Genomic DNA, 54819 nt, shown 5'->3' on the forward strand with positions numbered 1-54819 from the left:
GACGTCGGCGAAGAGTTTCTCCAGCAGGGCGAGGCTCTCGCCCTCGTCGGCCCGGTCCAGGCCGAGGCCGGTGAAGGTCTCCGGGGCGCACTCGACGACGCAGGTGCTGTGGTCGCCGCTGTAGCCGTAGCCGTAGGCCCAGATCCAGCCGTGCGCGGTCTCGGTGAAGGCGAAGGTGAAGGCGTCGAAGACCTTGGTGGTGCCGAGCCAGATGTAGTGGTTGCGGCCGGTGGTGATCCGGGTGCCGAAGTGGCCGGACCGGCCGGTGCGCAGGGCGCTGTGCACGCCGTCGGCGGCGACGACGAGGTCCGCTCCCAAGGGCGGTTCCGTGAGTTCGCTGCGGAACTCCACCCGGACGCCGAGGGCGCGGGCGCGGGCGCCGAGCAGGTCGAGCAGCCGGTGCCGGCCGATCCCGAAGCCCTCGTCGCTGTGATGCCGGGTGGACAGCTCCCGCACGTGGGCGACGCCTTCGTTCCAGCGGACGGAGTGCGCCTCGATCTCGTGGGCCGAGGCGGGGTCGTGGGCCCGGAGCCGGTCGAGGAGGTGACGCCAGTACGTCACACCCCAGCCGTAGGTGGAGCCCTCGGGGTCGCGTTCGTGCACGGTGATCTCGTGGGAGGGGTCCTGCCGCTTGAGCAGGATGGCGAGGTAGAGCCCGGCGGGCCCGCCTCCGACACAGACGACCTTCACGCGCACACCCCTGACAGTCACCGGACGTGGTCGTTCGGCACCGGAGAGTAGCAGGGCGGCGAGCCCGCCCGATCACGTCAGTCTGCCGTGGTGAGCCGCGCCACTCGGACGGGCGGCCGCCGGAAAGGATCGGCGGAGACCGGGGCGACCCGGCAAGGAATTCCCCGTTCCGGGTCAGGTCGGGCCACCTTCACAGCAAGATCATCTTGGTTCAACCCTGTACGACATGTGGTTAATTGTCCGGATCATAGCCAACCGGTTCCAGGCGATTTCTTCCACTCCACGACCTCCCGATAGGCATGCGTCGTCACCACCGCACCACTCTTCAGGAGGACCCGCATGCCCGACATCACCCGGCGCCGCGCGCTCACCGCGGCGGCCGCCGTGGCCGCGACGGCCTCGGCCGTCGCCCTCACCGCCCCCACCGCGTCGGCAGCCGGACACCACGACCACACCCCCACCGCGCCGGGATCGTTCGACGAGGTCTACAAGGGCCGCCGAATACAGGGCGGGCCGGGCAGCGGCGGCGGTCACCACCACGAACACGGCGGCGGATACGAGGTGTTCGTCGACGGCGTGCAGCTGCACGTGATGCGCAACGCCGACGGCACCTGGATCAGCGTCGTCAGCCACTACGACCCCGTGGCCACCCCGCGCGCCGCCGCCCGCGCCGCGGTGGACGAGCTGCAGGGCGCGCCGCTGCTGCCGTTCCCCGCCAACTGACCGCCCCCGCAAGACTCCCGGAGCACCCCGCACCATGACCGTACGCAAGAACCAGGCCGCCCTGACCGCCGACGAGAAGCGCCGGTTCGTCGCCGCCCTCCTCGAACTCAAGCGCAACGGGCGCTACGACGAGTTCGTCCGCACGCACAACGAGTTCATCATGGCGGACACCGACAGCGGCGAGCGGACCGGCCACCGCTCCCCCTCCTTCCTGCCCTGGCACCGCAGATTCCTGCTCGACTTCGAGCAGGCGCTGCAGTCCGTGGACTCCTCGGTCACCCTGCCCTACTGGGACTGGAGCACCGACCGCACGGTGCGTGCCTCGCTGTGGGCGCCGGACTTCCTCGGCGGCACCGGGCGCAGCAGCGACGGCCGGGTGATGGACGGCCCGTTCGCCGCGTCCGCCGGCGCCTGGCCGGTCAACGTGCGCGTCGACGGCCGCACGTTCCTGCGCCGCTCCCTCGGCACGAGCGTGCGCGAGCTGCCGACACGCGCCGAGGTGGACTCGGTGCTGGCGATGACGACGTACGACATGCCGCCCTACAACAGCGCCTCGGACGGCTTCCGCAACCACCTCGAGGGCTGGCGCGGGGTCAACCTGCACAACCGGGTGCACGTCTGGGTCGGCGGGCAGATGGCCACCGGCGTGTCCCCCAACGACCCGGTGTTCTGGCTGCACCACGCATACGTGGACAAGCTGTGGGCGGAGTGGCAGCGCCGGCACCCGGGCAGCGCCTATGCGCCGGCGGGCGGCACGCCGGACGTGGTGGACCTGAACGACACGATGAAGCCGTGGAACGACGTGCGCCCGGCGGACCTGCTGGACCACACCAAGCACTACACCTTCGACGTCTGATCAGACCTCGGCGGTACGGCACTCCGGGTGGCCCCAGCCCTGCGCGTTCTTGGCGATCTTCTCGCCGGCCGCGTAGGACCGGCCGCACGGGCAGCGGCCGGGGAACTTCGCCTTGATGGTGCGGGAGGACGCCCCGCCGCCCGTGCGGCGGGGTGCCTTTCCGCGCGGCGCCCCCGCCGCCTTCGGCGTGTCGGGGGACGGCGGGGGTTCCGGCGAGCCGAGCGCGCTGCCGGACGGCTCCTGGACGGTGGCCGCCTGGCTGGCCGCGCGGTCGGCGAAGTCGTTCAGCGGGTCGCCGTCGACCTGGTGGGCGGGAACGTACCGGAACTCGACCGACCGGCCGTCGAGCAGCTCGTCGATGCGGACCACCAGGTCCTGGTTGGCGACGGGCTTGCCGGCGGACGTCTTCCAGCCGTTGCGCTTCCAGCCGGGCAGCCAGGTGGTGACGGCCTTCATCGCGTACTGGGAGTCCATCCGGATCTCCAGCGGCACCTCCGGGTCCACGGCCGCAAGGAGCCGCTCCAGAGCCGTCAGTTCGGCGACGTTGTTCGTGGCCCGGCCGAGCGGGCCGGCCGCCCAGCGGGCGGCGGTCCGCTCGTCGTCGTCCGAGACCACCCACGCCCATCCGGCCGGTCCGGGGTTCCCCTTCGAAGCCCCGTCGCACGCGGCCACCACACGTTCACGCATGCGCTCGATCATGCCATGGCCGCGGGGAGCCCCGTCCCGGGGCGGGTCACACGTCCTTGATCTTCGGCATCTCCCCCTCGGTGGTCGTGATGTCGATCACCGAGAAGTTCGCGCCCTGCGGATCGCTGAGCGCCGCGAACCGGCCGAAGGGACTGCTCATCGGGCCGAAGCGGAGGATCCCGCCGAGCTTGGTGGCCCGCTCCACGGCCGCGTCGCAGTCGTCCACGGTGAAGTAGACGTTGATGTACGACGGCACCTCGGGCGGGAAGTCGTCGGTCATGCGCATGCGGCCGAGGACCGTGTCCTCGCCGATGTCGAACATCCGGAAGTCCACCGCGTCGTCCTCGATCTCCTTCATCCGGTACGGGAAGACAGAGGAGAGGAAGGTGTCCGTCTGCCCGGGCTCACGGGTGAACACCTCGGCCCAGCAGTAGGCGCCGGGCGTCGCCGTCGCCTCGAAGCCCTCGTGGGTGCCCGCCTGCCACACGCCGAACACGGCTCCGCTGGGCTCCCGGGCCAGGCACATCGTGCCGAACTCGCCGACCTGCATCGGCTCCATCAGCACCTCGCCGCCGTTCTCCCGGATCCTGTCCGCCGCGGCCGAGGCGTCCGGCGAGGCGAGGTACAGGCACCACTGCGACTGGCCCTCCTGGCCGGGCATGGGCGGGACGACGGCCGCCACGGCCCTGCCGTCCGCGTAGGCCTGCGTGTAGTTGCCGTACTCCGACGACGACTCGCCGAAGGTCCAGCCGAGGACGTCGCCGTAGAACCTCTTGGCTCCCTCGACGTCGCTGAACATCGCGTCGGCCCAGCAGGGCGTTCCCTCGGGTTGCACAGCCATGGTCGAAAGCCCTCTCGGTCGGCCGGATTGTCCCGCTACCTCACGCTAGCCACCCTGTGGTCGCGCCGCCCGTCGAACGCCGGGACGCCGGAAACCCCGGCGCCCCCAGGGCACGGAGGCGCGACACCGGCGCGCGATCACCCCCGCTCCCACGGAACGCGCTCAACGGCTCGTTTACGCGACGCAGTGATCGAAACCGCCCCTTTCACGCTGTACCGGAAGATCACGTGCCCTGTTTGGCTGGTCCGAGCGCACCGGCACCGCGCGCACCGCCGACCGATCCGCACCACCCCTGTCCGCCTCTTTCGCAGGAGGGAACGTGTCCACTCCGGACATCGCCACCGGCTCCGCAGTCGACGAACCCGACCCCGGCCCCCCGGCAGACGCTCCGCTCACCAGCCTGAGCACCCGGGCGGCCCGTCAGCTCACCACCACCACCAAGTCCGAACCGCAGATGCAGGCCATCACCTCCCGGTGGCTGCTGAAGACCCTGCCGTGGGTGGACGTCAAGGGCGGCGCCTACCGGGTCAACCGGCGTCTGCAACTGCGCACCGGTCGCGGACGCGTGCACTTCGAGCAGAACGGCGCCGACGACATCCGCGTCGTCCCGGAGACACTGACCGAGCTGCCGATCCTGCGCGGCTATGCCGACCTCGACGTACTGCGGGAGATCGCCTCCCGGTTCCAGCCGCGGGAGGTGCGCCCGGGCCAGGTGCTGTTCGAGGCGGGACAGCCGGTCACCGAGGCCTACCTCGTGGCGCACGGTCGCTTCACCCGCTACGCGCGCGGCAAGTACGGCGACGAGGAGATCGTCGGCGTCGTCACGGGCGGCGACCAGATGGGCGACGAGGCGGTCGGCCAGTCCGATCCGCTGTGGCTGACCTCCGTGCGGGCGGAGACCGCCGGTGTGGTGCTGGCGCTGCCCTGGGCGGTCGTGCAGGAGTTCACCGGGCGGGTGCCGTCCCTCGCGGCCCACCTGGCGGCGTATGTCGAGCGGCAGCACCGTCCGATGAACCGCAAGGGCGAGGCGGAGGTGCCCGTACAGGCCGGGCATGTGGGCGAGCCGACCCTCCAGGGCGGCTTCGTCGACTACGAACTGGCCCCACGCGAGTACGAGTTGTCGCTCACCCAGACCGTGCTGCGGGTGCACTCCCGGGTGGCCGACCTCTACAACGACCCGATGGACCAGACCGCCCAGCAGCTGCGGCTGACCGTGGAGGAGATCCGCGAGCGACAGGAGTGGGAGCTGGTCAACAACCGCGAGTTCGGGCTCCTGCACAACGTCGACTACGGCCAGCGGATCAGCACCTACACCGGTCCGCCGACACCGGACGACATGGACGAACTGCTGGCGATGCGGCGCAAGACGAAGGTCTTCCTCGCCCACCCGAAGGCGATCGCGGCCTTCTTCCGGCAGTGCAACAAGCGCGGCCTGGTGCCCGGCACGGCGAGCGTGGACGGTCACGAGGTGCCCGCCTGGCGGGGGGTGCCGATCTTCCCGTGCAGCAAGATCCCGGTCAGCGGGAACCACACCAGCAGCATCATCGCGCTGCGCACCGGCGAGGCCGACCAGGGGGTGATCGGTCTCTACCAGACCGGCATCCCCGAGGAGTACCAGCCGGGGCTGAACGTCCGTTTCATGGGCATCGACACCGCCGCCATCATCAAGTACCTGGTCACGGCCTACTACTCGCTCGCCATCCTGGTTCCCGACGCGGCCGGCATCCTGGAGAACGTCCAGCTCGGCCGGACCGCCGAGTGACGGCCCGGAGCACGTCATGAGCACCTCGACCCCCGGCTACCGGCTGCCCGGACCACCGAATATCGCCCAGAGCATGCGCAGGGACCGGCGCACCGGCACGATCCCCGGACTGCGCCACCGGCCGGCTGCTCCCGCCGACCCGCAGAAGGCCGCCGAGGTCGACCGCCGGCTGGAGACCTGGGCCCGCGGACTGGACCTGTTCCCCGAGGCGTGGAAGGGGGACTTCTCCGGCTTCCAGTTCGGCCGGGCCGTCGTCCTGCAGCACCCGGGCGCACTCGACCTGGATCGCCTCACGGTCGCGGGCCAGCTGCTGCTCGCCGAGAACGTCGTCGACTCCTGCTACTGCGAGGAGGACGAGGGCCGGGGCGGAGCGCGCCGCGGACTGGGCGGACGGCTGATCATGGCCCAGTCGGCGATCGACCCGTACCACGGGGTCCCGGAGCTGGAGGAGGAGTGGCGCGAGGGCGTACGGACCGACGGTCCGCTGCGCTCGTACCACTTCGCCCTCGCCGACTACGCCGCCTTCGCCACCCCCAGCCAGACCGGCCGGTTCGTGCACGACATCGCCCGGCTGCACCTGGGCTACCTGGCCGAGGCCGCCTGGGCCGAGACCCGGTACGTGCCCCGGGTGTGGGAGTACCTGGTGATGCGGCAGTTCAACAACTTCCGGCCCTGTCTGTCGATCGTCGACGCGGTGGACGGCTACGAGCTTCCCGAACAGGTCTACGCCCGGCCCGAGATCCAGCGGATCACGGCCCTCGCCTGCAACGCCACCACCATCGTCAACGACCTGTACTCCTTCACCAAGGAGCTGGCCAGCGACCCGACCCACCTCAACCTGCCGCAGGTGGTCGCCGCCAACGACCGCCGCGGGCTGAAGGCCGCCTATCTGAAGGCCGTCGAGATCCACAACCGGATCATGGAGGCCTTCGAGGAGGAGTCCGCCCTGCTGTCCGCCACCTCGCCCCTCGTGGAGCGCTACGCCGAGGGGCTCGCCGCCTGGGTGTCCGGCAACCACGAGTGGCACGCCACCAACTCCCACCGCTACCACCTGCCCGACTACTGGTAATCGCACCGCTCACCGGATCGAAACACCGTCATACGCGCAACAAGGAGTCACCGTTGACGACCGTGCCCGTCGCCCGGACCGCAACCCTTCCCGTGCCGGCCCAGTCCACGTACCAGAGCCGCGTGGCCGACTACTGGAACGCCGAGGAGAACCCGGTCAACCTCGAACTCGGCAAGATCGACGACCTGTACCACCACCACTACGGCATCGGGGCGGCCGACCGCTCGGTGCTCGACGAGCCGGACGCCGCCCTGCGCCGGGAGCGCGTGACCACCGAACTGCACCGGCTGGAGCACGCCCAGGCCGAGCTGCTCGCCTCCCATCTCGGGCCGCTCTCCCCCGCCGACCGGGTCTTCGACGCCGGCTGCGGGCGCGGCGGCGGCAGCGTGGTGGCACACCTGCGGTACGGCTGCCACGCCGACGGGGTCACCCTCTCGACGAAGCAGGCGGAGTTCGCCAACGAGCAGGCCCGCGCGCGGGGCATCGACGACAAGGTGCGCTACCACCACCGCAACATGCTCGACACCGGGTTCGAGACCGGCGCGTACGCGGCGTCCTGGAACAACGAGTCCACCATGTACGTCGAGCTGGACCTGCTGTTCGCCGAGCACGCCCGGCTGCTGCGCCGCGGCGGCCGCTACGTGGTGATCACCGGCTGCTACAACGACACCTACGGGCAGGCCTCCCGCGAGGTGTCGCTGATCAACGCGCACTACATCTGCGACATCCATCCGCGGTCGGAGTACTTCCGCGCGATGGCCCGAAACCGGCTGGTGCCGGTCCACGTCGAGGACCTGACGGAGGCCACCATCCCGTACTGGGACCTGCGCAAGGAGGCGGACCACCTGGTCACGGGCATCGAGGACACCTTCCTGTCCGCGTACCGCAACGGCAGCTTCCAGTACCTGCTCATCGTGGCCGACCGGGTCTGAGCCCGGCGTAATTCCGTCGACAGCGCGGGCGTCGAGACGCTGGGATGGGCTCCGATGAGTGCCTTCGACAGCAAACCGCAGCGGATGCACGCGGACGAGCTCGACCTCGACGCCCCGCTGGTCCAGCGCCTGGTCGCCCGCCGGTTCCCGCGGTGGGCCGCGCTGCCCGTACGGCGGCTCGCGTCCTCCGGGACCGAGAACGCCATGTTCCGTCTGGGTGCCGACCTGGTGGTCCGGCTGCCCCGGCGCCCCGCCGCCGTACCGGACGTGACGCGCGAGCGGCACGTGCTGGCCCGGCTCGCTCCGCTGCTGCCGGTGGCGGTGCCCGAACCGCTGGGGGTGGGCGGACCGGACGAGGACTTCCCGTGGCCCTGGGCCGTCTACCGCTGGCTGGAGGGCCGCAACCCGGTGGCGGGGGCCGTGGCGGATCCGGAACGGCTCGCCGGAGATCTCGGGGCGTTCGTGCGCGCCCTGCGCCGGATCCCCCGCCAGGACGGGCCGCCCGGTCACCGGGCCGGTCCGCTGCGCGACCGTGACGCACCCACCCGCGCGGCCATCGCCGAGCTGGCCGGGCAGGTCGACACCGACGCGGTCACGGCCTGCTGGGAACAGGCCCTGCGAGCACCGGAGCACTCCGGTCCGGTGTGGGCCCACGGCGATCTGTCCCCCGGGAACGTGCTGGTCGAAGACGGCCGGCTGAGTGCCGTGATCGATTTCGGCACCGCCGGGGTCGGCGACCGGGCCGTGGACCTGATCGTGGCCTGGAACCTGCTGCCCGCGACCGCCCGGGACACCTTCCGCGCGGCCGTCGGCGCCGACGACGCGGAGTGGGCGCGGGGGCGCGGCTGGGCGCTGTCGATCTCGCTGATCCAGCTGCCGTACTACCGGCACACCAACCCGGCCCTGGCCGAGAACTCCCGGCACGTGATCGCCGAGATCCTCGCCGAGGCCGGGTGAAGGCGGCCGGCCGGGCATCCCGCTACGCGCCGGCGTACGCCTGTTCCAGCGCGGCGGCGTCCAGCTTGCCCATGGCCATCATGGCCCGGGTGGCCCGCGCGGCCTTCGCCGGGTCGGGGTCGGCGATCATGCCCAGGAGCGGGGCGTAGACGACCTGCCAGGAGACGCCGTACCGGTCCTTGAGCCAGCCGCAGGGTCCGGGCTCGCCGCCGTTCTCGGTGAGCTTGGCCCAGTACTGGTCGATCTCCTGCTGGTCCGAGCAGAGGATCTGGAAGGAGACCGCCTCGTTGAACGTGAACTCGGGGCCGCCGTTCAGCGCCACGAACCTCTGGCCGTTGGCCGTGAAGTCCACGGTCAGCACGGAGCCGGCCGGGCCGGGACCGGACTCGGTCCACCGGACGACGCGTCCGATGCTGGAGTCCTTGAAGACCGACACGTAGAAGTGCGCGGCCTCCTCCGCCTGGCCGTCGAACCAGAGACACGTGATGAATCCGTCGGTGGTCATGAGCGCCTCCCGGGGCGTGGAACGGTGCGTGGAACACGGTCATGTGTGTCGACCCCTCCCGCGCGCGGAACTCATCGGTCCCGTCCCCGGACCACCCGGACGGGTGAGGCGTGTGCCCTAGCATCTGGATCATGACCTCCGCACCCGACGCGAGCATCCGGCCCTTCCGCCTCTCGGTCCCGCAGAGCGACCTCGACGACCTCCACGACCGCCTCGACCGCACCCGCTGGCCCGCCGAGCTGCCCGGCGCCGGCTGGGAGTACGGCGTCCCGGCCGGCTATCTGCGGGAGCTGGTCTCCTATTGGCGGCACGCGTACGACTGGCGCGCCGCGGAGGCCCGGCTGAACGCGTGGCCGCAGTTCACGACGACGATCGACGGCGCACACATCCATTTCGCGCATCTGCGCTCCCCCGAGCCGGACGCCGTCCCGCTGCTGCTGACCCACGGCTGGCCGGGATCGTTCGTGGAGTTCCTGGACGTGGCCGGACCGCTCGCCGACCCGGCGGCGCACGGCGGGGACCCGGCCGACGCCTTCCACGTCGTCATGCCGGCCATCCCCGGCTTCGGGTTGTCCGGTCCGACCACGGAGCCCGGCTGGGAGGCGGGCCGCGTCGCCGACGCCTGGGCGGAGCTGATGCGCCGGCTCGGCTACGAGCGGTTCGGCGCCCAGGGCGGCGACTGGGGCGCGGCGATCTCCCGGGAGCTGGGCCGCGCCCATCCCGACCGGGTCATCGGCGTCCACCTCAACCTGCTGCCGGGCGCGCAGGCGGCCACCGAGCCGACCGAGGAGGAACTGGCCGGGCTCGGGCCGGAGGAACGGGAGCGGACGCTGCGGTCGTGGCGCCGCTGGGCCGACTGGTCGCGGGAGGGCACGGGGTACGCCGTCCTGCAGTCCACCCGGCCGCACACCCTCGGCTACGCCCTGACGGACTCGCCCGTGGGCCAGCTCGCCTGGATCGTGGAGAAGTTCCGCGAGTGGAGCGACTGCGCCGAGCTGCCGGAGGAGGCCGTCGACCGGGACCGGCTGCTGACCAATGTGATGCTGTACTGGCTGACCGGCACGGCCGCCTCGTCCGCCCGGATCTACTACGAGCGGGCGCACGCCTCCGGCCGGACCGCCCGCCCCGCCGAGCCGTCGGCCGCCCCGACCGCGCTCGCCCTGTTCCCGGCCGAACCCCAGATCGCGCTGCGGCACAAGGCGGAGCGCACGGAGAACCTGGTGCGCTGGACGGAGTACGACCGCGGCGGGCACTTCGCGGCCATGGAGGAGCCGGACCTGCTGGTCGACGACGTCCGGGCGTTCTTCCGGCAGCTGCGGACGGGTGACCGGACGCCGGGGTGACCGGGCGGCCGACGGCTGGATGACCAGGCGGACGGGCGGCCGGACGGGCGGCCGGGCGGGCGGGCGGACGGGCGGACGGGCGGACGGGCGGACGGCGGGATCAGGCCGCCAGGCAGAGCCCCTGGTACGGCCGGTGCGGCACGGCGGCGGGCCGACGCCGCTCGGCCGTGCGCCGGGTCAGCTCGCCGTGCGCCAGCGACAGCAGATCCCCGAGGCCCAGGCCGAGCGCGTGCGCGGCGGCGGCGAGGACCTCGGAGGACGCCTCCTTGCGGCCCCGCTCGATCTCGGACAGGTAGGGCAGCGAGATCCGGGCCTCGTCGGCCACGTCCTTGAGGGTGCGCTCCTGCTCCTGCCGCTCACGGCGCAGCACCTCGCCGACCAGATCCCGCCACAGGGGTTCCTTGGGGGCGGGCTCGGGCTCCGGCGCCGCCGGACGGGCCGGCGCGGGTCGCAGAGGGATCACTCGGGCTTGGTCGCTCAGCGGGACGGTCATCCCATCAGCCTAGGAGTGCGGCGATCGGGGACAAGGTCCCGGTGTTCCGCCCTGAGGGAAATCCCGGGCCGGGACCCGCCTTCGAACAGCCGTTTTACGCCAGTGCGGCCGACCGGGTGCATGCGCGGCGTCACTGTGGGTACCCGCCCGGTGAGCGGCTTCACGGGGGCATGACCCATCGGAAAGCGGGTACCCGGAGAGACGCGAGTCGCACAAAAAGAGATGGGACACGCAGGCCCTTAGAGGCACACGTCGAACCGTGACTTTCGTGGGAGAGGCAATGAACACCGCCGCCGGGATCCGGTCGGAAGCAGAGGTCGTCGAGCAGACCGAGCAGGACAGGACGGTCGGAAGGTCACTGCCTGGCATCGAGGACCCTGCGTCCGTCGCCCCGCGGGACGCACGGGAGCTGTCCCGCCAGTTCTTCCGCAGGCTGGCCGAGCTCGAAGAGGGCACGCACGAGCACCAATACGCGCGCAACACCCTCATCGAGATGAACATGTCGCTGGTGCGCTTCGCGGCCGGACGGTTCCGGGGTCGTGGCGACGACATGGAGGACATCGTCCAGACCGGCATGATCGGCCTGATCAAGGCCATCGACCGGTTCGAACTGTCGCGCGAGGTCGAGTTCACCTCCTTCGCCCTGCCGTACATCGTCGGCGAGATCAAGCGGTTCTTCCGGGACACCACCTGGGCCGTCCATGTGCCGCGCAGGCTCCAGGAGCTGCGGGTCGAGCTGGCCAAGGCGCGCGAGGAGCTCTCCAGCCGGCTGGACCGGGACCCGACGGTCGCCGAGCTGGCCACGCTGATGAACATCTCCGAGACCGAGGTGGTCGAGGGCCAGCTGGCCTCCAACGGCTACAACTCGGCCTCGCTGGACGCCGCCCTCACCGGAGACGGACCCGAGGACGGCGAGGCGGTGCTCGCCGACTTCATCGGTGTGGAGGAGGAGGGGCTGCGGCTCGTCGAGGACTTCCACGCGCTCGCCCCGCTGATGGCGGAGCTGAGCGACCGTGACCGTCAGATCATCCACCTGCGGTTCGTGGAGGAGGCCACCCAGGCTGAGATCGGGGAGCGGCTCGGGTGCTCCCAGATGCACGTCTCCCGGCTGATCAAGCGCATCATCACCCGGCTGCGCCAGGGAATGCTCGGCGAACTCGGCTGCGCCTGACACGGCACCGTCGGGGCGCTCCCGGCCGGGCCGGAGTGCCCCGACGGTCCGGTACGGAACCGGCCTTCCTCAACGGTTGGGCTCAGCGGTTCAGCGCAAAGACCGCCCGCACCCGTTTGCCCACGGGGACGCGCTCCACGGTGATCTCCGAGGCCAGGGCGTGCACGATCTCCAGCCCATGCCGTCCGACGCGCTCGGGGTCCCGCGGGAAGCGGCGCGGAAGGGCGCTGCTGCTGTCGTACACGGACACCGCCACGGCGCTGCCCGTGCCCTCCAGCTCCAGGATGTAGGGGCCGTCGCTGTGCTGGTCGGCGTTGGTGACGAGTTCGCTCACCATCAGCAGCAGCTCGCCGTCGGCCCGGCCGTCGACGGTGGCGCACCATTCGGTCCGCAGTTGCTGGAGGAACCGGGCCGCGAAGGCGCGTGCCTCGGCGATGCATCCGGGTTCGCCGGTGTAGTGCGCCGCTCGTCGCAGCGGCTCCACGGGTACGTCGAAACCAGTCGGTATCACTGCCCCGCCCAGGTGCTCGGTCATGCTGTCTCTCTCGGAAAGCCCGGTACGGCCGGTCGCTGTTGCACCAGTCCTCGTACCCCGAGCCCGGCCGCGCAGTCCACCGGATGCGTTCGCCTACCGCGCACAGTGGCGAGGGTCACGGTACGGGGCGCGCGGGTACCGGCGCCCGCTCACGACTCGGTACCGCCCTGCTGGTCCTGCCGCTGATCGTCCTGCTGATTGTCCCGCTGCTGATCGGACGTCTCCTCCGGCTGCGGCTGGGAGGTCGGCTGCGGCTGCTGCGACGTCTGCCGGGGGCGCTCCGGGGTCTGCTGGGGCGGCTGCGGTGTCCGACGGGACCGCTCCGAGGTCGGCTGCGGCTGCTGGGAGGCCTGCCCCGGCTGCCCGCCGGTCGCGGAAGTGGGGGCGACGGGCGTGGACTGCAGCTGCGAACCCGACGCCGGCGGCTTCGGCGACTCCGAGGGCGGGTTCGGCGACTCCGACGGCGGCTTGGACGATGGTTTCGACGACTCGGGCTGCGGCGACTCCGACGGCTTCGGCTCCGTTGACTCCGGCTTAGGCTTGGACGACTCCGGTTTCGGCGACTCCCGCTTCGGCTTCGACGACTCCGGCTTGGGCTTGGACGGCTCGGGCTTCGGCTCCGATGACTCGGGCTCGGGCTTGGACGACTCCGGTTTCGGCGACTCCCGCTTCGGCTCCGATGACTCCGGCTTCGGCTCCGTTGACTTCGGCTTCGGCTTGGATGACTCGGGCTTCGGCTTGGACGACTCTGACGGCGTTTTCGAGGGCGGCCTGGACGACCCCGGCTTCTGTGACGCCGACGGTGACCTCGACGGTTGCGTGCCGGTCGGCCTCGGGGACGCGGACGGGGGCCCGGAGGACGGCGAGGGCGACACGGACGGCGTCGGCCGGTTCCACGGTTCCGGATGCTCGGGCGGCTTGGTGTCGTGATCACGGCGGCCCTGCTCGTCGCCGCGGTGCCGCCCCACCCACTCGTCGCGGTGCGGGTCGTAGAGCACGAAGACGGGCACCGGCGCGGGTGCCGGCCGCACCACGACGACGTTCCCCGGCCGGTAGGCCGGCCAGCTCTTCCCCACGATCCTGGGGGTGGTGCGCTGCGCGACCGGCGAGCCCAGCGGGTTGCCGCAGGCACAGCGCACCCGGGGCACGCCGTGCCCGTCGACCAGCACGGCCGTACCGGCCTGCAGGACGGACTGATAACCGGTGGCCGTACCGTTGCGGAACCCGTGGTTGGTCACCCAGGTGTCCGTACGCAGCTGTACGGGGGTGAGCGAGCGCAGGAAGGAGGGCACACCGGCGGGCCTCACACCGACCGTCCTGGCGAATGCCCGGTTCTTGGCCGGATCGGCCCGCAGGTACTTGACCTGCTTCTCGACATCGCAGCTGGCCGTCTGCCGGGTGCCGCCGTACAGGCCGGGTGCCCCGCCCTGCACACCGCGGACCTGCTCGGCCCGGCCCGTCGCCCCGCCGGAGGCGGAGGCGGAGGGCGTCTGCGGGGCGGAGACCTTCTGCGCGGTCGACTCCGTGAACGGGTCCGGCCCCACACTGTTGGCGGACTGCAGGAATACTTCGCCGCCGGAGGAGGACCCACCGCCCAGGTGGGTGAAGACCAGTCCGAGCGTCACCGCGGCGGCCACGGCGGCGGTGAGCGCCGCCATGCGGGGCACCGATGTCCACCACGGCCGGTCCGGCTCCCCGGGCCCCCGGCCGCCGCGCGGCGGCCCCGTGGGCGGCGGCCCGGACGGCGGCCGGGCGGAGCCCGACAGGGGGCCGGAGGGAGGGCCCGCGGCAGGGCCGGTGGGCGGACCGGAGGGCCGGCCGCTCGGAGGGCCGGAGGGTCGGCCGGAAGACGGTGGATCGACGCTCACGAGGCCTTCTTCCCGTCGCGGTGCGCGGCATCTCGGAGACGAACCCGCCAAACCCTCCTTGATACGTATGCCAGCACTTTGACCCCATTGTGTGTCGCAGCACCGTACGGCCCGCAAGCGGACGCGGAGGCCGTCGGCGGGCGGAGCGCCCGGCCGCTGCTTAGCGTGGCGAGCGTGAGCCACCCCACCGTCCCCGCGCGGCCCGCCGCCCGCCACGGCTGGGCGCCGGCCCTGGCCGCGGTGCTGACCGGCCTGGCCGTCATGGTCCTGGTGGCGACGCTGGGACTGCTGGCGGCCGGCGCCGCCGCGCTGCCGGACGGCGCGTTCCCCCGGGTGGTGGCCGCGACCGTGGTCACCGCCGTCGGCGGCAGCGTGGACATCACGGGCGACGCCGGTGTGTTCGCCGAGACGCGAGCCGACCTCACCGCGCTCCCGCTGTCGGTGACGCTGGTCGGGGCCCTGGTGCTGGGTGCGGGCTTTCTGCGCCCGCTGCGGTACCGGGCGGTGGCCTCGGCCCGGGAGCTGGCCGGCTGGGCGGCCCGGATCGCGGTGCTGTGGCTGGCGGCGCTGACCGGTCTGGCGTTCGCCGCCCGGCAGACCTTCGCGCTGGACGTGGGCAGCGGGACCCTCGGCGATCTGACCGGTCTGCTGGACGCGACGCCGCGGGTCGGGTTCACCGCCGATGTGCCGCTGACCGTGCTGTTCGGGCTGCTGTGGCTGGCCGGCACGCTGCTGGTGGCGCTGCTGGTGGCGCGCGGCGCTCCCCTGCCGGGACGGCTGCTGCGCCGGCAGGAGGCGGTGCGCCCGGCGGCGCACGCGATGCTGGAGCTGATCCTCGCCTACGTCCTCATCGGCGTCGTCGCCACGCTGATCGCGGCGGCGGCCCACGGGCACGTCGCCGCGATGTTCGCGCTGCTCCTGCTCGGGCTGCCCAACCTGGTCTGGCTGGCCGTGACCGTCGGCCTGGGGGCGACCTGGCACGGCCGGGTGGAGGGGCCGTTCGGCCTGCCCGTGCCGCATGTGCTGGACGCCGTCCTGCGCACTCCCGACGTGTCCGCGCTCAACCTCCGTTCGCTCACCGCCTACGACGGCCGGATGTGGTGGCTGGTGGTCGTGGACGCCGTCCTGCTGCTCGTCGTGGCCTTCCGGATGGCCGTCCGCTCACCGGCCCGGGTCCGGCTCTGGCAGCATGCCCTGCACCTGGCCGTGGCGCTGGCGCTGAACGTGCTGATGATGTGCCTGACGGGCCGCGTGTCGGTGCACTTCGGAATGTCCCTGCTCGGCATCGGGGACCTGGGCGGGGGTCTGTCCGGGGAGCTGTTCCTCGATCCGCGGTTGTGGCAGGCGGTGGGCCTGGGCGCGCTGTGGGGACTGGCGACCGGCTTCCTGGGCGGCTTGCCGGCCCGGTGGGTACGGCGCCGCCGGGCCGTGCACGCCCGTTAGGCCCGCACGGCCTCAGTCCCCCGGGAACACCGGCGCGGCCCACCGCGGGGGACGGTGGACCTCGGTGGGTGCCGTGGGACCGGGCTCCGGGTCCGTGCCGCCGGCCGCCGGCGCCGCCAGTGCCGTGCGCAGGGCGGCGACGAAGGCGAGGCAGGTGTCGTGACGGGCGTCCGGGGCCTTGGCCAGGGCGGTGGCGAAGACGGGGTCGACGGCCGCGGCGAGTTCGGGCCGGGCCGCGCTCGGCGGTGGCGGATCGTCGTACTGGTGGGCCCACAGCAGGGCCATGTCGTCGTCGCGCTGGAACGGGGGCCGGCCGGTGAGGGTCTCGTAGACGACGCAGGCCAGGCCGTAGACGTCGCAGCGGCCGTCGACCGGGCGGCCGGAGATCTGCTCCGGGGAGACGTAGTCGAGGGTGCCGACGAACTGGCCGACGCTGGTGAACCCGGTCAGGGACAGCGACTTCTTGGTGAGCCCGAAGTCGGTGAGGTACACGTGCTCGGGATGGTCGCTGTCGGTGCCCTCGGCGACCAGGATGTTGCCGGGCTTGACGTCCCGGTGGACCAGACCGTGCTCGTGCGCGGCGTCCAGGGCCGAGGCCACCTGGGCGGCGATCCGCACCGCGTCGGCGGGCGGCAGCGGGCCGCGCTCGTCGAGGAGGTGGCGCAGGTCGCTGCCGGAGACGTACCGCATGGCGATGTAGAGCACTCCGTCGGTCTCGCCGGCCTCGAAGACGGGCACGATGTGCGGGTGGTCGAGCGAGGCGGCCACCTGGGACTCATGGATGAAACGGCCGCGGAAGGTGTCGTTGCGGGCCAGTTCCGGGGCGAGCAGTTTGAGGGCGACCGTGCGGTCCAGGCGCAGGTCGTGGGCGCGGTACACGACGGCCATGCCGCCGCGCCCGACCTCGCTCTCGATACGGTAGCCCGCCACCTGCCGGCCGACCAGTTCCGAGGGCCGGCCGGAGAACAGGCCGGTCCCGCTCGTCATCAGCGCTCACCCTCGGGCGCGGCCGGCCGGGTGGGGGCGTGCCCGGTCTCCCGCACGCCGGTGACCGTCCGGTCGGTGGCGTAGGTGCTCAGCCGCCGTCCGTCGCCGTACATCCACCGTTCCTCCCGCGGGTCGTACAGCCACATGGACTCGCCGTCGATCACCAGCCCGATCCGCAGGCCTTGGGTGCGGGTCTCGAACTCCTGCCCGTCCAGGGCGCCGGACGCCAGCGCCTCCACGGCGGCCCGGTAGTCGGCGAGCGCCTGTTCGGCGCGGGCCAGCAGGGGCCGCGGGTCGGCGGTGGTCTCGGGGCCGCCGGCGGCGGGCGGGTCACCGGGTACGGCGACGAGGACGCGGCCGTCGACCCAGGCGGCCCAGCCGTTGGCGCAGCGGATGTACCCCCAGTCGCCGCGCCGCTCCATGAGTTCCACGGGCAGCAGCGGGTCCAGGGGCGCCGTGGGCCGCGCCGGGTCCGGGCCCTCCCAGGCGGGCATGCCGTGCGGCGGTACGACATGTGTGGGGCGGAATCCGCGAGAGGTCATCGCCTGCCTACTTCCGCATCACGGCCGGCTCCTGCCGGCGCAGCAGCCGGGCGACCACCAGGCCGTAGAGCGCGGACAGCACCAGCAGCATGGTGATGTCGAGCAGCCAGACGTCCGTCGCGTGCCGGAACAGGGGGTCGGCGGAGAGGTTCCCGGGGACGATCCGGGACAGGCCGACGGTGCCGGCCATGGCGCCGAGCGCCCAGCGGGAGGGCACGAGCCAGGACAGCTGTTCCAGGCCGGGCACCCCGTCGAGGGTGAGCAGGGCCCCGCAGAAGACGACCTGGACGATGGCGAGCAGCACCAGCAGCGGCATCGTCAGCTCCTCCTTGCGGACCAGCGCGGAAACCAGCAGGCCGAGCATCATCGCCGTGAACGCCAGCAGGGCCACGGCCAGGGTGATCTCGGCGAGCGGCGGCAGCAGGACGCCCCGGCCGTCCGGGGCGTTCAGATCGACGCCGAGCAGGGCGACCAGGGTGAGCACGACGGCCTGGGCGACGGTGACCGTGCCGAGCACCACGACCTTGGACACCAGGTATCCGGATCTGGGCAGGCCGACGGCGCGTTCCCGCCGGTATACGGCGCGTTCCTTGACCAGTTCGCGCACCGCGTTGGCGGCGCCGGTGAGCACCGCGCCGACGCAGAGGATGAGCAGCGCGTTCATCGCGGTGTCCCGGGTGAGCCGGCCGCCTGCCAGGGCCCGGGCCATGGCGCCCATCACGAACGGCAGGGCGATCATGACGATCAGGAAGGTGCGGTCGGCGCTCAGGACGGCCGTGTAGCGGCGGACCAGGGTGGCGACCTGGGCGCCCCAGCGGCGCGGGCGGGGCGGCGGCACCGGGGGGACGGGAGCGGGGCCGGGGTGGTGCGGCTGGGTGGTGGCGTCGGTGACGTAGCGCCGGTGGAACGGCGAGGCGCGGTACTCCTTGCCCCAGTCCCGGTCCCGGTCCCGGTCGAACGCCTCGAAGGCCTCCGGCCAGTGCGCGAAGCCGAAGAAGGCGAGGGTGCCGCCGGGCGGCCCGTAGTAGGCGATCTTGCCGCCGGGGGCCAGGACGAGGAGCCGGTCGCAGACGTCCAGGCTGAGCACGCTGTGCGTGACCACGACGACCGTGTGGCCGTCGTCGGCGAGGCCGCGCAGCATGTGCATCACGGAGCGGTCCATGCCGGGGTCGAGGCCGGAGGTGGGCTCGTCCAGGAAGAGCAGTGAGGGCTTGGTGAGCAGTTCCAGGGCGACGCTGACCCGCTTGCGCTGCCCGCCGGAGAGGGTGTGCACGGGCCGCTCGGCGCACTGCTCCAGGCCGAGTTCGCGCAGGACCTCGGCGGTGCGGGCGCGCCGCTCGGCCGGGGCGGTGTCCTCGGGGAAGCGCAGTTCGGCGGCGTAGCCGAGGGCGGCGCGGACGGCGAGCTGGGGGTGCAGGATGTCGTCCTGCGGGACCAGGCCGATGCGCTGGCGCAGTTCGGCGTAGTCCCGGTAGAGGTCGCGGCCGTCGTACAGGACGGTGCCGCGGTCGGCGGGCCGCTGGCCGGTGAGGGCGTTGAGCAGCGTGGACTTTCCGGATCCGCTCGGTCCGACCACCGCGAGCAGGCACTTCTCCCGCACCGGGAACGACACGTTGTCCAGCAGGACCGTCCGGCCGCCGTCGGCGGTGACGGTGAGTTCCTGGACGTCGAGGCAGATCTCGCCGGTGTCGACATACTCCTGGAGTTCGTCGCCGACCAGGCAGAACGCGGAGTGCCCGATGCCGATGATGTCTCCGGGGCCGACCGCGGACAGGGTGACGGGCCGGCCGTTGAGGTAGGTGCCGTTGTGGCTGCCGAGGTCGGCTATCTCGAAGCTTCCGTCCGCGTGGGCGCGCAGTTCGGCGTGGCTGCGGGAGACGACCAGGTCGTCCACGACGAGGTCGTTGTCGGGGGCGCGGCCGATCCGTATGGTCCGGGCGGGCAGCGGGCGCACGCTGGTGGGTCTGCGGAAGGTGCCGGTCAGCTCGGGCTGGGAGACGGCGGCGGGACGGTCCGGGGCGGGTTCGGGGGCGTCGGACAGGACGGCGCGGGGGCCGTCGGCGGGGTTGCCGAAGCGGATCACGCTGCCGGGCCGGACCTGGCGCTGCCGGATCTTGTGGCCGTCGGCGTAGGTGCCGTTGGTGCTGTCCCGGTCCACGACGGTCCAGTGGCCGTCGTCGCAGCGCAGCACGGCGTGGTGCCACGAGACCCGGACGTCGTCGAAGACGATGTCGCTCAACGGGTCGCGTCCGATGAGGTAGTCGTGGCTCGGGAACATCACGGTGGAGCCCGTCTCCGTCTCCAGGACGAGGTCGGGCGCAGTCGGCAGGACCGGCCGGTCAGCCATGCCCGAAATTCTACCGATTCGTAGGGTTCTGTGCCCCGCGCGGCGGCCGGGGCCGGCGGTCAGGCGACGGGTACGACGAGCACCGGAGCGGTCCGCTGCATGCGCAGCGCGTCGACGGACTCGGCGAGCAGCTCGTACTCGGTGGTGTCGTCGCCGGTGGCGATCCGCACCAGTCGTCCCGCGGCCAACTCGTCGGCGACCAGTTCCTGTCGGGCCGGGTCACCGCACCAGGCGCGCAGTACGGCCGGCACGTCGGGCACGGTGTTCCCGACCGGGACGAGCGAGCTCGGCGGGAAGTGTCCGGCCTCGGGCTGCGGGTCGAGACGGTCGGCGATCCAGCTCGCGCGGTCGCGCAGCCACCACAGGGCAAGGGCCAGGGTGGGCGCGCGGTAGGTGCCGAGGGGCACTCCGATGCGCCGGCCGCCGCAGGTGCCGTACGCGGTGACATGGCACAGGAATTCGTCGTGCATGCACACTCCCCGTCGCGCCGTTCGCCTGTCGGCCGGCCTCGCTTTCGGTGTGGCTCATGTGCGGTGCGTGATCGGGTCTTCGCTGGAAGTGAAGCCCTCCCTGTCGAGTATGTTCACTACTGAATCACTGTCACCATGTCTTTCCAGCCAGTCTCTTGGCATATTCAGGGCAGCCAGTGGCCGAAACACGGCGGCCGAGACCGTGCCCGGGGGCGATCCAGTGGCCGCAGGGCGCCGGGCACGGCGGTCGCACGCACGCGACGGGACCGCGGGAGCCGGCGCGGACGGTTTCCACGACCGGGTGCCCGCGGGTGCGTGACGGCCGGGAGGCGCGGGGGGTGCCGCGGCTCCCGGCGAACGTCCTACCGCTTGACGATCTCGTCGATCCGGGCCAGTTCGCCGGCGTCGAAGTCCAGGTTGCGGATGGCCGCGACGCTGTCCTCGATCTGCCGCGTGCTGCTCGCGCCGACCAGGGCGGACGTCACCCGGCCGCCGCGCAGCACCCAGGCCAGGGCCAGCTGGGCCAGGGTCTGGCCGCGGGACTTCGCGATCTCGTCCAGCGCGCGCAGCCGGGCGACCAGCTCCTCGGTGACCGCGTCCGAGTTCAGGAACGGGCTGTCGCTCGCGGCGCGGGAGCCTTCGGGGATGCCGTTCAGGTAGCGGCCGGTGAGCAGGCCCTGCTCCAGCGGGGAGTAGACGATGGAGCCGACCTGGAGTTCGTCCAGGGCGTCGAGCAGGCCCTCGTCCTCGGGGCGGCGGTCGAGCATGGAGTAGCGAGGCTGGTGGATGAGGAGCGGGGTGCCGAGGCCGGCGAGGATGCGGGCGGCCTCCCGGGTCTGCTCGGCGGAGTAGTTGGAGACGCCGACGTAGAGGGCCTTGCCCTGCTGCACCGCCGTGTGCAGGGCGCCCATCGTCTCCTCCAGCGGAGTGTCCGGGTCGGGGCGGTGCGAGTAGAAGATGTCGACGTGGTCCAGGCCCATCCGCGCGAGGCTCTGGTCGAGCGAGGACAGCAGGTACTTGCGCGAGCCCCACTCGCCGTACGGACCGGGCCACATCAGATAGCCGGCCTTGGTGGAGATCACCAGCTCGTCGCGGTAGCGGGCGAGGTCCGCCCGCAGCGCCTCGCCGAAGGCGGACTCGGCGGCACCGGGCGGCGGGCCGTAGTTGTTGGCGAGGTCGAAGTGGGTCACGCCGAGGTCGAAGGCGCGGCGGAGGATGGCCCGCTGGCTGTCCACGGGCCGGTCGGGCCCGAAGTTGTGCCACAGGCCGAGCGACAGGGCGGGAAGCTTCAGGCCGCTGCGGCCGGTGCGCCGGTAGGGCATGTCGGCGTAGCGGTCGGGGTGTGCGGTGTACAACGCGACTCCAGAGGGGTGGGCACACGATCTACCGCTGTCCACTCTTCCTCCGGGGGCGGGCAGTGGTCCAACAGGAGAATCCGATGAAATTCAGCGACTAGGCTTCTCAATCATGGAACTGCGCCATCTCCAGCACTTCGTCGCGGTCGCCGAGGACCAGCATTTCACCCGGGCTGCCGAACGCCTGATGGTGTCCCAGTCGGGCCTGTCGGCGTCCATCCGGGCGCTGGAGCGGGAACTGCGGGCGCCGTTGTTCGTACGGACGACCCGCCGGGTGACGCTCACCGAGGCGGGGCGGGCGCTGCTGGCGGAGGCCGAGCGGATCCTCGCCCAGGTACGGAGCGCCCACGAGGCCGTGGCGGCGGTGCAGGGCGTGCTGCGCGGCACCCTCTCCCTCGGCACCGAGCAGTGCATCGCCGGGGTGCACGTGGCCCGGCTGCTGGCCGCGTTCCGGGGCCGGCACCCGGACGTGGAGATCCGGCTGCGGCAGGCCGGCTCGGGCGCGCTGGCGGAGGAGGTCGCCGCCGGACGCCTGGACCTGGCCTTCGCCTACCGCACCCAGGCCGACACCGACCAGTTGCGGTCGGTGGCGCTGACCAGCGAGCCGATGACCGTGCTGTGTCACCCGAGCCACCGCCTCGCCCCGGCCCCGGCCGTGCTCGGCCCGGACGACCTGGCCGGTGAGGTGTTCGTCGACTTCCACCCCGACTGGGGTCCGCGCCGCGCGACCGACGCCGCGTTCGCCGCGGCCGGTGTCCGGCGCACGGTGGCGCTTGAGGTCAACGACGTGCACAGTCTGCTGGACCTGGTGGACGAGAACCTGGGGATCGCCGTCGTACCCCGGCACTTCCGGCACAAGCGGCCGTCGCTCACGGCGCTCCCGCTGAAGGGCGTGGGTGAGACGGAGTACGAGACCGTGGCGCTGCTGCCACCGGACCGCGCCACCAGTCCCGCCGCCCGGGCGCTCGTCACACTCCTGGAGACCGGGGGCGGGACGGGGGATCTCCCGGCGCCACCCCGGGGCGAACCCTCGGTGGCCTCCTGAGCCCGGCCGCGGCCCGCCCGCAGCGTCGTCCTGCGGCGCCGCGTCACCGTCCCGCTGCCGAAGAGGGGCAGTGGCCCCTCTCCCGAGGAGATTCCGGACGCGTGAGGGGCGGCGATTTGCGATGGTGGTCGGTATGCATGCCAAGGACATCCTCATCGACGGCTTCGGCCGCATCCAGGAAGAAGTCCATGCCGCCCTCGACGGCCTCGGCCCCGGCGAACTGCACCGTCGGCCGGCTCCCGACGCCAACTCCGTCGCCTGGCTGGTCTGGCACCTCACCCGGGTGCAGGACGACCACATCGCCGACGCCTTCGACCTCGACCAGGTCTGGCTCTCGCAGGACTGGGTGAAACGCTTCGGCCTCGACCTGCCCCGGCACGACACCGGCTACGGGCACGGCCCGGCCAAGGTCGCGAAGGTCCGCGTCGAGTCGGCCGAGCAGCTGACCGGGTACTACGACGCCGTCCACGAACAGACCCTCGGCGTCCTGCGCTCCCTGGCCGCCAAGGACCTGGAGCGTGTCGTGGACGAACGCTGGGACCCCCCGGTCACGCTGGGGGTCCGCCTGGTGAGCGTCCTGTCCGACGATCTTCAGCACGTCGGACAGGCCGCCTACCTCAGGGGGCTGGTTCAGAGCGCTGCCGCGTAACCCGGCAGGACCACGTCCTCGATGAGGGCCTTGCGCTCGTCGAACGGGATGAACGCGCTCTTGAGGGCGTTCACCGTGACCGTGCGCAGGTCCTCGACGGTCCAGCCCGCCTCCTCGACCAGCAGGGACATCTCGCGGGTCATCGTCGTCCCCGAGACCAGCCGGTTGTCGGTGTTGAGGGTGACCCGGAAGCCGAGGTCCTTCAGAGCGGTGATCGGGTGCTCGGCGATCGAGGTGGCGCACCCGGTCTGCAGGTTGGAGGTGGGGCACATCTCCAGGGCGATCCGGCGGTCGCGCACCCAGGAGGCGAGACGGCCGAGCTTGCCGTCCACGATGTCCTCGGTCAGGCGCACGCCGTGGCCGATGCGCTGGGCGCCGCACACCTGCAGGGCCTGGTGGATGCTGGGCAGGCCGTGCGCCTCGCCCGCGTGGATGGTGAAGGGCACGCTCTCGCGGCGCAGGTGCTCGAAGGCGTCGAGGTGGTCGGCGGGCGGGAAGCCGTCCTCGGCGCCGGCGATGTCGAAGCCGACGACACCGGCGTCGCGGTAGGCGACGGCCAGGTCGGCGGCCTCACGGACCCGGTCGAACATGCGCATGCCGCACAGCAGGGTGCCGACGCGGACCGGGGTGCCGGCGGCGGCCGCCTTCGCCATGCCGACGGCCAGGCCCTCCTGGACGGTCTCCACGACCTCGCTCAGCGCCAGCCCGCCGTTGGTGTTCAGCTCGGGGGCGTAGCGCACCTCGGCGTAGACGACGCCGTCGGCGGCGAGGTCGAGGACGTACTCCTCGGCGGTGCGCAGCAGGCCCTCGCGGGTCTGCATGACCGCGAGGGTGTGCTCGAAGGTGGCGATGTAGCGGACGAGATCGCCCGAGTTGGCGGCCTCGAAGTACCAGGCGGCCAGCTCGTCGGGGTCGGTGGTGGGCAGCTTGTGGCCGACCGCGGCCGCGAGCTCGACGACGGTGGCCGGGCGCAGGCCGCCGTCGAGGTGGTCGTGCAGGACGGCCTTGGGGAGCCGGCGGAGGGTCTCGGTGTCGATGCGGGGCGCGGTCATGGCAGGGCTTTCCTCGGCAGACGGATCCGGGCAGGCGGATCTGGGCGGGTGGATCTGGGTGAGTGGTTCGTGACCGGTCAGACGGCGGCGGGCTGGAGCAGGTCCCAGCGGTTGCCGTACAGGTCCTGGAAGACCGCGACCGTGCCGTAGGGCTCGTGGCGCGGCTCCTCCAGGAAGGTCACGCCGGCGGCGGCCATCCGGGCGTGGTCGCGGGCGAAGTCGTCGGTGTGCAGGAAGAAGCCGACGCGGCCGCCGGTCTGGTCGCCGGCCCGGGCCCGCTGGTCCTCGTCCTTGGCGCGGGCCAGGAGCAGGCCGGTGCCGTGATCGTCGCCGCCGGGCTCGACGACGACCCAGCGGGAGCCGTCGGGGCGCGGGGCGTCCTCGGCGAGCCGGAACCCGAGGGCCTCGGTGTAGAAGCGGATGGCCTCGTCGTACTCGCGGACGACGAGGGTGACCAGGGCGACGCGGCGCATGGCGACCTTCCGGTGTGGGTGGTTAGCCGGTGAGGTTATACGTAAAACTACGGGGGCGCCAGTCTTCGTTCTACGCGCGTCAAGGAGCGGCCGGGAAAGGGTCCCGTCGGGGCCTTCCGGGACCCTGCACGACCCTCACGCGGGGGGTCAAAGCGCCGGCTGAGGTCCCGTCAGCGCCCCCTTCGCCCCGCGCGCGCTCCACGGGGTCGAAGGGCGCCGGGGGAAGGGTCGTCCAGCCGCCCCCTCCTCGCTCCGCGCGGCCTCCACGCGAGGGTGGAGGTGCCGGGAGCAGGGGTCGCCTCAGCGGCCCCTCCTCGCTCCGCGCGGCCTCCACGCGAGGGTGGAGGTGCCGGGAGGAGAGGTCCCCTGAGCGGCCCCTCCTCGCCCTGCGCGGCCTCCACGCGAGGGTGGAGGTGCCGGGAGGAGAGGTCCCCTCAGCGCCTCTCCTCGCCCTGCGCGACCTCCACGCGGTGGTGGACGTCGGCCGTCCCGGTGACCGAGGCCACGCAGGACAGGGCGGCGCAGGCGGCGAGGAGCGCGGCGACCGCACGGCCGGCGCGGGGTGCCCGCGGGGCGGCCAGCAGGGCCTGGACGCGCTGCGGGACGGGACCCGTGGCCACACCGGGGGCGAAGCCGGGGCGCTCGGTCCGCGCGGCCCGGCCGGCGAGGGCCGCGCGGGCGATGGCCCGGGCGGTCAGCCGCCGGTCGCCGACCGAGGCGGCGGCGGCCTCGTCGGCGGCACGCTCGGCGGCGAGCCGGACCGTGTCGCGGACCCGGCGCAGCGCGGGGTGGCAGTGCGCCGCGAGTTCGGCGGCGGCGAGGGCGTAGTGGTGGCCGCCCGCGTTGTGCGCCCGCTCATGGGCCAGCAGCACCTCCCGCTCCGGGCCGTCCAGGCTGCGCAGCATGGCCGTGGTCACGACGACCCGGTGCGGGCGGCCGGGCAGGGCGTAGGCGTCGGGGCGGGGCGAGTCCACCACGTACAGGTCGCCGGCCGCGGGTCCGCGCCCGGCCTCCGCGCGGGCCGCCCGGAAGGCGCGGGCCTGGCCCACGGCCGAGCGGACCAGGGCCCGGCCGCACACGGCGAGCGCGCCGGCCGAGACGGCGGCGGCCGGGACGACGAAGGCGTCGGAGGCGGTGCGCAGCGGATGGACCAGTTCGCCGAGCGCGGCGAACGGCGGCAGTTTCAGCAGGCCGAGCAGCAGGTACACCCCGAGCGCCACGGCCGAGCAGCCGGCCAGGAGCAGCGCGCAGACGGTGACCGACCACAGCGCGGCGGCGGGCGCCAGCCGCTCCAGGGCCCGGCGGGCCAGGGGCGGCAGCGCGAACGGCAGCAGCAGCGGGAGCAGGAGCAGGGCGGTCATCGGCCGTCGGATTCCAGCAGGGTCCGCAGGACACGTTCGTCGTCCGGGCCGAGCTGGGCGACGAAGCGCGCGAGGACCGTCTCACGGTCACTGTCCCGGTCCAGTTCGCTGTGCATCCGGCGGGCGGTGAGACCGTGGGCGTCCTGGACGTCCCGCACGGGAAGGTAGGCGTAGCCCCGGCCCTGGCGCCGCCGGTCGACGACCCCCTTGTCGTGCAGGCGGGTGAGGATCGTCGTCACCGTGGTCCGGGCGAGGTCCGCACCGAGGCTCAGCTGGACCTGGCCGGGGGTCTGCGGCGCACCGGCGGCCCAGAGCGCGGCCAGGACGCTCGCTTCGAGTTCACCGGCCGGCCGGCGCTCGTCCTTGGCATCGGTCATGAGGACGTCCCTCACCCCGCCTTGTCTGCTGTCCGAAAGTTCCGTCTACAAGATTGTAGTTGGCCGCGCGCCGCGACGGGACCGAGCCGTGCCGCGGGACCGAGTCGTGGGCATCGGCCATCGCCCTGCCCACCGGCACCGGCTGAGCCCGGTGACAGCCGGGCACGGGTGGGTGACACGGCTGCCCCCGTCGGGCGAGCGAGGTGGCCGCCCCGGCCGGGGAACCGGGCCGCCTTGCCGGACGCGCACGGAAGGCACGGCGGTCGCCTCCAGCGTTCGGGGCGAACGGGGTCAGCCCCGCCGCGCGCGTGCCTCGTCGAGCCGTGCCCGCTCCTCGTCGGTGAGTCGCAGCGCGCCGGCGGCGACGTTCTCGGCCAGGTGGCGGGGGTTGCCGGTGCCGGGAATGGCGAGGACGTGCGGACCCTGGTGCAGCGTCCAGGCGATGCGGATCTGGGCGGGGCTCACGCCGTGGGCCCGGGCGACGGAGAGCACCGCCTCGTCGTGCGCGGTCGTCGAACCGGCCTCTGCGGCCTCTCCGGCCTCTCCGGCGACGGCGTAGAAGGGGACGAAGGCGATGCCGTGCTCGCCGCACAGGCGCAGGACCTCGTCGCCTTCGGGATCGGGGCGGTCCACCGCGTACCGGTTCTGGACGCTGACCACCGGGGCGATCTCCAGCGCCTCGGCGAGGTGCCGGGGTTCGACGCTGGAGATCGCGAGGTGGCGGATCAATCCCGCCTCGCGCAACTCGGCGAGCGCGCCGAAGTGTTCGGCGATGGAGTCCTGACGCATCCGGCGCAGATGGACGACGTCGAGGTGGTCCCGCCCGAGCTGGCGCAGGTTCTCCTCGACGTGCCCGCGCAGCTGGTCGGGCCGGGCCGCGGTGCCCCACTCGCCGTGGTAGTCGCGGTAGGGGCCGACCTTGGTGGCGATGACGAGGTCGTCGGGGTACGGGGACAGCGCGGTGTTGATGAGTTCGTTGGCGGAACGCAGCGACGAGAAGTAGAAGGCCGCCGTGTCGATGTGGTTCACCCCGAGTTCGACGGCCTTGCGCAGGACGGCGAGCGATCGTTCCCGGTCGCTGGGGGTGCCGAGGTGGAAGGCGGCGCTGCCGGTCAGCCGCATCGCGCCGAATCCGAGGCGGTGGACGGGCAGGTCACCGAGTTTCCAGATGCCGGAGGCTTCCGCGGTGATCGTTTCTGCAGTCATCGGCGGAGCATCCCACACGGCATCCGGGAGGGCATCGGGAATACGGGCCGGCACCCGGCGAGCCCCGAGGATCCGGGCGAGGCGCCGGCGGGCGGAGATCCGGCTCGGCGCCCGGCCGCGTGTCACGGCCGGGCGCCAGGGACTGCGGGGATCAGGACAGCGGCTTCACCAGGACCGCCTTGCGGTGGCTGAACGTCTCGATGGAGTAGCGGCCGTGGTAGCTGCCCATGCCGCTCTCCCCCACCCCGCCGAACGGCAGGTCGGAGACAGTGAGATGGGCGAGCGGCAGGCCGTGGCCGAGGCCGCCGGAGGAGGTCTCGGCGGCGATGCGGTCACGGGTCTCGTCCGACTCGCTGAAGACGTACAGGGCGAGCGGCTTGTCGCGGTCGTTGATGAAGCCGATGGCCTCGTCCAGGCCGGGCACGGTGACGATCGGCAGGATGGGACCGAAGATCTCCTCCCGCATGACGGGCGACTCGGGGTCGACGTCCGCGAGGACGGTGGGCGCGATGTACCTGGCCGCCCGGTCGGCGGCGCCGCCGACGGCGACACGGCCCGAGCCGAGCAGCGCGGACAGCCGGTCGAAGTGCCGCTCGTTGATGATCCTGCCGTACTCCGGCGAGCGCGCCGGGTCGGCGCCGAACAGGCCCTCGACCGCGCGGACCAGCGCGGCCTCCAGGGCGGGCGCGGTCCCCGGGTCGGTCAGGACGTAGTCGGGGGCGACACAGGTCTGCCCGGCGTTGAGGAACTTGCCGCGGGCGAGCCGGTCGGCGACCACGTCCAGGTCGGTGCCGCGGTCCACGAACACCGGGGACTTGCCGCCCAGTTCGAGGATGACCGGGGTGAGGTGCTCGGCGGCGGCCCGCATGACGACGCGGCCGACGGTGCCGTTGCCGGTGTAGAAGATGTGGTCGAAGCGCTCGGCCAGCAGGGCCGTGGTCTCCGGGACACCGCCCTCCACCACGGCGACCGCGTCCGTGTCCAGGTAGGCCGGGATCAGCTCGGCCAGCGCGGCCGAGGTGGCCGGGGCCAGCTCGCTCGGCTTGGCGACGACGGCGTTCCCGGAGGCCAGCGCGCCGACCATCGGGGCGAGCAGGAGCTGCGCCGGATAGTTCCAGGGGGCGATGACGAGGACGACGCCCAGCGGGTCGTACTGCGTCCAGGCCGTGGCGTCGGCGCCGAGGTGGGCCGGGACGGGCGCGGACTCGGGGCGCAGCCAGTCCGCCAGGTGCTCCAGGGTGTGGTCGATCTCGCGGACGGTGAAGTCGATCTCGGTGCGCCGGGCCTCGGCGGCACTCTTGCCGAGGTCGGCGTGGAGGGCGGCGGCGAGGTCGGCCCCGCGTTCCGTGAGCATCGCGCGCAGCCGGCGCAGCTGGCCGGTGCGCCACTCGACGGGCTTGGTGCGGCCGGTGCCGTAGGCGGCACGCAGCCGGGCGACGACGTCGGCGGGCTGCTCGGGCAGGGAGTGGTTCACGGATGCCTCGCTGCTGGTGCGCGGGCCGGTTCGGCCCGGACGGGGGAACACGTCGGATGTAAATGCCAACCTTTCATGTCCTCAAGTTCATTCCGGGAGCGCTCCGGGGTGACGAGGGTCACGTCCCGGAGCGGGCCGACTCCCCGCCGCCGTCGCTCCGGGCGCCGACCGGGGACGGGCGCCGCGCCATCAGTGCTGGTCCACGAAGGGCCGTACCTCGATGGGCAGCGTGGTGGCCAGGGCCGCCTTGCGCCCCCAGGCCAGGGCCTCGTCGAGGTCGGCGGCCCGGATGAGGCACAGTCCGCCCAGGTACTCCTTGCCCTCGGCGTAGGGGCCATCGGTGACGAGGACGTCGCCGTCCCGGGGCCGGAGCACGGTGGCGGTCTCCGGGCCGTGCAGGCCGCCCGCGAAGACCCAGGCGCCGGCGGCGCGCAGTTCGTCGTTGAACGCCTCGACGTCGTGCATGATCGCGGCGAGGTCTTCGGGGGCGGGCGGCGTGCCGTCGGCCGGCTGGACCACGCTGAGCAGGTAGTGCCTCATGACGTCCTCCTAAACGTCGGGCCCCTCTCGGGCTCTGAGTCACCTCCTACACGAACGGCCCGGGCCGGGCTCGACAGCGCGCGCCGCGCGTCGCGGAAAAGTCTCCGGAAGAACCCTCCGCATGCCCTCCCGGCCCCGCGTCCGCTCGTGGTCCGGCGCCTCAGCGCCCGCGCACCAGCCGGTGCGCGACGGCGTGGGTGCCCACCGCGGCCGCCGCCGCGAACGCGATGCCCTGGAGGACGTCCCGCGGGCGGGTGGGACGCAGCAGGCCGGCGCGGCGCAGCCGGGCGCGGGCCCACAGGGTGAAGGGCAGGACGACCAGCGGCGTGGTCGCGGAGCCGGGGGTGTATCCGCGGACGGCCGCCGCCTGCGCGAGGTGGACCAGGCCGTGCGCGCCGAAGCCGTTCAGCGCGGTCTGGTAGACGGCGGAACGCCCGCCCGTGCGCCGCCCTTCGGCCGCGGCCGCGCCGACGACGACCGCCATCAGGGCGACCGCCGTGCTGAACTCGCGCCGGTCCGCGCCCTCCAGCCCTCGCCACACCGGCTCGGGCACCCGGGGGAACCGCTTGCGCAGCTCCGGCACCTGTGTCCGCACCCAGCGCGGCACCATGACGACTTCCTCGGTGTCGTGCACCGCCCAGGCGGCCAGCAGGCCCCAAGTGACCGCCTTGCTCACGTCGTTCCGCTCGTCTCGCATGAACGCCCAGTCTGCCAGGGCGCGTTGTCCGGCTCGCGAGCGGCCCGGGGGCGTCAGCCCGCCGCGGCCAGCAGCGGAATCCGGTGCAGGGCCGTGGCGAACTGGTCCACCACCTGGTCCAGTGCCTCGGCTGTGGCGGGCGCGACGGTCACCGAGCCGTCCTCCCGCACGGTGATGTCCTTGTCGAGGGTGAACCAGCCCTGGACTATGTGCGCGGCGCCCATGGAGTTGAGCACCGGCCGCAGGGCGTAGTCAATGGCGAGAACATGCGCGGTGGAGCCGCCGGTGGCCAGCGGGAGCACGGTCTTGCCGGCGAGCGCGTACTGCGGGAGCAGATCCAGGAGCGCCTTGAGGACCCCGGAGTACGACGCCTTGTAGACGGGCGTGCCGACCACGACGCCGTCGGCGCGGGCGAACAGTTCGGTGGCCTCGACGACGGCGGGGTGCCGGAAGTCCGCGCCGAGCAGGGCCTCGGCCGGGACGGTACGGACGTCGAGCGGGATCACCTCGTGGCCCTGGGCGGCGAGCCGCTGGTCCAGGTGGCGGAGCAGGCGGCCGGTGCGCGAGGAGGCGGAGGGGCTGCCGGAGACGGACAGGACGGTGGCCATGGGTGCCTCGTTTCTGTGCCAGGGAGTGGCCGCCGGGCGCGCGGGCACGGACTCGGGCTCGCCGCCCGTCGGACGGCACGCACCGGCCCAGGACCCGGCGGCCCGTCGGCGGGCGGCGGTCGAGTCGCCGCCCGGAACGTTCTCGGGGAAGGGCGGACCTCGCCGGGATCCGGACACAAGCCGGTCTCAGCGCAGGTCACGGGCGCCGCGGGCACGCCGAAGCCGGCCCGGGGGTCGGGGAGTTCGAGGCGTGACGGAAACCCGTGAGGAGGGGGAGGAAGGACGCGGATCAGACCGCGGCGCGACAGGAGGCGCTGGAGACGCGTGCGAGGTCGACGTGGCGTCGCCGCGTGAGGTCCAGTCGCATCGTCATGTCGCTGATCGTGCAGCAGCCGTTGACGGCAGTCAAGGAAAACCCGGCCGGTCTCGTATCCCGGACCGCCGGGTCGCCACGGAGGCTTGATCGGGCGGGGGGCGCCGCCGGAACGCTTCGGCGGGACGTCCGGAGGCGGCCGGCGCAGTGCGCTTCCGGTCCCGTCCCGACGCCGCCCGCACCCGCCCCGGTGGCCCCGGTCCGGCTTCTCCCCCCGCCCCGCCGGGGCGCCAGCCCGCCCGTCCCGGCCCGGGTGTGCCCCGGGGTCAGTCTTCGCCCCTGCCCCGTCGGCCGCCCGCCCGGGCCCGTGCCCCGGGATCAGACGCGGCCGTCCTCCTCGTGTCCCTCGACCACGACGAGGAACGCGTCCGACTTGAGGTCCATCACCACGGTCGCCGGTTCGCCCGCGGCGCGTCGGGCCGCCGCGTACTCCTCCGCCGGCCATGAGCCACGCGGAGCCCCGGCGGGAAATCGCTCCAACACCTTCGCACTCATGGCGGCGGCCACCTCCTGCGTCGAGGACCCGGACGGAATGTACGTGTTGTACTGGTCCGGCTGCCCCCGTTCAGCGCATACATGTCACCGCCCCGGCACCCGTACCGCCGCCGTTCCGGTGAGGCACGCATCCGTGGGCCCGCGTCGGCGGGAAGTCCTCTCCCGGGGGGCCACCGACGCGAAGGACCTGGCTGCGATGAACCACGACGACTCGGCGGACGGTCTCCGCTGCCTGGTGACCGGCGCCACGGGGTACATCGGCGGCCGGCTGGTGCCCGAACTGCTGGCCGCCGGACACCGGGTGCGCTGCCTCGCCCGCTCCCCGGGCAAGCTGCGCGACCACCCCTGGGCCGAGGAGGTGGAGGTGGTGCGGGGCGACGTCACGGACGCCGACTCGGTCGCCGCCGCGATGCGGGACGTCGACGTGGTCTACTACCTGGTCCACGCGCTGGGCAGCGGCGGGGACTTCGAGGAGACGGACCGCCGCGCGGCCCGCGTCCTCGGCGAGCGGGCGAAGGCGGCCGGGGTGCGGCGCATCGTCTACCTCGGCGGTCTCACGCCGGCCGGGGTGCCCGGGGACCGGCTCTCCCCGCATCTCAGGTCGCGGGCGGAGGTCGGCCGCATCCTGCTGGCCTCGGGGGTGCCGACCGCCGTCCTGCGGGCCGCCGTCATCATCGGCTCGGGATCGGTGTCCTTCGAGATGCTGCGGTACCTCACCGAACGGCTGCCGGTGATGGTCACGCCGAGCTGGGTGCGCACCCGGATCCAGCCGATCGCCGTCCGGGACGTCCTGCGCCTCCTCGTGGGCTGCGCGCGTCTGCCGGACGACGTCAACCGCTGCTTCGACATCGGCGGGCCGGACATCCTGACGTACCGGGACATGATGATCCGGTACGCGCGCGTCGCCGGGCTCCCACGGCGGCTCATCGTGCCGGTGCCGGTCCTGACCCCCGGCCTCTCCAGCCACTGGGTAGGGCTCGTCACGCCCGTACCGGCGTCGATCGCGCGGCCGTTGACGGAGTCGCTGCGCCACGAGGTGGTCTGCCACGAGCACGACATCGCCGGGTACGTGCCGGAGCCGCCGGGCCATCCGCTCCGGTTCGACGAGGCCGTGCGGCTGGCACTGCGCCGGGTGCGGGAGGCGGCGGTGAGCACGCGCTGGTCGTCCGCGGCGGTGCCCGGGGCCCCCAGCGAGCCGCTGCCCACCGACCCCGACTGGGCCGGCGGCAGCCTGTACACCGACCGGCGCGAGGCGGTGGTGGACGCCCCGGTCTCCGCGCTGTGGCGGGTGATCGAGGGGGTGGGCGGGGAGCACGGCTGGTACTCCTTCCCGCTCGCCTGGAGCCTGCGCGGCTGGCTGGACCGGCTGGTCGGCGGGGTCGGCCTGCGCCGGGGCCGCCGGGACGCCGAGCGGCTGCGGGTGGGCGACTCGCTGGACTTCTGGCGGGTGGAGGAGATCGAGCCCGGCCGGCTGCTGCGGCTGCGGGCGGAGATGCGGCTGCCCGGTCTGGCCTGGCTGGAGATGCGCGCCGAGCCGGACGGCGACGGTCGCAGCCGGTACCGCCAGCGGGCCCTGTTCCACCCGCGGGGGCTGCTCGGCCACGTCTACTGGTGGGGCGTGTCGCCCTTCCACGCCGTGGTCTTCGGCGGCATGGCCCGCAACATCGCCCGGGCGGCGGCCCGCCAACCGAAACCCCCCACCCACTGAGGCACCGACGACCACCCCCGCCCGCCCGGAAGTCCCCGACTCCCGAGTCGGCCGCCCACCGGCCCTGCCCGCGCCGTGGTCGCCCGCCCACCGGGACGCGCATCCGGTGGGGCCCTCGCGGCGGAAGTGCTGAGCGTCCGTATCCCTCGCCCCGGAGCCGCGCCATGTCCGTCTCGGTCGTCCTGTTCACCGCCGACCTGCGCCTGTACGACCACCCGCCCCTGCGGGCCGCGCTGGAGGGCCGCCGTCAGGTCGTCCCGCTGTTCGTCCGCGACCAGGCGGTGGCCGCCGCCGGCTTCGCGGTGCCCAACCGGCTGGCGTTCCTCGCCGACTGCCTGCGGGACCTGGACTCCGGGCTGCGCGAGCGCGGCGGACACCTGGTGGTGCGCTCCGGCGACGTCGTCGAGGAGGTCTGCAAGACGGCCGCCGAGGCCGATGCCGACGAGGTGCACATGTCGGCGGACGCGAGCGCCTACGCCCACGCGCGGGAGCGGCGGCTGCGGCGCGCCCTGGAGGCCGAGGGCCGGCGGCTCTACGTCCACGACGCGGTGACCACCGCGGTGGGCCCCGGCACGGTGACCCCGGCCTCCTCGGACCACTTCGCCGTGTTCACGCCGTACTTCAGACAGTGGTCGGGGCAGCGGCTGCGGGACGTTCTGACGGCGCCCCGCGTGGTACGTGTCCCGTCGGGCGTCGGATCGGAGGAACTGCCCTCCCGGGCCTCGGTGCCGGGGGTCTCGCCGGGGCTGGCCGAGGGCGGCGAGAGGGCGGCCCGCGAACGGCTCACCGCCTGGTTCCGCTCCGGCCTCGCCGCCTACCAGGACCGGCACGACGACCTGGCGGGGGACGCGACCTCCCGGCTCTCGCCGCACCTGCACTTCGGCACGCTGTCCCCCGTCGAGGTGGTCCACCGGGCGCGCGGGGCGGGCGGTCCGGGGGCGGAGGCGTTCGTACGGCAGGTCGCCTGGCGGGACTTCCACCGCCAGGTGCTGGCGGCCCGCCCCGCCGCGGCGCACGCCGACTACCGCACCAAACACGACCGCTGGCGGTCCGAGCGCACGGCCCGGGACGACATCGAGGCGTGGCGACAGGGCCGTACCGGCTATCCGGCGGTCGACGCGGCGATGCGCCAGCTCCTGCACGAGGGATGGATGCACAACCGGGCCCGCCTGCTCACGGCGAGCTTCCTGGCCAAGACGCTCTACGTCGACTGGCGGATCGGCGCCCGGCACTTCCTGGAGCTGCTGGTCGACGGGGACCTGGCCAACAACCAGCTGAACTGGCAGTGGGTCGCGGGCACCGGCACGGACACCCGTCCCAACCGGGTCCTCAACCCCGTCACCCAGGCCAGACGGCACGACCCCGACGGCGCGTACGTCCGGCGCTGGGTGCCCGAGCTGAGGGAGGTGGCGGGGGCGGCGGTCCACGAGCCGTGGAAGCTGCGGGGAGCGGACCGGGAGCGGGTCGAGGCGTATCCGGACCCGATCGTCGACCTCGCCGACGGGCTGGCCCGTTTCAAGCGGGCCCGCAACCGAGCCTGAGCGGGCCCGCCGCCGTCAGGAGGGCTCGCCGCCGTCAGGAGGGCTCGCCGCCGTCAGGAGGGCTCGCCGGGCGGTGCCGCGCGGCAGCCGGCCGCCAGGATGTCGAGGGCCTCGGACAGCGAGGCGGGGCGGAGCATGCCGCGGGCGGGCCGCCCGGACCAGCCGGGGCCGCCGAGCAGCATCAGCGGCCTGGCACGGGCCCCTCTGACACCCCACTCCATCGCGGTGACGTGCTCGGCCAGCGGCAGGCTCGCGGTGGAGCGGGCCTGCGCCCACAGGACCACGGCGACCGGGCCCAGCCGCCGTACCGCCGCCAGCAGTGCCTCCGCCGGAACCGCGGCACCGAACATCCGCGCCGGGACACCGAGCCGGCTCAGGGCCGCGTTGAGTGCCTCCAGGGGCAGGGTGTGCTGCTCGCCGGGGACGCAGGCCAGGAGCACGGGCCCGGCCCCCGTGGCTCCGGCGGCCGCCGCGGACTGCCGGGTGTGCCGGCGCAGCGTGGTGGACACGTGCCAGGACAGCAGGTGCTCCACCTCGACGTACCGGTCCCCCGACGAGGCCCATCGGCGGCCCACGGCGTGCAGCGTCGGCGCCATCACGTCCTGCCAGGCGACCACCAGGCCGTAGCGGGTCAGCATGCTCTCCAGCCGTTCCTCCAGTGCCACGGCGTCGAGCCGGACGGCCGCCCGGGCCAGCCCCCGGCCCTCCTGCCGGGCGTCGGCGGGGAGCGGTGCGCCGTCGGCGGCCGGTGCGGGGAGTCCGGCCGGCCCTCCCGGCGCGGGGGCCGGCCCGGGCGGACGCCGGAGGGCTGCCGGTTCCGCCCCCTCCCGCGCGGCCCGGGCGGCCTCGGCGGGCGGCACCCCGGACGCGGTCAGCCGGCACATCGTCTCCAGCGTCGTCACGTCCTCGGGCGCCCAGCGCCGGTGCCGGCCGCCGGTGCGTGCGGCGGGGCCGATGCCGTAACGGCGGTCCCAGGAGCGCAGGGTGGTGGGTGAGACGCCCAGCCGGCGGGCCAGCGCGCCGGTCGTCAGCGCCGGGTCGGCGGCACCCGGCCGCGATGGTTCCGCGGGGTTCCTCACGTCCATGCGACGACGATACGACGCAGAAACGATGCGAGTTGTCGCTTCGCCGCACCGGATCACACGATCGAACGGATCGGGCCGACAACCGGCAGGTCCCGGTCCGCCGACCGGACGGATCAGGACGACACCACGGCAGCCCCCCGGACCGCCGGAACGGCGGGGAGCACACCGGTCCGCCGGAGCAGTGGGAGTCCAGCGGTCCGCCGGAGCAGTGGGAGTCCGTGGGAGTCCAGCGGTCCGCCGGAGCAGTGGGATCCGCCGGAACGGTGGCGGGGTCGCCGTGCCCGGCGGGGGTTGCGCCGGCCCGGCACGCCCCGGCCGGCCCGTCCGAAGCGAAGGAGCCGTCGTCATGAGCCCGCACCCGACCGCCGTCGCCACCGGCTCCACGGCCCCGGCCGGCCGGTCCCCCGGCGCACCGCCGTGGCCCGGCGCCGGGGAGCCGCTCACCGACGAGCGGCTCATGCGGGGGCTGGCGGCCGGCGACGACGCCTGTCTCGCCGCCGTCCACCGCCGTTGGGCGCGTATGGTGCACGCGCTGGCGTGGCGCACGCTGGGCGACGCCGCGGAGGCCGAGGACGTCACCCAGCAGGTGTTCCTCGGCGTCTGGCGCGGATGCGGCGGCTACCGGCCCGAGCGCGGCACGGTGGCCGGGTGGATCGTCGGCATCACCCGCCGCCGGATCGCCGACGCCCTGTCCGCCCGGACGCGCCGTGGCGAACTGGTCGTGGCCGCCGGGGCGGCCCTGCCGCCGGGCGAGTCCGCCGCCGGCCGGCCCGAGGCCGCCCTGGACCGCGTCCTGGTGGGCCAGGCACTGGCCCGGCTCCCGACACCGCAGCAGCGCGTGCTGCGGCTGGCCTACTACGAGGACCTCACGCAGACCCAGATCGCGGAGCGCACGGGATGGCCGCTGGGCACGGTCAAGAGCCACGCGCGAAGGGGGCTGCGCCAGTTGCGCCACGACCTGGAGGGCCAGAGCGGACCGCACGAGACCTGCCCCTGAGGAGACCTACACATAAAGAAGAAATAAGAGCAAACTGGACTATGTGGCGCTCATCGCACGCCAAGTCAGACGCGGTCCGATCCGCGAAGCCAAAGGAGACGACTCATGGCCAACCTGCACAGGGGTGACATAGCGAGCCACCCCGATGTCTCCGAAATGCGGGACCGCTATGCCCGCATGCTCGGCGGTCGTGATGTGGCCCTCGTGGACGGGCCTGTGTTCCTGCTCGGCCTGTACTGTGCCGCATCCCCGTGGATCGTGCACTACTCGGCGAGCCAGCCCTCGCTCATGGCCCACAACCTGATCATGGGCATAGCGATAGGCCTGCTGGCCCTCGGATTCACCCGGGCCCCCGAGCGGATGTACGGCCTCAGCTGGGCCATGTGCGCGCTCGGCATCTGGATGATCATCGCCCCGTGGATCGTGGGCCGTGGCCCGGACGCGGGTGTCATCGTCAACAACATCGTCATCGGCGCCCTGGCCCTGATCCTCGGGCTGATCTGCGCCGGTACAGCGGCGAAGAGCGCCCCCAGGCCGTAGAAAGAGGAGACCGAGGAAAGGAAGCAGGGAACAGCGCGGCCGGTCCGCCTGGGCGGACCGGTCCGCGCCTGCCCGCCGCCGCTCAGCGGGTCGGCACCAGCCACGGCTCCTGCGGCAGGGTCCGGCCGGTCTCCAGCAGCGACTTGAGGTTCGACAGCACGGCCGGCCAGCCGGACGCGACGTCCGAGCGCTCGCCCTCGTCGCGCAGGTCCTCGTGCGTGACGGTCAGCCGGACGATGTCCTCGTGCGGCCGGATCTCGAAGGTGACCCGGGAGTGCCGGTCCTCCCGCTCCTCCTCGCCGGGCGCGGCCCAGGTGGTCACCAGCCGGGTCGGCGGCTCGCTCTCCACGACGCGGCCGACCACGTCGGCGACACCGGAGCCGTCGGTGCGCACATGCTCCCAGCGGGATCCGGGCCGCCAGTCGGACACGTTGGCGTGGCCCCAGTAGGCGGCCGTCAGGCCGGCGTCGGTGAGCGCCTCCCAGACCCTCTCGGGCGTGCTCGCGATGTACGTGACGTACACGAAACCGGGCTTGTCCGTCATGGCTTCCTCGGCTCGTCGCTTCACGGCGCCGAGCGCGCTCAGGCGCGGGCGCTCGAACTTGTCGATCCACCGCTCCTGGATCTCGTGGAGCGGCACGGGGTTGAGGTAGTGCAGCTTCTCCCGCCCCCGCCGCACCGTGCTGATCAGGTTGGCGGCCTCCAGGACGGCCAGGTGCTGGGTGACCGACTGGCGGCGCATGGAGATGCGCTCGCACAGCTCGCCCAGGGTCTGGCCGTTGTTCTCGTGGAGCCGGTCGAGCAGCGCCCTGCGGGTGTCGTCCGCCAGTGCCTTGAAGACCTTCTCCATCCCGGTGCCGTCCTCCTCCGATCGCGTCGCGGGTGCCCCTAGCCCACCTCGACGGGCGGCTTCCGCGCGTCGTACTCCTCGCTGATCTCCTTGGGACCGAACGGCCACACCTTCTCCAGCCGGGCCCACACCAGGAAGGCCACGCAGCCGAGGGCCAGCCAGGCCAGGGACCACTCGACGGGATGCCGGCCCGGGGAGTTCCGGTCGGCGTACCCGTAGATCACGCACCAGCCGGCGAACGCGACGACGCTCGGCAGCGGATAGAGCCACATCCGGTACGGGCGGGACAGCGTCGGCCGGCGCCTGCGCAGGACGGTCAGCGCGACGATCTGGGCGAGGGCCTGCACGATGACCATGACCGTGGTGAGCAGCTGGATCAGGGTCGCGAGGTCGGTGTGGCGGCCGATCAGGAAGCCCACGGCGGTGATCGCACCCATGGTCGCGAGGCCGAGCACGGGGAAGCGGTGCCTCGGGTGCAGCTTCCCGTACGGGCGGAAGAACACCCGGTCGCGGGCCGCGTCGTAGGGCACCCGGGAGCCGCCGAGCAGACCGGCGAAGACGGAGGCGAACGCGGTGATCAGGATCAGCACGGTCACCACGTCGGCCGCGCCCCTGCCCCAGGTCTCCTCCAGCACCGCCGAGGCCACCGAGGTGGAGGCGATGTCCCGCGGGTCGGACATCCGGTGCCAGTCGACCACTCCGAGGGTGCCGATCTGGAGCAGCAGGTAGATCACCATGATGCCGAGGATGGAGAGGACGATGGAGCGCGGGAGCGTACGGCCGGGGTCCTTGATCTCGGCCCCCATGTAGGCGGTCGTGTTGTAGCCCAGGTAGTCGTAGATACCGATGGTCAGGCCCGCGGCGAAGCCCGGCCAGAAGTGGCCGCTCGTCGGGTCGAAGGCGCCCGCCGGATAGGTGAAGGCCAAGTGCGGGCTGAAGTCGCCGGCCGCTGCCACGATCACCAGCAGCACGGAGGCGATCATCACGGTCCACATGACGGCGGTGATCCGGGCGATGTGTTCGATGCCGCGCCACAGGAGGACCATCACCAGGGCGATGACGCCGAGGCCGGTCAGGTCCCCGGCGGTCCGGTCCAGCCCGGGTGCGAGATAGCCCAGGTACTGGACGAATCCGACCACGCCCGTGGACATGATCAGCGGGATGAAGAGCATCGCCGTCCACACGAACAGGAACGGCATCAGGCGGCCCGTGCGGTACTGGAAGGCCTGGCGCAGATAGACGTAACTGCCGCCGGAGCCGGGCATGGAGGCGCCCAGCTCCGCCCAGACCAGCCCGTCGCACAGCGCCAGGACCGCGCCCGCGACGAATCCGACGACCGCCTGGGGTCCGCCGAACGCGGCGACCATCAGCGGGATCGTCACGAACGGGCCGATGCCGCACATCTGGCTCATGTTGATCGCCGTGGCCTGGAACAGGCCGACGCGGCGGACGAAACCACCCGTGGGTGGCGGACTTCCGGACATGGGGGGCTCCTGACGCGATGCTCCGCGGCACCCGGCCGGGGGCCGACATGGCCGATAAAGTTAAGGAGCCTTACTAGGGCCGTCAAGTATGCGCGGACCCATGCACGAGAATGGTGGGATGCCCGCCAGTGACGCCGTAGAGCAGCCGGAACAGCCCTGGAGCCGCCGCCGCCTGCGCAGTACCAACGAGCGGCTGCTGCTGGACCGGCTGCGCGGCCTGGGCACCGCCTCGCGCGCCCAACTCGCGCGGGAGACGGGCCTGTCGAAGCCCACGGTCTCCAGCGCGCTCGCCTCGCTCGCGGCGGCGGGCCTGGTGCACGAGGTCGGCACGCACGCTCCGGAGCGCGGGCGCACGGCCGTGCTCTACGCCCCCGATCCGGCCGCCGGGTACGCGCTCGGCGTGGACATCGGCCGGGGCTGGCTGCGGGTGGCGCTGGCCGGTCTGGACGGCCGGCTCGTGGCCCGGTCCGACGTCCGCAACCGGGCCCGTGCCTCCGCCGCCCTGACCGACCTGATCGTGACCACCGCCCGCCAGGTCATGGCGAACTCGGGCGTGGACCCCGCGGAGGTGGCGCACGGGGTGATCGGCACGCCGGGGGTGTACGACGAGGAGCGGCGACGGGTGCGGTACGCGATGCATCTGCCCGGCTGGGGGCGGGCCGGGCTGGTGGACCGGATACGCGCGGAACTGGGCGTGCCGCTGGAGGTGCACAACGACGCCAATCTGGCGGCGCTCGGCGAGTACGCGTTCGGCGTCGGCGCGGGCAGCCGGCTCTTCGCGTACATCATGATAGGCACCGGGCTCGGGATGGGCATCGTCAGCGAGGGACGGCTGTTCACGGGCGCGCGCGGGCTGGCCGGGGAGATCGGCTTCCTGCCGTGGCACGGGCGGCGGAAGCCGGAGCGGCTGGAGGACGCGGTGTCGGGGGTGGCCGTGGTCGAGGCCGCCCGGGAGTTCGGGATGCGCGGGCAGCTCACGGCGAAGGCGGTGTTCGACGCGGCCCGGCAGGGCCATCCGGACGCCGTGCGGGCGGTGGAGCTGGAGGGCGAGCGGATCGCGCACACCGTGGCGGCGGCCGCCGCCGTGCTCGATCCGGAACTCGTGGTGCTCGGCGGCGGTGTCGGCCACAGCGTCGACCTGCTGCTGCGGCCGGTGCGGGAGCACGTGCGCGCGCTCACCCCGCTGCGCCCCCGGATCGCCCCGAGCCGGCTCGGCGAGGACGCCGTCCTGCTGGGCGCGGTGGCCGTCGCGCTGGACACGGCGCGGGACCTGGTGTTCGAGCGCCGGACGGCCGGAATCTGACTCGCCGTCAGCCCGGCGCGGCCGAGGTCGTTGACACGGCTCCCGCCGGACCCTAGCTTGAACCAGATTTGTAAAGTTTCCTAACTTTACGAGCCTGGAGACCCCCGTGTTCCCTCGCCCCGTTCCCACCCGCCGGTACACCACCACGACCGTCGTCCTCGGCCTGCTCGCCACGCTGGCCACCGGTGCCTGGACCGGGGAACGGCGGCCGGTCGCGCCGCACGGGCCGGCGGAGACCACCCGGGTCTCCGACTCGGCCGGCGCCGGCACCCCGCTCTCCGGCTTCGCGGTCCAGTCCACGGCCAGGGTGAGCGACTCCGCCGCGGCGGTCTCCTCCCCCGGCTATCCGGCGACCGGCTGGCACCCTGCGGGCGCGCGCTCGACCGTCCTCGCCGCGCTCCTCGCCGACGGTGTCTACGCCGACCCGTTCCACTCCACGAATCTGCAGCGGATCGCCCGGGCCGACTTCGAGGTGCCCTGGTGGTACCGCTCCGACTTCACCGTCGCGGACACCGCTCGGCGCACCTTCCTCGACTTCAGCGGCGTCGTCTCGGCGGCCGACGTCCACGTCAACGGCCGGCAGGTGGCGTCGGCCGCGGACGTCAGGGGCGCCTACACCCACCACGAGCTGGACATCACCTCACTGGTCCGGTCCGGCACGAACACGGTCGCCTTCCGCGTCCGGCCCAACGACCCGAACAAGGACCTCACGATGGGCTGGCTGGACTGGCTCCAGCCGCCGCCCGACCGGAACATGGGCATCGTCCGGGACGTCGTGGTCCGCAGGTCCGGCCCGGTGGCGCTGCGCGACACCCACGTGACGACCGAGCTGGCCGTGCCCTCGCTCGCCACCGCCGACCTGACCGTGAAGACCCGGGCCCGCAACGACTCGGACGCGCCGGTCACGGCGGACGTCCGCGGCAGCATCGGCGGGACGGAGTTCCGCAGGACCGTCTCGCTGGCCGCCCACGAGACCAGGACCGTCACCTTCTCCCCCGCCGACACCCCGGGACTGCACCTCACCGAGCCGAGGGTGTGGTGGCCGGCCGGGATGGGCGGGCAGCCGCTGTACGACCTCGGCCTCACCGCCTCCGTCGCCGGCGAGACCTCGGACACCGCGCACGAGACGTTCGGCATCCGTGACGTGCGGGCCCCGTTGAACTCCGCCGGCGCCCGCCAGTACCGGATCAACGGCCGGCCACTGCTGGTCAAGGGCGGCGGCTGGTCCCCCGACGAGTTCCTGCGCTGGGACCGCGCCTACGCCGAGGACCGTCTGAAGTACGCCGTGGACCTGGGCCTGAACACCATCCGGCTGGAGGGCCACCTGGAGCCCGACGAGTTCTTCGACCTGGCCGACCGCCACGGCGTGCTCACCCTGCCGGGCTGGGAGTGCTGCGACAAGTGGGAGGGCGAGGTCAATCCGAGCGGGTCCGGAGAAAAGTGGAACGACTCCGACCACGCCGTCGCGAAGGCGTCCATGGCCGCCGAGGCGGCCCGGCTGCGCGACCACCCGAGCGTGCTGTCCTTCCTGATCGGCAGCGACTCCGCCCCCGACGCGACGATCGAGAAGGGCTACCTGGACGCCCTGCGGGCGGCCGACTGGCCCGTGCCCGTGGTCCCCGCCGCCTCCGACGCCTCCGCCCCGCAGCTCGGCGCGTCGGGCATGAAGATGACGGGCCCCTACGACTGGGTGCCGCCCGGCTACTGGTACGCCAAGCGCGAGGGCGGGGCCACCGGTTTCAACTCCGAGACCAGCGCGGGCCCGAGCATCCCGACCCTCGACACGCTGCGCCGGATGATGACCCCGGCCGAGCTGGACACCCTCTGGAAGAACCCCGACGCCAAGCAGTACCACCGTTCGCCGTCCTCCACCTTCGGCACGCTCCGGATCTACGACAAGGCGCTCGCCGGCCGCTACGGCCCCCCGACGGGCCTCACCGACTACGTGCGCAAGGCCCAGCTGGCGCAGTACGAGAACGTGCGCGCCCAGTTCGAGGCGTACGGGCGCAACGCCACCGACGCGGACCGGCCCGCCACCGGGGTGATCCACTGGATGTTCAACAGCGGCTGGACATCCCTGCACTGGCAGCTGACGGACCGCTTCCTGGACCAGAACGGCGCCTACTTCGGCGCCAAGAAGGCGAACGAGCCGCTGCACGTCCAGTACTCCTACGACGACCGGTCGGTCGTCGTCGTGAACAACCGGCCCGAGGGCGCACGGGGTCTCACCGCACGGGCGACGCTGTTCGACCCCGACGGCACGCGGAAGTTCGACAGGACCGTCACCGGGATGACGGTCGCGGGCGACGGCGCCCACGGCACGGCCCTCACCCTGCCGTCCTCGGTGAGCGGGCTGTCGCGCACGCATCTGCTCCGCCTGGTGCTGACGGACGCGGACGGCAAAGAGGTGAGCCGGAACGTGTACTGGCTCTCCACCGAGCCGGACACCCTCGACTGGAGCGGCACCACCTGGTACTACACACCGACGACGGGCTACGCCGACCTCAAGGGACTCTCCTCGATGGCGCAGGTGCCGGTGACGGCGACGGCGACCACGCGTGCGTCGGACGGCACGTCGACCACGACGGTGACCCTGCGGCACGTCGGCGGCGGGACGGCCCCGGCGCTGCTGACGGACGCCCATCTCGTGGACGCCCAGGGGCAGCCGGTCCTGCCGGTGCGCTGGTCGGACAACGAGGTGAGCCTGTGGCCGGGCGAGACGGTGACCCTGACCGCCACCTACCGGACGTCCGACCTGCACGGATCGGCGCCCGGCGTGCGGGTCTCCGGCTGGAACACGCCGGAGCGGACGGTGCCGGCGGCCTGACGGCGGCGGGGCGGCCCCGGACGGACCGCCCCTGTTCCCCGGATCGGCTCACACCTCTCAGCTCACGTCGAGCGCGGTGTCGTCCACGACGAACGAGGTCTGGTACTTGGAGCCCTCGGTGCCGGTGAACCTCAGCGTGACGCTCTGCCCGGCGTAGGCGCCGAGGTCGAAGCCGCGCTTGGTGTAGCCGGAGGCCGCGTTCAGATTGGAGTACGTCGCCAGGGTCCCGAGGACGGTACCGGAGCTGTTCAGGACCTGGACCTTGAGGGTGTCGTAGGCGGTGCTGGTCGTGGTCTCGGCGGTGTCCACGTGCAGATAGAAGCCGAGCGTGGCCGAGCAGCCGGACGGGATGGTCACCGACTGGGAGAGCGTGTCGGTGCCGGCGGTGCCGTTGCCGTCGAGCCAGGCGTAGTACGAGCCCGAGCGCGGCGCCCTGCTCGCCGAGTCGGTGATGACGCCGCTGGTGGCGCTCCAGGTGCCGCTGCCGGACTCGAAGCCGCTGTTGCCGAGGAGCTGCGCGGCAGTGCAGGACGTAGGGTCGCCGCCCCCGCCGCTGCCGCCCGCGCCGGCCAGCCACTCGGTGGCGTTGAGCGCCAGGGCGGCGTTGGTGGCGGTGGAGTCGTTCCAGCCGTCGTAGAGGGTGTTGCCGGACTGGCCGGTGCCGTCGTCGACCGGGGAGCTGTCCCCCCAGAAGGCCACCCGGCCGCTGCCGAAGGTGCTGGTGGCGAAGAAGGCGCCGGTGTTGCCGGAGTAGCCGGTGCGGTAGAGCAGGCCCTTGACGGCGGAGTTGTCGGCGGGCTTGAGGGTGGCGGTCGTACCGCTGGCGATCAGGCTCTTGGTGACGGCGCCGAAGGAGCCGTGCAGGACCGGGTCGGTGCTGTCGCTGATCGCCGACGGGTGGTCGGAGCCGATGCTCAGCGAGTCGACGGAGAAGCCGAACGGGTCGGTGGAGTCGACGCTGTTGTTCGTCATCAGGTCGTTGAAGATCTCGACGGCGTCCTCGCCGTCGTTGTTGCGGTCGGCGCCGGTGTGGTCGGAGATCATGAACAGACCGCCGCCGTTCTTCACGAAGTTCATGATCGCCGTCTTCTCGGCGCCGGTGAACAACGTGTTGGGTTCGGGCAGGACCAGCGTGTCGAAGTTCGCCAGGTCGGTCGCGGACGTGCCGCCGTAGCTGAGACTGGAGCCGGACGGCAGGGTCTTCTGGCTGTAGCCGCCGGTCTTCTGCAGCGCGACGCCCCAGGAGGACAGGGCGCCGGTCCAGTCCGTCTCGGCGGACGGGGAGGAGTCCTGGCCGAGCGGGTCGGGCTGGCTGGTGGAGATGATCCAGTCGGCGTTGCCCGCCGTCTCCGCGTGGGCGTTGTCGAACAGGACGCGGTGGGTGGCCGCCGCGTGGGCGGGGGCCGCGGTGCCGGCCTGGACGGCGGCGCCGGTGAGCAGCAGCCCGAAGCCGGCCAGGGCGGTGGTGAGTCTGCGGCCGGATCTCTTGGTTCCGAGCATCCGTCGAACCTCCATGAGGGGTGGGGAGAGGCTGTGCGGGCGCCAAGTCTGCGCGCGTAGAACCCGCTTGAGGGTTTCCGACACGCATCGAGTGGTTGAACCGTACATGACATGACGGTGCGGTGAACAGGTTCCCCGGCCGCGGCCGGAGCGGAGTGGCTTCGCTCACCGGGGGCAGAGTTCACCACAGCGGAGTTCACCGGCTGGAGCGTCGAAGAGGTAGGGCCATGGAGATCTCAGGCTTCATCAGCGCCGTAGTGATCGGCATAGTCATCGGTGTGCTGGGCCGGCTGGTCGTCCCCGGACGGCAGCGCATCGGGTTCCTGTGGACCATCGGCGTCGGCATCGTGGCCGCGCTGCTGGGCTCGGCGATAGCCGCCGGGTTCGGTGTCGCCGACACCGACGGTCCCGACTGGATCGAGTGGTTCATCCAGATCGCCCTGGCGGCCGTGGGAGTGGCCGCCCTGGACCGGGCCCGGGCCCGGCGCTGAGTCAGTTCTCGTAGCACCAGGGCGTCGTGGAGCCCAATGGGTGGAAGCCGAGGCGCTCCAGGACGGGGCGGCTCATGGCCGAGGCGTCGACCTGGAGGTAGCGGCAGCCGTGGGCGGCGGCGACGCGGGCGCGGTGGGCGACCAGGGCGCGGTAGACGCCCCGGCCCCGCCACGACTCCACGGTTCCGCCGCCCCACAGCCCGGCGAACGGGGTCCCGGGCACCAGCTCCAGACGGGCGGCGCCGACGGGTTCGGCGCCGGCCAGGGCGACCACGGCGACAACCGTGCCGCGGTCGGCGGCCAGGCGGGCGAGCAGCCGGTGCCGCAGCGGGGCGCCGTCGGTGCCGAACGCCTTCTCGTGCACCCGTACGGCGAGTTCGACGCCGGCCGGGTCGGTGGCCGCGACGAGCCGGACACCGGCCGGGGGCGGGGTGCCGAGCGCGAGCGCGGCCGTCTCGGCGATCATCAGCGTCTCCGCGGGCTCGGCCCGGAATCCGGCGGCGAGCAGCCGGGCGCCGAGGTCGGCCGGCGCGTCATGGGCGTAGAGCTTCCACTCGAAGTCCCGGCCCAGGCCGGTGAAGTACGCGATCTGCTCCCTGACCGCCCGGTCGGCGCCGGCCGCGTCCAGGCCGGACCAGAGCACGCCGTTCCAGCCGAGCTCGTCCGCGACCTGACGCACCACACCGCCGGCCCGCTCGATCCGGGCCCCGGGATCGTCGGGCCGGGCGCCCTCGCGCATCTCCCGGTCGTACAGGGCGAGTACGGCTGCGTGATCCATGGCCCCACCCCAGCACGGGGGAACGGGTCCGGCCAAGGGAATTACGGCCGAAGCCGGGCCCGGGAGCGCTGCGCCCGGGCCCGGACCGCGGGATCAGCCGGCTTCCGGCCGGACCGCCGCCAGGTAGGCGGTGAGCCGGTCGCGGTTGCGGGCCAGGCAGTCGATGCGGGCCTGGATACGGTCGATGTGCCCCTGCAGCAGCGCGGCCGTCTCCGCCGGCACGCTGTCGGGGGCCGGGACGAGACGGCCGGTACCGCAGAGGTACGGCAGGATCGCGTGGATCATCCCGGTGGTGAGGCCCGAGTCCAGGAGGCCGCGGATCTGCTGCACCTGCGCGACCGCGGACTCGGGGTAGCTGCGGTAGCCGTTCCCGCCGCGCTCCGGGTGCAGCAGCCGCTGTTCCTCGTAGTAGCGCAGCAGCCGGGGGGGGACGCCCGTGCGGTGCGACAGCTCACCGATCCTCATGCCCGCCTCCCGGGTCCGCGCTTGACCTTCACACTGATGTGAAGCTTCGACCATGGTCGCATGTTCCTGTCCTCCCAGGTCAAGGGCGGTCGGCTGCCGTGGTCGGGGCTGCTGGCCCTGTCCTGTGCCGCGTTCACCGCCGTGCTGACCGAACTCCTCCCGGCCGGCCTGCTCCCCGCGATGGCACCCCCGCTGGGCGTCGCCGAGTACCGCATCGGGTTTCTCGTCACCGCGTACGCCGCCGCCTCCTTCGTGGCCGCGGCCCCGGTCACCGCGGCGCTGCGCGGGCTGCCCAGGCGGCCGGTGCTGTGCGGTGCGCTGCTGGGGTTCGCCGTGAGCAACGCGCTGGTCGCGCTGTCGTCGTCGTACCCGCTCGCCTTCGCGGCCCGCCTGCTGGCCGGGGCGATGGGCGGCACGCTGTGGGCGATGCTCGCGGGGTACGCCGCCCGCATGGTGCCCGCCGAGCGGCGTGGCCGGGCCATCGCGGTGGTGCTGGCGGGGATCACCCTGGCCCTGGCGCTGGGGGTGCCCGCCGGTAGCGCGCTGGCCGGCGTGGTGGGCTGGCGGGCCACGTTCGCGGCACTGGCCCTGCTGGCCGTGCTGCTGGTGGGCTGGGTGCGGCTCCGGGTGCCCGGCTTCCCCGGTGAGCCGCCGCACGCGCGCGTGCCGCTCGTCCGGGTCGCGGTCCGCCCCGGGATCCGTCCGGTGCTGTGCGTCACGCTGTTCCTGCTGGTGGGGCACCAGGCGATGTACACCTACGTCGGCCCGTTCGCCGCGCATGCGGGGTACGGCCGTACGGGCGTGCTCCTCGCGGTGTTCGGCACCGCCACGGTGGGCGGGATCTGGCTCACCGGTGTGCTGATCGACCGGTTCCCGCGGCCCGCGCTGCTCGTCGCGCTGGCGCTGGTCGCGGGCGTCCTGCCGGTTCTGGGTCTGGGGGCCGGGGCGCACGGGCTGCTGGCCGGCGCGGTCGCGCTGTGGGGCGTGGCCTTCGGCGGGGCGCCCACGCTGATCCAGACGGCGCTGGTCGACGCGTCGGGGCCGGCCGACGCGGACGCGGCGACCTCGTTGCAGACCACGGTGTACAACGCGGGTATCGCCGCCGGTTCGCTCACCGGCGGCCTGGCGCTGGACTCGCTGGGCGCCGGGGCGCTGCCGTGGACCGCGCTCCCGCCGGTCCTGCTGGCCCTCGTGACGGTCGCGGCGTGCCGTCGGCACGCCTTCCCGGCCGGGCGGCGTGCCGTTGCCCCGGAGGCACGGGTGCGGGCCGAACCGGGCGCGGTGGCCGTAACCTGTGCGGCCGGAGACCATGAGGGACGGAGGTGGGCGGCTGATGCGGGACCGTGAGCTGGGCCTTCTGCGCCGCTGTGTGGAACTGGCGGTGGAAGCGCTGGACGCCGGGGACGAGCCCTTCGGGTCCGTGCTCGTCGCCGGGGACGGCACGGTGCCGGCGGAGGACCGCAACCGGGTGGCGGGCGGGGACCGTACCCGGCATCCCGAGTTCGAGCTGGCCCGCTGGGCGGCCGCGCACCTCACCCCCGGAGAGCGCGCGGCGGCGACCGTCTGCACCTCCGGCGAGCACTGCCCGATGTGCGCGGCGGCGCACGCCTGGGTGGGGCTGGGCCGGATCGTGTACATCGCCTCCTCCGCCCAGCTCTCCGGCTGGCTGGCCGAGTGGGGCGTGCCCGCCGCGCCCGTGCGCGCGCTGTCCGTACCGGAGGTCGCCCCCGGCGTGACGGTGGAGGGGCCGGTGCCGGAGCTGGTGGACGAGGTACGGGAACTGCACCGCCGCTTCCACGCCGGGCGCGCCCACCCTGCCTGAGGGTCAGCCGAGTTCGAGTGTGGTGACGCCGAACACGCGGTCCCCGGCGTACGCGCGCACCGGGCCGGTGTACATGCGGGCGGTCTCGAACGAGGGGCGCAGGCCCGCCCCTTCGGCGAGGGCGACGCCGGCCGCGTTCGGTTCGGGCACGTCGACGGCGACCTCGCGGCCGGCCGCGTCGGCGGTGAGGGCGGCGAACAGGGCCCGGGCGTCGTCGGCGGTGTCCGCGAAGAGGGGCCCGATGCGCAGGGTGTCGCGGCCGGGGCGGATCACGCCGTAGCCGGTGATGCGCCCGGCGTCCTCGCGGACCACGGCATGGTGGCCGGGTCCGGTGAGCCACTCGGCGAGGAACCGGGGGCGGTCGGCGGGGTGGCAGGCGCTGTCGTAGGCGGTGAGGGCGGGCAGGTCGGCGGGCCCGGCCGGGCGCACACCGGCGGGCGTCGCGCTCTCGGGAGCGACGCCGGTGAACCGGACGGTGCGGTGGGCGAGCCGGAAGCCGGACTGCCGGTAGTTGTCCTGCTGGGCGACGACTCCGTCCAGGCCGACGGTCCGGCTGCCGGCGTGGGCCAGGGCGGTCTTCCAGGTGGTGAGGCCGTGTCCGTGGCCGCGCAGGTCGGGGCGGACGAGGTAGCAGCCGAGGAAGGCGTAGTCGGGGCCGTGGTTGACGACGGAGATGGCGGAGACCGGCTCTCCGTCGATCCGGCCGAGGAAGAACCCGTCGGGGTCCTGGGCGAAGAACGCGGGCCCGTCGGACAGCCCCGGGTTCCAGCCCTCCGCCGCCGCCCACGCGCTGATCACCGGCCAGTCGGCGAGGGTGGCCCGGGTGACGACGAGATCGTGGGGGGCCGCAGGGGTCATCGGTGCGCTCCGTTTCCTTCGGGGTCGGGCTGTGCCGCGGCACGGCTCTCGGCCGGGCCGCCCGCAGCATCCTTCCGGATCAACGGGGGTCACACCATGGGGAGATCGGCCGATACCCACGGCACCGGTCGACCGACGCCACCGGACGGCCCGGGAGTTCGGCCCATCGGCTTCGGACCATCTTCGCCGGGTCGTTTCGGACCACCTACGCCGGGCCGCGCGAGCCGGCCGGGCGACCGGCGGGTCGGGCTGCGGCGGATCGCCACCGTGTCGCGCAGCTCGGCGACGACCGCGGGTCCCGCTGCTCACCGGCCACCGGCCACGGACGGGGCCCGCGACGCCTGTTCCGCCGTGCCCTCTGCGCGCTCTGTTCCCTCTGCGCGCTCTGTTCCCTCTGTGCGCTCTGGTCCCTCTGCGCGCTCTGTTCCCTCTGTTCCCTCTGTTCGCTCTGCCCGTCCTGTTCCCTCCGGGCACTCTGGGCGCTTTCGGACCTGCGTGCCGGTCCGGGCGAGCCGTCGGGCGCGGCCGGGTGGTCGGCCCCACCGGTTCCCGGCCGGTGGGGCCGTGCGGGGAGCGGGTCAGTCGGTGCGCCCGGGACGGAAGCGGCGGTAGAGGGTCGCGCCCGCGACCAGCAGCGCGGCGCTTCCGGCGACGGCGGGTGCCGTGAGGCCGGCTCCCGTGTGGGCCAGCTCGGCCGTCGTCGGGCGCACGCCGTGGGACCGCGCGTGCGCCGGCGGCTTCGGGGTCCGCGGCTTGGGGGCGGCCGGGGTGCGCGGGGGCCGGCGGGGCTGGTCCACCGGGCCGTTGACCGACTCGTTGCCGATGGCCGGATTGCCCAGCCCGACCACGTTGACGCTGTTCCCGGTGACGTTCACCGGGAGGTCGACCGGCAGCTGGATGCCGTTGCCCGAGAGCACCCCGGGCGAGCCGGCGGCGCTGCCGTGGGCGGCCGCACCGCCGGACGCGGCCGTTCCGCCGCTCTTCCCCGCGCCGCCGGCCTCGGCCCCGCCGGTGTTGGCGCAGGCGTTGCCCGCGGCCGGGTTGAGCAGTCCCACGACGTTCACCGTGTTGCCGCAGACGTTCACCGGCACGTGCACCGGGAGCTGGATGCCGTTGCCGGAGACCAGCCCGGGCGAGCCGGCCGCCGTACCGTCGGCGCCGGCCCCGTCGGCCGCGAAGGCCGCGGACACCGGGAGCGCCACGGCCATCGCGCCGGACGCGGCGGCGACGGCGATCACACCGTTTCGGGTAGCCCGTCTCATAGGTTCCCTGCCTTCCAGACTTCGTCGCGGGCACTCACCCGCACCTCGTAAAACGCAGGCGAACCATCAGAGTTATGGCTTATCGGTCTTTCACCCCATCGAGCGGCACTGTTATCGAACTACGTGCAAAGCCGCTGACTACGCGCAAAGCCTGTAAATGATCACCAACTGGGCACCGAGCGTGCGCAGGATACGACGGACCGTGCCGTCCCGCCCGCCCGGGGGCGGCCGGGACGGGGGCCGCTTATGGTGAGCCGAGGGCGCCGTCCCCGGTCCGCGGCGCGCCCCGGGAGGCATCGATGCTGGCCATGCTGTCCACACAGGCCGCCGTGCGGCGCTGCGCGGGCGCCTCGGCACTCGCCCTGGCACTGCTCGGAGCCGGACTGCCCGCGGCCGCGGCCGCCGACCGGCCGCAGCCCGACCTGTCCCGGTTCTACGGGCAGAAACCGGTCTGGGGCGCCTGCGAGGGTCCGGACATGCCGAAGGACCTGCAGTGCGCGAAGGTCACCGTCCCGATCGACTACGCGAGGCCCGGCGCGGGCACCCTCGACGTGGCACTGGCCCGCTACCGCGCCACCGGTGAGTCGCAGGGGTCGGTGCTGCTGAACTTCGGCGGCCCGGGCGGGGCCGGCATCCCCGAGCTGGCCTCCGAGGGCCGACAGTTCATGGACCTGACCAGCGGCTACGACGTGGTCACCTTCGACCCGCGCGGGGTCGGCCGGTCCTCCCCCGTCAGCTGCGGCGAGGGCAGCGACGAGGCCTCCGCCGTGGCGGAGAAGGACGCCGACATCGGCCACCCGCAGGCACTGTTCAAGCAGTTGAAACAGGCCGCCGCCCAGTGCGCCCGGCACTCCGGCCCGGTGCTGCCCCACATCGGCACCATCAACGCCTCCCGCGACATGGACGTGATCCGCCAGGCGCTCGGCGACGACAAGCTCAACTACCTCGGATTCTCCTACGGCAGCCGGCTCGGCGCGGTGTACGCGGCGCAGTTCCCGGGCAAGGTCGGCCGGATCACCCTCGACGGCGTGGACACACTGACCGAGTCCCTGGCCGAGCAGGGGGTGGCGGGCGCCGAGGGGCAGCAGACGGCGCTGGAGGACTTCCTCGACTGGTGCACGACCGACGTCGGCTGTCCGTTCGGGCAGGACCGGCGCACGGCCGGCGACGAGGTGCTCCGGCTGGTGCGCTCGCTCGACGAGGACCCGCTGCCCACGGGCCTCGGCGGGAAGCTGTCCGGCCAGGACCTGGTGGGCGCCATCGGACAGGCCCTCTACAGCAAGGAGCTGTGGCCGTCGCTGCAGCGTGCCCTGGTCTCGCTGGTCGAGGACGGTGACGCCCGGCGCGTCCTGGCCTTCTCCACGGGCGGCATGGAGCCGCCCCGGGACCGGCACCCGACGGACGGCGGGCTGGTCGACGCCGAGGACGTCCCGTCGGACAACCTGGTGGCCGCGCTGATGGCGATCAACTGCGCGGACGACCCGGACCGGCCCGCCGCGGCACGGCTCAGCAAGGACCTGGACGAACTGCGGACCGCGTACGACGAGGCCTCGCCGGTCTTCGGCCGCTACCGGCTCACCCAGCTGCTCATGTGCTACGGCCGCCCCAAGGGCACCGACTTCATCCGCGACCGGGTGAAGAACGTGCACTCGGCGAAGATGCTGCTCGTGGGCACGCGCGGGGACCCGGCGACGCCGTACCGGTGGGCCGTGGAGACCGCCCAGCGGCTCGGCTCGTCGGCGGTGGTGCTCGACAACAAGGGCGAGGGCCACACCGGGTACTCCTCGTCCAAGTGCGTGCACCGCAAGGTCAACGACTTCCTGCTCTACGGCTCACTGCCCCCGAACGGCAGTTCCTGCCCGGCGGACGCGCCCCCCGGCGGCACCCCGGAACACAGCGACTGACGGCGCCGGCGGGCGACCCCGCGCCGCGGGCCGGTGACAGAAGTGACGCAACCGGGTATCCGAGGCACACCGGGGCGACCTCCCTGACATACCGGTCGTCACTCCGGGCAGGCGCCCCTCGACCGCCGTATCCCGTCCGTCCACGACAGGGGGACACCCTCATGCGCATCCGCGCCGCCATCGCCGTATCCGCCGCCTCGGCCGCCCTGGCGGCCCTGCCGCTGACCGCGCCGCAGAGCCAGGCCGCCGCCGCACCCGACCGGTCCGCCCGCTGCACCGAGCAGTCGCTGACGATGCGGGCGAAGGCCGCGGCCGGCGACCCGACCGTGCTGCGGGTCAGCGTCACCAACCGCGGCGCCCGCGCCTGCGTCGTCGACCGCGTGCCCACCGTGACCTTCGGGAACCTGGACGGGGCCGCGCTGCCCGTGCCGGAGACCCGCGCGGGCACCCACCGGCTCGCGGCGGGCGGCACCGCCTACGCCGACGTCCGGACCATCGACGACCCGGCGGACCCCGAGGCCCGCCGGGTGGGCACGGTCACGGTGGCGGCGTCCACCTCGCACTGGGGCCGCTCCTTCACCGCCGGGCAGCTCGGCACCGGACGGCAGGTGCCCGTGTGGGAGCCGGTGGCCACGTGGTGGCAGCCGTCGGCGGCGGCCGCGGACCGGACCGTCGGCCTCGGCTGAGCACCGGGCCGGGCGGGACGGCTCAGCCGAGCACCAGCTCGGGCGAGTAGAGGTCCAGCCAGCGGGCGAGGTCCAGGGTGCGTTCCAGGCCGCGCCGGGCCGCCTGGGTGCTGACCGGCGCGGTGCGCTCGGCGGCCTCGCGCACCCGGTCCCGGTCGACCAGGTCGAAGACGCGGTGGGAAGGCCGGGCGAGCACGTCCTTGACCTGCTCCTGCAGCGCGCGGGCGTACCTCGGGTCCTGCGTGGACGGGTACGGGCTCTTCACCCGCCGGTACACGGAGGCGGGCAGGACGTCCGCCGCCGCCTCCCGGAGCAGGCTCTTCTCCCGGCCGTCGAAGGACTTCAGCGCCCAGGGCGCGTTGTAGACGTACTCCACCAGCCGGTGGTCGCAGAACGGCACCCGGACCTCCAGGCCGACGGCCATGCTCATCCGGTCCTTGCGGTCGAGGAGCATGCGCACGAACCGGGTCAGGTGCAGATGGCTGATCTGCCGCATCCGGTACTCGAAGTCGCTCTCGCCGTCCAGCCGGTCGATACCGGCGACGGCGGTGCGGTAGCCGTCGGCGACATAGCCCTCCAGGTCGAGGGACTTGGCGACGTCCGCGCGCAGCACGCCCGCGTCCTCGCCGAAGTGCCGCCCCATGTTCGTCAGCCAGGGGAAGTTGTCGGCGCGGCGCGCCTCCTCGTCGAAGAACTGCAGGTACCCGCCGAAGACCTCGTCCGCGGACTCGCCGGACAGGGCCACCGTGGACTTCTCCCGGACGGCGCGGAAGAGCAGCAGCAGCGAGGCGT

53 protein-coding genes and 1 pseudogene (2 of these 54 only partly in view) are annotated in these 54819 nt (G+C 73.3%); 22 read left to right on the forward strand and 32 right to left on the reverse strand.

What is annotated here, in order from left to right:
• Positions 1-696, reverse strand: the 5' portion of a protein-coding gene (locus tag FHS34_RS04790; RefSeq protein WP_184961459.1) for an FAD-dependent monooxygenase. The gene continues 495 nt to the left of window position 1, outside the view; the window shows 696 of its 1191 coding nt (coding positions 1-696); it begins with the start codon at positions 694-696; its stop codon lies off the left edge, out of view.
• A 333-nt stretch (positions 697-1029) separates the two neighbouring features.
• On the opposite strand from FHS34_RS04790, the gene melC1 reads away from it, so the two are divergent.
• Together melC1 and melC2 are read left to right on the forward strand one after the other, a co-directional pair.
• Entirely contained in the window at positions 1030-1413 is a 384-nt protein-coding gene (gene melC1 / locus FHS34_RS04795; RefSeq protein ID WP_184961461.1) for an apotyrosinase chaperone MelC1, read from the forward strand.
• A gap of 34 nt (positions 1414-1447) precedes the next feature.
• Entirely contained in the window at positions 1448-2269 is an 822-nt protein-coding gene (gene melC2 / locus FHS34_RS04800; protein ID WP_184961463.1) for a tyrosinase MelC2, read from the forward strand.
• Here melC2 and FHS34_RS04805 read toward each other — a convergent pair whose 3' ends face one another.
• Both FHS34_RS04805 and FHS34_RS04810 read right to left on the reverse strand, forming a co-directional pair.
• Positions 2270-2968 carry a ribonuclease H family protein gene (locus FHS34_RS04805; RefSeq protein WP_184961465.1) on the reverse strand — a complete coding sequence of 233 codons (699 nt, stop codon included), beginning with the start codon at positions 2966-2968 and terminating at the stop codon, positions 2270-2272. It lies immediately after the preceding gene.
• Positions 2969-3002: 34 nt separating this feature from the next.
• Positions 3003-3797 carry a VOC family protein gene (locus tag FHS34_RS04810; protein ID WP_184961467.1) on the reverse strand — a complete coding sequence of 265 codons (795 nt, stop codon included), beginning with the start codon at positions 3795-3797 and terminating at the stop codon, positions 3003-3005.
• A 319-nt stretch (positions 3798-4116) separates the two neighbouring features.
• Between FHS34_RS04810 and FHS34_RS04815 the strand changes: the two genes are divergently transcribed.
• Genes FHS34_RS04815 through FHS34_RS04830 form a run of 4 tightly spaced genes read left to right on the forward strand, consistent with a single transcriptional unit; the run spans position 4117 to position 8517 of the window.
• Entirely contained in the window at positions 4117-5559 is a 1443-nt protein-coding gene (locus FHS34_RS04815) for a family 2B encapsulin nanocompartment shell protein (protein WP_184961469.1), read from the forward strand.
• 16 nt (positions 5560-5575) lie between these two features.
• The gene (locus FHS34_RS04820; RefSeq protein WP_184961471.1) at positions 5576-6628 is read left to right on the forward strand and encodes a family 2 encapsulin nanocompartment cargo protein terpene cyclase; all 1053 of its coding nucleotides are present in this window, start codon (positions 5576-5578) and stop codon (positions 6626-6628) included.
• Between the two features lie 53 nt (positions 6629-6681).
• Positions 6682-7560, forward strand: coding sequence for a geranyl diphosphate 2-C-methyltransferase (locus FHS34_RS04825; protein ID WP_184961473.1), 879 nt, complete (start codon positions 6682-6684; stop codon positions 7558-7560).
• 54 nt (positions 7561-7614) lie between these two features.
• Complete coding sequence (locus tag FHS34_RS04830) at positions 7615-8517, forward strand: aminoglycoside phosphotransferase family protein (RefSeq protein ID WP_225817528.1); 903 nt, start codon at positions 7615-7617, stop codon at positions 8515-8517.
• A gap of 22 nt (positions 8518-8539) precedes the next feature.
• Here FHS34_RS04830 and FHS34_RS04835 read toward each other — a convergent pair whose 3' ends face one another.
• Complete coding sequence (locus FHS34_RS04835) at positions 8540-9022, reverse strand: VOC family protein (protein WP_184961475.1); 483 nt, start codon at positions 9020-9022, stop codon at positions 8540-8542.
• A 131-nt stretch (positions 9023-9153) separates the two neighbouring features.
• Between FHS34_RS04835 and FHS34_RS04840 the strand changes: the two genes are divergently transcribed.
• Entirely contained in the window at positions 9154-10365 is a 1212-nt protein-coding gene (locus FHS34_RS04840; RefSeq protein WP_184961477.1) for an epoxide hydrolase family protein, read from the forward strand.
• Between the two features lie 100 nt (positions 10366-10465).
• On the opposite strand, the gene FHS34_RS04845 is transcribed toward FHS34_RS04840, so the two are convergent.
• Positions 10466-10858: a helix-turn-helix domain-containing protein gene (locus FHS34_RS04845; protein WP_184961479.1), complete on the reverse strand. Its 393-nt coding sequence runs from the start codon at positions 10856-10858 to the stop codon at positions 10466-10468.
• Between the two features lie 280 nt (positions 10859-11138).
• Between FHS34_RS04845 and FHS34_RS04850 the strand changes: the two genes are divergently transcribed.
• Positions 11139-12029 (forward strand): RNA polymerase sigma factor SigF, encoded by an 891-nt coding sequence (locus FHS34_RS04850; RefSeq protein WP_184962824.1) that lies wholly within the window; start codon positions 11139-11141, stop codon positions 12027-12029.
• 82 nt (positions 12030-12111) lie between these two features.
• On the opposite strand, the gene FHS34_RS04855 is transcribed toward FHS34_RS04850, so the two are convergent.
• A complete protein-coding gene (locus FHS34_RS04855; RefSeq protein ID WP_184961481.1) occupies positions 12112-12564 on the reverse strand; it encodes an ATP-binding protein in 453 nt (150 codons plus the stop codon).
• 602 nt (positions 12565-13166) lie between these two features.
• Positions 13167-14432, reverse strand: a pseudogene (locus FHS34_RS43715) (DUF6777 domain-containing protein); the annotation flags it as partial.
• Between the two features lie 261 nt (positions 14433-14693).
• On the opposite strand from FHS34_RS43715, the gene FHS34_RS04865 reads away from it, so the two are divergent.
• Positions 14694-15875, forward strand: coding sequence for a streptophobe family protein (locus FHS34_RS04865; protein ID WP_245002123.1), 1182 nt, complete (start codon positions 14694-14696; stop codon positions 15873-15875).
• A gap of 12 nt (positions 15876-15887) precedes the next feature.
• Here the strand turns inward: FHS34_RS04865 and FHS34_RS04870 are convergent, their stop codons facing one another.
• The 5 genes from FHS34_RS04870 to mgrA form a co-directional block, all read right to left on the reverse strand.
• Positions 15888-16862 (reverse strand): serine/threonine-protein kinase, encoded by a 975-nt coding sequence (locus tag FHS34_RS04870; RefSeq protein WP_184961487.1) that lies wholly within the window; start codon positions 16860-16862, stop codon positions 15888-15890.
• The gene (locus tag FHS34_RS04875) at positions 16862-17404 is read right to left on the reverse strand and encodes a hypothetical protein (RefSeq protein WP_184961489.1); all 543 of its coding nucleotides are present in this window, start codon (positions 17402-17404) and stop codon (positions 16862-16864) included. Before FHS34_RS04875 ends, FHS34_RS04870 begins: the two co-directional genes overlap by 1 nt.
• Before the next feature lie 7 nt (positions 17405-17411).
• Positions 17412-19751 carry an FHA domain-containing protein gene (locus FHS34_RS04880; RefSeq protein WP_184961491.1) on the reverse strand — a complete coding sequence of 780 codons (2340 nt, stop codon included), beginning with the start codon at positions 19749-19751 and terminating at the stop codon, positions 17412-17414.
• 59 nt (positions 19752-19810) lie between these two features.
• On the reverse strand, positions 19811-20221 hold the full coding sequence (locus FHS34_RS04885) for a hypothetical protein (protein WP_184961493.1): 411 nt from the start codon (positions 20219-20221) through the stop codon (positions 19811-19813).
• Positions 20222-20583: 362 nt separating this feature from the next.
• Entirely contained in the window at positions 20584-21576 is a 993-nt protein-coding gene (mgrA, locus tag FHS34_RS04890; protein ID WP_184961494.1) for an L-glyceraldehyde 3-phosphate reductase, read from the reverse strand.
• Between the two features lie 112 nt (positions 21577-21688).
• On the opposite strand from mgrA, the gene FHS34_RS04895 reads away from it, so the two are divergent.
• Both FHS34_RS04895 and FHS34_RS04900 read left to right on the forward strand, forming a co-directional pair.
• Complete coding sequence (locus FHS34_RS04895; RefSeq protein ID WP_184961496.1) at positions 21689-22621, forward strand: LysR family transcriptional regulator; 933 nt, start codon at positions 21689-21691, stop codon at positions 22619-22621.
• A 133-nt stretch (positions 22622-22754) separates the two neighbouring features.
• Positions 22755-23270, forward strand: a complete 516-nt coding sequence (locus tag FHS34_RS04900; protein WP_184961498.1) for a mycothiol transferase — start codon at positions 22755-22757, stop codon at positions 23268-23270.
• Here FHS34_RS04900 and FHS34_RS04905 read toward each other — a convergent pair.
• From FHS34_RS04905 to FHS34_RS04950, 11 genes are all read right to left on the reverse strand, one after another.
• Positions 23252-24322 (reverse strand): adenosine deaminase, encoded by a 1071-nt coding sequence (locus FHS34_RS04905; protein ID WP_184961500.1) that lies wholly within the window; start codon positions 24320-24322, stop codon positions 23252-23254. The two genes, FHS34_RS04900 and FHS34_RS04905, sit on opposite strands and share 19 nt — an antisense overlap.
• A gap of 77 nt (positions 24323-24399) precedes the next feature.
• The gene (locus tag FHS34_RS04910) at positions 24400-24795 is read right to left on the reverse strand and encodes a VOC family protein (protein WP_184961502.1); all 396 of its coding nucleotides are present in this window, start codon (positions 24793-24795) and stop codon (positions 24400-24402) included.
• A gap of 434 nt (positions 24796-25229) precedes the next feature.
• Positions 25230-26156, reverse strand: a complete 927-nt coding sequence (locus FHS34_RS04915) for a M48 family metalloprotease (protein WP_184961505.1) — start codon at positions 26154-26156, stop codon at positions 25230-25232.
• Positions 26153-26533 carry a BlaI/MecI/CopY family transcriptional regulator gene (locus FHS34_RS04920; protein ID WP_184961507.1) on the reverse strand — a complete coding sequence of 127 codons (381 nt, stop codon included), beginning with the start codon at positions 26531-26533 and terminating at the stop codon, positions 26153-26155. The genes FHS34_RS04915 and FHS34_RS04920 overlap by 4 nt, the downstream gene beginning before the upstream one ends.
• A 291-nt stretch (positions 26534-26824) precedes the next feature.
• On the reverse strand, positions 26825-27739 hold the full coding sequence (locus FHS34_RS04925; RefSeq protein WP_184961509.1) for an aldo/keto reductase: 915 nt from the start codon (positions 27737-27739) through the stop codon (positions 26825-26827).
• Between the two features lie 151 nt (positions 27740-27890).
• Complete coding sequence (locus FHS34_RS04930) at positions 27891-29213, reverse strand: aldehyde dehydrogenase family protein (protein WP_184961511.1); 1323 nt, start codon at positions 29211-29213, stop codon at positions 27891-27893.
• Positions 29214-29402: 189 nt separating this feature from the next.
• Positions 29403-29753, reverse strand: a complete 351-nt coding sequence (locus FHS34_RS04935; RefSeq protein WP_184961513.1) for a YciI family protein — start codon at positions 29751-29753, stop codon at positions 29403-29405.
• A gap of 160 nt (positions 29754-29913) precedes the next feature.
• Positions 29914-30450 (reverse strand): HXXEE domain-containing protein, encoded by a 537-nt coding sequence (locus tag FHS34_RS04940; protein WP_184961515.1) that lies wholly within the window; start codon positions 30448-30450, stop codon positions 29914-29916.
• Positions 30451-30503: 53 nt separating this feature from the next.
• A complete protein-coding gene (ssuE, locus tag FHS34_RS04945; protein WP_184961517.1) occupies positions 30504-31058 on the reverse strand; it encodes an NADPH-dependent FMN reductase in 555 nt (184 codons plus the stop codon).
• A gap of 289 nt (positions 31059-31347) precedes the next feature.
• Positions 31348-31431 (reverse strand): putative leader peptide, encoded by an 84-nt coding sequence (locus tag FHS34_RS44025; RefSeq protein ID WP_362202531.1) that lies wholly within the window; start codon positions 31429-31431, stop codon positions 31348-31350.
• 318 nt (positions 31432-31749) lie between these two features.
• Positions 31750-31926, reverse strand: coding sequence for a DUF8839 family protein (locus tag FHS34_RS04950; protein WP_184961519.1), 177 nt, complete (start codon positions 31924-31926; stop codon positions 31750-31752).
• A gap of 196 nt (positions 31927-32122) precedes the next feature.
• On the opposite strand from FHS34_RS04950, the gene FHS34_RS04955 reads away from it, so the two are divergent.
• Together FHS34_RS04955 and FHS34_RS04960 are read left to right on the forward strand one after the other, a co-directional pair.
• The gene (locus FHS34_RS04955; protein ID WP_184961522.1) at positions 32123-33634 is read left to right on the forward strand and encodes an SDR family oxidoreductase; all 1512 of its coding nucleotides are present in this window, start codon (positions 32123-32125) and stop codon (positions 33632-33634) included.
• A 164-nt stretch (positions 33635-33798) separates the two neighbouring features.
• Positions 33799-35175, forward strand: a complete 1377-nt coding sequence (locus tag FHS34_RS04960; RefSeq protein ID WP_184961523.1) for a cryptochrome/photolyase family protein — start codon at positions 33799-33801, stop codon at positions 35173-35175.
• 53 nt (positions 35176-35228) lie between these two features.
• On the opposite strand, the gene FHS34_RS04965 is transcribed toward FHS34_RS04960, so the two are convergent.
• Positions 35229-36260 (reverse strand): MerR family transcriptional regulator, encoded by a 1032-nt coding sequence (locus FHS34_RS04965; protein ID WP_184961525.1) that lies wholly within the window; start codon positions 36258-36260, stop codon positions 35229-35231.
• A 346-nt stretch (positions 36261-36606) separates the two neighbouring features.
• On the opposite strand from FHS34_RS04965, the gene FHS34_RS04970 reads away from it, so the two are divergent.
• Together FHS34_RS04970 and FHS34_RS04975 are read left to right on the forward strand one after the other, a co-directional pair.
• A complete protein-coding gene (locus tag FHS34_RS04970) occupies positions 36607-37257 on the forward strand; it encodes a sigma-70 family RNA polymerase sigma factor (RefSeq protein WP_184961527.1) in 651 nt (216 codons plus the stop codon).
• A gap of 105 nt (positions 37258-37362) precedes the next feature.
• Entirely contained in the window at positions 37363-37797 is a 435-nt protein-coding gene (locus FHS34_RS04975) for an SPW repeat protein (RefSeq protein ID WP_184961529.1), read from the forward strand.
• A gap of 82 nt (positions 37798-37879) precedes the next feature.
• On the opposite strand, the gene FHS34_RS04980 is transcribed toward FHS34_RS04975, so the two are convergent.
• Positions 37880-38647, reverse strand: coding sequence for an ArsR/SmtB family transcription factor (locus FHS34_RS04980; RefSeq protein WP_184961531.1), 768 nt, complete (start codon positions 38645-38647; stop codon positions 37880-37882).
• Between the two features lie 38 nt (positions 38648-38685).
• Entirely contained in the window at positions 38686-40131 is a 1446-nt protein-coding gene (locus FHS34_RS04985) for an APC family permease (RefSeq protein WP_184961533.1), read from the reverse strand.
• A 118-nt stretch (positions 40132-40249) separates the two neighbouring features.
• Between FHS34_RS04985 and FHS34_RS04990 the strand changes: the two genes are divergently transcribed.
• On the forward strand, positions 40250-41434 hold the full coding sequence (locus FHS34_RS04990; RefSeq protein WP_184961535.1) for an ROK family protein: 1185 nt from the start codon (positions 40250-40252) through the stop codon (positions 41432-41434).
• Between the two features lie 106 nt (positions 41435-41540).
• Complete coding sequence (locus FHS34_RS04995; RefSeq protein WP_184961537.1) at positions 41541-44261, forward strand: glycoside hydrolase family 2 protein; 2721 nt, start codon at positions 41541-41543, stop codon at positions 44259-44261.
• A gap of 57 nt (positions 44262-44318) precedes the next feature.
• Here FHS34_RS04995 and FHS34_RS05000 read toward each other — a convergent pair whose 3' ends face one another.
• The gene (locus FHS34_RS05000) at positions 44319-45761 is read right to left on the reverse strand and encodes a hydrolase (protein ID WP_184961539.1); all 1443 of its coding nucleotides are present in this window, start codon (positions 45759-45761) and stop codon (positions 44319-44321) included.
• Positions 45762-45988: 227 nt separating this feature from the next.
• Here FHS34_RS05000 and FHS34_RS05005 point away from each other — a divergent pair, with 227 nt between their 5' ends.
• Entirely contained in the window at positions 45989-46252 is a 264-nt protein-coding gene (locus FHS34_RS05005) for a GlsB/YeaQ/YmgE family stress response membrane protein (RefSeq protein WP_184961541.1), read from the forward strand.
• A gap of 1 nt (position 46253) precedes the next feature.
• Here FHS34_RS05005 and FHS34_RS05010 read toward each other — a convergent pair whose 3' ends face one another.
• Entirely contained in the window at positions 46254-47030 is a 777-nt protein-coding gene (locus FHS34_RS05010; protein ID WP_184961543.1) for a GNAT family N-acetyltransferase, read from the reverse strand.
• Positions 47031-47123: 93 nt separating this feature from the next.
• A complete protein-coding gene (locus FHS34_RS05015) occupies positions 47124-47495 on the reverse strand; it encodes a MerR family transcriptional regulator (protein WP_184961544.1) in 372 nt (123 codons plus the stop codon).
• Positions 47496-47555: 60 nt separating this feature from the next.
• Here FHS34_RS05015 and FHS34_RS05020 point away from each other — a divergent pair, with 60 nt between their 5' ends.
• Positions 47556-48842: an MFS transporter gene (locus FHS34_RS05020; protein ID WP_184961546.1), complete on the forward strand. Its 1287-nt coding sequence runs from the start codon at positions 47556-47558 to the stop codon at positions 48840-48842.
• Positions 48829-49317, forward strand: a complete 489-nt coding sequence (locus FHS34_RS05025; RefSeq protein ID WP_225817529.1) for a nucleoside deaminase — start codon at positions 48829-48831, stop codon at positions 49315-49317. Before FHS34_RS05020 ends, FHS34_RS05025 begins: the two co-directional genes overlap by 14 nt.
• A gap of 3 nt (positions 49318-49320) precedes the next feature.
• Here the strand turns inward: FHS34_RS05025 and FHS34_RS05030 are convergent, their stop codons facing one another.
• Together FHS34_RS05030 and FHS34_RS05035 are read right to left on the reverse strand one after the other, a co-directional pair.
• Positions 49321-50175 carry a GNAT family N-acetyltransferase gene (locus FHS34_RS05030; RefSeq protein WP_184961551.1) on the reverse strand — a complete coding sequence of 285 codons (855 nt, stop codon included), beginning with the start codon at positions 50173-50175 and terminating at the stop codon, positions 49321-49323.
• Between the two features lie 578 nt (positions 50176-50753).
• A complete protein-coding gene (locus tag FHS34_RS05035; protein ID WP_184961553.1) occupies positions 50754-51437 on the reverse strand; it encodes a chaplin in 684 nt (227 codons plus the stop codon).
• A 299-nt stretch (positions 51438-51736) separates the two neighbouring features.
• On the opposite strand from FHS34_RS05035, the gene FHS34_RS05040 reads away from it, so the two are divergent.
• Together FHS34_RS05040 and FHS34_RS05045 are read left to right on the forward strand one after the other, a co-directional pair.
• Entirely contained in the window at positions 51737-53341 is a 1605-nt protein-coding gene (locus FHS34_RS05040; RefSeq protein ID WP_184961555.1) for an alpha/beta hydrolase, read from the forward strand.
• 161 nt (positions 53342-53502) lie between these two features.
• Entirely contained in the window at positions 53503-54027 is a 525-nt protein-coding gene (locus FHS34_RS05045; protein ID WP_184961557.1) for a DUF4232 domain-containing protein, read from the forward strand.
• A gap of 22 nt (positions 54028-54049) precedes the next feature.
• Here FHS34_RS05045 and asnB read toward each other — a convergent pair whose 3' ends face one another.
• Positions 54050-54819, reverse strand: the final stretch of a protein-coding gene (gene asnB, locus FHS34_RS05050; RefSeq protein WP_184961559.1) for an asparagine synthase (glutamine-hydrolyzing). It continues 1072 nt past the right edge of the window; 770 of the gene's 1842 nt are visible here — the last part of the coding sequence; its start codon lies off the right edge, out of view — the gene reads right to left on this strand; the stop codon is at positions 54050-54052.

The organism is Streptomyces echinatus, assembly GCF_014203595.1.
GTDB classification, from domain to species: Bacteria; Actinomycetota; Actinomycetes; order Streptomycetales; family Streptomycetaceae; genus Streptomyces; species Streptomyces echinatus.

What these genes read in the sequence shown, in the direction of transcription:
- FHS34_RS04865 (WP_245002123.1), top strand. Translation starts at nt 14,694, where the DNA reads ATGGTCCTGGTGGCGACGCTGGGACTGCTGGCGGCCGGCGCCGCCGCG.
- FHS34_RS44025 (WP_362202531.1), bottom strand. Translation starts at nt 31,431, where the DNA reads ATGACGATGCGACTGGACCTCACGCGGCGACGCCACGTCGACCTCGCA.
- melC2 (WP_184961463.1), top strand. Translation starts at nt 1,448, where the DNA reads ATGACCGTACGCAAGAACCAGGCCGCCCTGACCGCCGACGAGAAGCGC.
- FHS34_RS04975 (WP_184961529.1), top strand. Translation starts at nt 37,363, where the DNA reads ATGGCCAACCTGCACAGGGGTGACATAGCGAGCCACCCCGATGTCTCC.
- FHS34_RS04845 (WP_184961479.1), bottom strand. Translation starts at nt 10,858, where the DNA reads ATGACCGTCCCGCTGAGCGACCAAGCCCGAGTGATCCCTCTGCGACCC.
- FHS34_RS04820 (WP_184961471.1), top strand. Translation starts at nt 5,576, where the DNA reads ATGAGCACCTCGACCCCCGGCTACCGGCTGCCCGGACCACCGAATATC.
- melC1 (WP_184961461.1), top strand. Translation starts at nt 1,030, where the DNA reads ATGCCCGACATCACCCGGCGCCGCGCGCTCACCGCGGCGGCCGCCGTG.
- FHS34_RS05040 (WP_184961555.1), top strand. Translation starts at nt 51,737, where the DNA reads ATGCTGGCCATGCTGTCCACACAGGCCGCCGTGCGGCGCTGCGCGGGC.
- FHS34_RS04955 (WP_184961522.1), top strand. Translation starts at nt 32,123, where the DNA reads ATGAACCACGACGACTCGGCGGACGGTCTCCGCTGCCTGGTGACCGGC.
- FHS34_RS04960 (WP_184961523.1), top strand. Translation starts at nt 33,799, where the DNA reads ATGTCCGTCTCGGTCGTCCTGTTCACCGCCGACCTGCGCCTGTACGAC.
- FHS34_RS04970 (WP_184961527.1), top strand. Translation starts at nt 36,607, where the DNA reads ATGAGCCCGCACCCGACCGCCGTCGCCACCGGCTCCACGGCCCCGGCC.
- FHS34_RS04880 (WP_184961491.1), bottom strand. Translation starts at nt 19,751, where the DNA reads ATGGCTGACCGGCCGGTCCTGCCGACTGCGCCCGACCTCGTCCTGGAG.
- FHS34_RS04935 (WP_184961513.1), bottom strand. Translation starts at nt 29,753, where the DNA reads ATGAGGCACTACCTGCTCAGCGTGGTCCAGCCGGCCGACGGCACGCCG.
- FHS34_RS04885 (WP_184961493.1), bottom strand. Translation starts at nt 20,221, where the DNA reads ATGCACGACGAATTCCTGTGCCATGTCACCGCGTACGGCACCTGCGGC.
- FHS34_RS04965 (WP_184961525.1), bottom strand. Translation starts at nt 36,260, where the DNA reads ATGGACGTGAGGAACCCCGCGGAACCATCGCGGCCGGGTGCCGCCGAC.
- FHS34_RS05020 (WP_184961546.1), top strand. Translation starts at nt 47,556, where the DNA reads ATGTTCCTGTCCTCCCAGGTCAAGGGCGGTCGGCTGCCGTGGTCGGGG.
- FHS34_RS04985 (WP_184961533.1), bottom strand. Translation starts at nt 40,131, where the DNA reads ATGTCCGGAAGTCCGCCACCCACGGGTGGTTTCGTCCGCCGCGTCGGC.
- FHS34_RS04830 (WP_225817528.1), top strand. Translation starts at nt 7,615, where the DNA reads ATGAGTGCCTTCGACAGCAAACCGCAGCGGATGCACGCGGACGAGCTC.
- ssuE (WP_184961517.1), bottom strand. Translation starts at nt 31,058, where the DNA reads ATGGCCACCGTCCTGTCCGTCTCCGGCAGCCCCTCCGCCTCCTCGCGC.
- FHS34_RS04920 (WP_184961507.1), bottom strand. Translation starts at nt 26,533, where the DNA reads ATGACCGATGCCAAGGACGAGCGCCGGCCGGCCGGTGAACTCGAAGCG.
- FHS34_RS04805 (WP_184961465.1), bottom strand. Translation starts at nt 2,968, where the DNA reads ATGATCGAGCGCATGCGTGAACGTGTGGTGGCCGCGTGCGACGGGGCT.
- FHS34_RS04875 (WP_184961489.1), bottom strand. Translation starts at nt 17,404, where the DNA reads ATGACCTCTCGCGGATTCCGCCCCACACATGTCGTACCGCCGCACGGC.
- FHS34_RS04925 (WP_184961509.1), bottom strand. Translation starts at nt 27,739, where the DNA reads ATGACTGCAGAAACGATCACCGCGGAAGCCTCCGGCATCTGGAAACTC.
- FHS34_RS05005 (WP_184961541.1), top strand. Translation starts at nt 45,989, where the DNA reads ATGGAGATCTCAGGCTTCATCAGCGCCGTAGTGATCGGCATAGTCATC.
- FHS34_RS04910 (WP_184961502.1), bottom strand. Translation starts at nt 24,795, where the DNA reads ATGCGCCGCGTCGCCCTGGTCACCCTCGTCGTCCGCGAGTACGACGAG.
- FHS34_RS05045 (WP_184961557.1), top strand. Translation starts at nt 53,503, where the DNA reads ATGCGCATCCGCGCCGCCATCGCCGTATCCGCCGCCTCGGCCGCCCTG.
- FHS34_RS04900 (WP_184961498.1), top strand. Translation starts at nt 22,755, where the DNA reads ATGCATGCCAAGGACATCCTCATCGACGGCTTCGGCCGCATCCAGGAA.
- FHS34_RS04895 (WP_184961496.1), top strand. Translation starts at nt 21,689, where the DNA reads ATGGAACTGCGCCATCTCCAGCACTTCGTCGCGGTCGCCGAGGACCAG.
- FHS34_RS04870 (WP_184961487.1), bottom strand. Translation starts at nt 16,862, where the DNA reads ATGACGAGCGGGACCGGCCTGTTCTCCGGCCGGCCCTCGGAACTGGTC.
- FHS34_RS04905 (WP_184961500.1), bottom strand. Translation starts at nt 24,322, where the DNA reads ATGACCGCGCCCCGCATCGACACCGAGACCCTCCGCCGGCTCCCCAAG.
- FHS34_RS04810 (WP_184961467.1), bottom strand. Translation starts at nt 3,797, where the DNA reads ATGGCTGTGCAACCCGAGGGAACGCCCTGCTGGGCCGACGCGATGTTC.
- FHS34_RS05035 (WP_184961553.1), bottom strand. Translation starts at nt 51,437, where the DNA reads ATGAGACGGGCTACCCGAAACGGTGTGATCGCCGTCGCCGCCGCGTCC.
- FHS34_RS05030 (WP_184961551.1), bottom strand. Translation starts at nt 50,175, where the DNA reads ATGACCCCTGCGGCCCCCCACGATCTCGTCGTCACCCGGGCCACCCTC.
- FHS34_RS04915 (WP_184961505.1), bottom strand. Translation starts at nt 26,156, where the DNA reads ATGACCGCCCTGCTCCTGCTCCCGCTGCTGCTGCCGTTCGCGCTGCCG.
- FHS34_RS04835 (WP_184961475.1), bottom strand. Translation starts at nt 9,022, where the DNA reads ATGACCACCGACGGATTCATCACGTGTCTCTGGTTCGACGGCCAGGCG.
- FHS34_RS05025 (WP_225817529.1), top strand. Translation starts at nt 48,829, where the DNA reads ATGCGGGACCGTGAGCTGGGCCTTCTGCGCCGCTGTGTGGAACTGGCG.
- FHS34_RS05010 (WP_184961543.1), bottom strand. Translation starts at nt 47,030, where the DNA reads ATGGATCACGCAGCCGTACTCGCCCTGTACGACCGGGAGATGCGCGAG.
- FHS34_RS04850 (WP_184962824.1), top strand. Translation starts at nt 11,139, where the DNA reads ATGAACACCGCCGCCGGGATCCGGTCGGAAGCAGAGGTCGTCGAGCAG.
- FHS34_RS04855 (WP_184961481.1), bottom strand. Translation starts at nt 12,564, where the DNA reads ATGACCGAGCACCTGGGCGGGGCAGTGATACCGACTGGTTTCGACGTA.
- FHS34_RS05015 (WP_184961544.1), bottom strand. Translation starts at nt 47,495, where the DNA reads ATGAGGATCGGTGAGCTGTCGCACCGCACGGGCGTCCCCCCCCGGCTG.
- FHS34_RS05000 (WP_184961539.1), bottom strand. Translation starts at nt 45,761, where the DNA reads ATGCTCGGAACCAAGAGATCCGGCCGCAGACTCACCACCGCCCTGGCC.
- FHS34_RS04940 (WP_184961515.1), bottom strand. Translation starts at nt 30,450, where the DNA reads ATGCGAGACGAGCGGAACGACGTGAGCAAGGCGGTCACTTGGGGCCTG.
- FHS34_RS04990 (WP_184961535.1), top strand. Translation starts at nt 40,250, where the DNA reads ATGCCCGCCAGTGACGCCGTAGAGCAGCCGGAACAGCCCTGGAGCCGC.
- FHS34_RS04840 (WP_184961477.1), top strand. Translation starts at nt 9,154, where the DNA reads ATGACCTCCGCACCCGACGCGAGCATCCGGCCCTTCCGCCTCTCGGTC.
- FHS34_RS04950 (WP_184961519.1), bottom strand. Translation starts at nt 31,926, where the DNA reads ATGAGTGCGAAGGTGTTGGAGCGATTTCCCGCCGGGGCTCCGCGTGGC.
- FHS34_RS04980 (WP_184961531.1), bottom strand. Translation starts at nt 38,647, where the DNA reads ATGGAGAAGGTCTTCAAGGCACTGGCGGACGACACCCGCAGGGCGCTG.